Annotated in this window: 53 protein-coding genes; 33 read left to right on the top strand and 20 right to left on the bottom strand. The window is 43.3% G+C overall.

The window, feature by feature from the left end; genetic code table 11:
* Positions 1-83: 83 nt before the first annotated feature.
* The 3 genes from dnaG to ACEN82_RS21395 are packed head-to-tail and all read left to right on the top strand — an operon-like array spanning position 84 to position 3,477.
* The gene (gene dnaG / locus ACEN82_RS21405) at positions 84-2,027 is read left to right on the top strand and encodes a DNA primase (protein ID WP_413318783.1); all 1,944 of its coding nucleotides are present in this window, start codon (positions 84-86) and stop codon (positions 2,025-2,027) included.
* Positions 2,027-2,395: a YraN family protein gene (locus tag ACEN82_RS21400; protein ID WP_090530198.1), complete on the top strand. Its 369-nt coding sequence runs from the start codon at positions 2,027-2,029 to the stop codon at positions 2,393-2,395. The genes dnaG and ACEN82_RS21400 overlap by 1 nt, the downstream gene beginning before the upstream one ends.
* A 5-nt stretch (positions 2,396-2,400) precedes the next feature.
* Entirely contained in the window at positions 2,401-3,477 is a 1,077-nt protein-coding gene (locus tag ACEN82_RS21395; RefSeq protein WP_413318781.1) for a glutaminyl-peptide cyclotransferase, read from the top strand.
* A gap of 93 nt (positions 3,478-3,570) precedes the next feature.
* On the opposite strand, the gene tnpA is transcribed toward ACEN82_RS21395, so the two are convergent.
* Together tnpA and pgi are read right to left on the bottom strand one after the other, a co-directional pair.
* Entirely contained in the window at positions 3,571-4,005 is a 435-nt protein-coding gene (gene tnpA, locus ACEN82_RS21390; RefSeq protein ID WP_413318779.1) for an IS200/IS605 family transposase, read from the bottom strand.
* 344 nt (positions 4,006-4,349) lie between these two features.
* Positions 4,350-5,996, bottom strand: coding sequence for a glucose-6-phosphate isomerase (gene pgi / locus ACEN82_RS21385; protein WP_413318777.1), 1,647 nt, complete (start codon positions 5,994-5,996; stop codon positions 4,350-4,352).
* Positions 5,997-6,249: 253 nt separating this feature from the next.
* Here pgi and ACEN82_RS21380 point away from each other — a divergent pair, with 253 nt between their 5' ends.
* The 4 genes from ACEN82_RS21380 to ACEN82_RS21365 all read left to right on the top strand — a co-directional run bounded on the left by ACEN82_RS21380 (position 6,250) and on the right by ACEN82_RS21365 (position 9,536).
* Positions 6,250-6,687, top strand: a complete 438-nt coding sequence (locus ACEN82_RS21380) for a hypothetical protein (RefSeq protein WP_413318775.1) — start codon at positions 6,250-6,252, stop codon at positions 6,685-6,687.
* Positions 6,688-6,787: 100 nt separating this feature from the next.
* Positions 6,788-7,880, top strand: a protein-coding gene (gene prfB / locus ACEN82_RS21375) for a peptide chain release factor 2 (protein WP_413318773.1) whose coding sequence is annotated in 2 segments (ribosomal slippage) — positions 6,788-6,847 and positions 6,849-7,880 — 1,092 coding nt in all. Because the reading frame shifts where the segments join, the coding sequence is not laid out codon by codon here.
* Positions 7,881-8,088: 208 nt separating this feature from the next.
* Entirely contained in the window at positions 8,089-9,003 is a 915-nt protein-coding gene (locus ACEN82_RS21370) for an alpha/beta hydrolase (protein WP_373615145.1), read from the top strand.
* A 104-nt stretch (positions 9,004-9,107) separates the two neighbouring features.
* The gene (locus ACEN82_RS21365) at positions 9,108-9,536 is read left to right on the top strand and encodes a hypothetical protein (protein ID WP_413318771.1); all 429 of its coding nucleotides are present in this window, start codon (positions 9,108-9,110) and stop codon (positions 9,534-9,536) included.
* Positions 9,537-10,185: 649 nt separating this feature from the next.
* Here ACEN82_RS21365 and ACEN82_RS21360 read toward each other — a convergent pair.
* The 4 genes from ACEN82_RS21360 to ACEN82_RS21345 form a co-directional block, all read right to left on the bottom strand.
* Positions 10,186-10,563, bottom strand: a complete 378-nt coding sequence (locus ACEN82_RS21360; protein WP_413318769.1) for a nuclear transport factor 2 family protein — start codon at positions 10,561-10,563, stop codon at positions 10,186-10,188.
* Positions 10,564-10,610: 47 nt separating this feature from the next.
* Entirely contained in the window at positions 10,611-11,288 is a 678-nt protein-coding gene (locus ACEN82_RS21355; RefSeq protein ID WP_413318767.1) for a LytR/AlgR family response regulator transcription factor, read from the bottom strand.
* Positions 11,289-11,291: 3 nt separating this feature from the next.
* Entirely contained in the window at positions 11,292-12,821 is a 1,530-nt protein-coding gene (locus tag ACEN82_RS21350) for a sensor histidine kinase (protein ID WP_413318765.1), read from the bottom strand.
* A gap of 160 nt (positions 12,822-12,981) precedes the next feature.
* Positions 12,982-13,854 (bottom strand): transglutaminase family protein, encoded by an 873-nt coding sequence (locus tag ACEN82_RS21345; RefSeq protein WP_413318763.1) that lies wholly within the window; start codon positions 13,852-13,854, stop codon positions 12,982-12,984.
* Between the two features lie 44 nt (positions 13,855-13,898).
* Here ACEN82_RS21345 and ACEN82_RS21340 point away from each other — a divergent pair, with 44 nt between their 5' ends.
* A complete protein-coding gene (locus tag ACEN82_RS21340) occupies positions 13,899-14,498 on the top strand; it encodes a hypothetical protein (RefSeq protein ID WP_413318762.1) in 600 nt (199 codons plus the stop codon).
* Between the two features lie 115 nt (positions 14,499-14,613).
* On the opposite strand, the gene ACEN82_RS21335 is transcribed toward ACEN82_RS21340, so the two are convergent.
* Entirely contained in the window at positions 14,614-15,741 is a 1,128-nt protein-coding gene (locus tag ACEN82_RS21335; RefSeq protein ID WP_413318760.1) for a BamA/TamA family outer membrane protein, read from the bottom strand.
* A gap of 207 nt (positions 15,742-15,948) precedes the next feature.
* Here ACEN82_RS21335 and ACEN82_RS21330 point away from each other — a divergent pair, with 207 nt between their 5' ends.
* The 25 genes from ACEN82_RS21330 (at position 15,949) to ftcD (ending at position 43,142) form a co-directional block, all read left to right on the top strand.
* Positions 15,949-16,929 (top strand): deoxyhypusine synthase family protein, encoded by a 981-nt coding sequence (locus ACEN82_RS21330; protein WP_090530168.1) that lies wholly within the window; start codon positions 15,949-15,951, stop codon positions 16,927-16,929.
* Positions 16,930-17,182: 253 nt separating this feature from the next.
* Complete coding sequence (locus ACEN82_RS21325) at positions 17,183-18,466, top strand: c-type cytochrome (RefSeq protein WP_413318757.1); 1,284 nt, start codon at positions 17,183-17,185, stop codon at positions 18,464-18,466.
* Positions 18,467-18,502: 36 nt separating this feature from the next.
* Positions 18,503-21,565 (top strand): TAT-variant-translocated molybdopterin oxidoreductase, encoded by a 3,063-nt coding sequence (locus ACEN82_RS21320; protein WP_413318755.1) that lies wholly within the window; start codon positions 18,503-18,505, stop codon positions 21,563-21,565.
* 26 nt (positions 21,566-21,591) lie between these two features.
* Positions 21,592-23,064 carry an NrfD/PsrC family molybdoenzyme membrane anchor subunit gene (gene nrfD, locus ACEN82_RS21315; RefSeq protein WP_091165019.1) on the top strand — a complete coding sequence of 491 codons (1,473 nt, stop codon included), beginning with the start codon at positions 21,592-21,594 and terminating at the stop codon, positions 23,062-23,064.
* Positions 23,065-23,069: 5 nt separating this feature from the next.
* Complete coding sequence (locus ACEN82_RS21310) at positions 23,070-23,606, top strand: DUF3341 domain-containing protein (protein ID WP_090530157.1); 537 nt, start codon at positions 23,070-23,072, stop codon at positions 23,604-23,606.
* Positions 23,590-24,174 carry a c-type cytochrome gene (locus tag ACEN82_RS21305; RefSeq protein WP_090530154.1) on the top strand — a complete coding sequence of 195 codons (585 nt, stop codon included), beginning with the start codon at positions 23,590-23,592 and terminating at the stop codon, positions 24,172-24,174. The genes ACEN82_RS21310 and ACEN82_RS21305 overlap by 17 nt, the downstream gene beginning before the upstream one ends.
* 13 nt (positions 24,175-24,187) lie before the next feature.
* Positions 24,188-25,456: a quinol:cytochrome C oxidoreductase gene (locus tag ACEN82_RS21300; protein ID WP_090530151.1), complete on the top strand. Its 1,269-nt coding sequence runs from the start codon at positions 24,188-24,190 to the stop codon at positions 25,454-25,456.
* Between the two features lie 48 nt (positions 25,457-25,504).
* The gene (locus tag ACEN82_RS21295) at positions 25,505-26,692 is read left to right on the top strand and encodes a cytochrome c oxidase subunit II (protein WP_090530148.1); all 1,188 of its coding nucleotides are present in this window, start codon (positions 25,505-25,507) and stop codon (positions 26,690-26,692) included.
* A gap of 20 nt (positions 26,693-26,712) precedes the next feature.
* Positions 26,713-28,602 (top strand): cytochrome c oxidase subunit I, encoded by a 1,890-nt coding sequence (locus ACEN82_RS21290; protein WP_175490027.1) that lies wholly within the window; start codon positions 26,713-26,715, stop codon positions 28,600-28,602.
* 137 nt (positions 28,603-28,739) lie between these two features.
* Positions 28,740-29,798: a COX15/CtaA family protein gene (locus tag ACEN82_RS21285; protein ID WP_413321067.1), complete on the top strand. Its 1,059-nt coding sequence runs from the start codon at positions 28,740-28,742 to the stop codon at positions 29,796-29,798.
* Positions 29,795-30,661 (top strand): heme o synthase, encoded by an 867-nt coding sequence (cyoE, locus tag ACEN82_RS21280; protein WP_413321066.1) that lies wholly within the window; start codon positions 29,795-29,797, stop codon positions 30,659-30,661. The genes ACEN82_RS21285 and cyoE overlap by 4 nt, the downstream gene beginning before the upstream one ends.
* 1 nt (position 30,662) lies before the next feature.
* Positions 30,663-31,247 carry a cytochrome c oxidase subunit 3 gene (locus ACEN82_RS21275; protein ID WP_223266290.1) on the top strand — a complete coding sequence of 195 codons (585 nt, stop codon included), beginning with the start codon at positions 30,663-30,665 and terminating at the stop codon, positions 31,245-31,247.
* A 21-nt stretch (positions 31,248-31,268) separates the two neighbouring features.
* A complete protein-coding gene (locus tag ACEN82_RS21270) occupies positions 31,269-31,988 on the top strand; it encodes a cytochrome c oxidase subunit 3 (RefSeq protein WP_090530134.1) in 720 nt (239 codons plus the stop codon).
* A gap of 13 nt (positions 31,989-32,001) precedes the next feature.
* The gene (locus ACEN82_RS21265) at positions 32,002-32,340 is read left to right on the top strand and encodes a cytochrome C oxidase subunit IV family protein (RefSeq protein WP_090530131.1); all 339 of its coding nucleotides are present in this window, start codon (positions 32,002-32,004) and stop codon (positions 32,338-32,340) included.
* On the top strand, positions 32,340-33,038 hold the full coding sequence (locus ACEN82_RS21260; protein WP_413321065.1) for an SCO family protein: 699 nt from the start codon (positions 32,340-32,342) through the stop codon (positions 33,036-33,038). Before ACEN82_RS21265 ends, ACEN82_RS21260 begins: the two co-directional genes overlap by 1 nt.
* Before the next feature lie 6 nt (positions 33,039-33,044).
* A complete protein-coding gene (locus ACEN82_RS21255; protein WP_413321064.1) occupies positions 33,045-33,620 on the top strand; it encodes a DUF420 domain-containing protein in 576 nt (191 codons plus the stop codon).
* A gap of 25 nt (positions 33,621-33,645) precedes the next feature.
* Positions 33,646-33,924 (top strand): hypothetical protein, encoded by a 279-nt coding sequence (locus ACEN82_RS21250; protein ID WP_091165046.1) that lies wholly within the window; start codon positions 33,646-33,648, stop codon positions 33,922-33,924.
* Positions 33,925-33,977: 53 nt separating this feature from the next.
* Positions 33,978-34,382, top strand: coding sequence for a DUF983 domain-containing protein (locus ACEN82_RS21245; RefSeq protein ID WP_176844416.1), 405 nt, complete (start codon positions 33,978-33,980; stop codon positions 34,380-34,382).
* Positions 34,360-35,022 (top strand): DUF2461 domain-containing protein, encoded by a 663-nt coding sequence (locus ACEN82_RS21240; protein WP_413321063.1) that lies wholly within the window; start codon positions 34,360-34,362, stop codon positions 35,020-35,022. Before ACEN82_RS21245 ends, ACEN82_RS21240 begins: the two co-directional genes overlap by 23 nt.
* A 25-nt stretch (positions 35,023-35,047) precedes the next feature.
* A complete protein-coding gene (locus ACEN82_RS21235; protein ID WP_413321062.1) occupies positions 35,048-35,875 on the top strand; it encodes an OmpA family protein in 828 nt (275 codons plus the stop codon).
* Between the two features lie 269 nt (positions 35,876-36,144).
* Positions 36,145-36,654, top strand: coding sequence for a MarR family winged helix-turn-helix transcriptional regulator (locus ACEN82_RS21230; protein ID WP_413321061.1), 510 nt, complete (start codon positions 36,145-36,147; stop codon positions 36,652-36,654).
* Positions 36,647-38,206, top strand: a complete 1,560-nt coding sequence (gene hutH / locus ACEN82_RS21225; RefSeq protein ID WP_413321060.1) for a histidine ammonia-lyase — start codon at positions 36,647-36,649, stop codon at positions 38,204-38,206. The genes ACEN82_RS21230 and hutH overlap by 8 nt, the downstream gene beginning before the upstream one ends.
* On the top strand, positions 38,184-39,857 hold the full coding sequence (gene hutU, locus ACEN82_RS21220) for a urocanate hydratase (protein ID WP_413321059.1): 1,674 nt from the start codon (positions 38,184-38,186) through the stop codon (positions 39,855-39,857). Before hutH ends, hutU begins: the two co-directional genes overlap by 23 nt.
* A 301-nt stretch (positions 39,858-40,158) precedes the next feature.
* Positions 40,159-41,379: an imidazolonepropionase gene (gene hutI, locus ACEN82_RS21215; RefSeq protein WP_413321058.1), complete on the top strand. Its 1,221-nt coding sequence runs from the start codon at positions 40,159-40,161 to the stop codon at positions 41,377-41,379.
* Between the two features lie 74 nt (positions 41,380-41,453).
* The gene (gene ftcD, locus ACEN82_RS21210) at positions 41,454-43,142 is read left to right on the top strand and encodes a glutamate formimidoyltransferase (RefSeq protein WP_413321057.1); all 1,689 of its coding nucleotides are present in this window, start codon (positions 41,454-41,456) and stop codon (positions 43,140-43,142) included.
* 85 nt (positions 43,143-43,227) lie between these two features.
* Here ftcD and ilvA read toward each other — a convergent pair whose 3' ends face one another.
* The 13 genes from ilvA to ilvD form a co-directional block, all read right to left on the bottom strand.
* A complete protein-coding gene (gene ilvA / locus ACEN82_RS21205) occupies positions 43,228-44,478 on the bottom strand; it encodes a threonine ammonia-lyase IlvA (RefSeq protein ID WP_413321056.1) in 1,251 nt (416 codons plus the stop codon).
* Between the two features lie 2 nt (positions 44,479-44,480).
* Positions 44,481-45,647 (bottom strand): 2-isopropylmalate synthase, encoded by a 1,167-nt coding sequence (locus ACEN82_RS21200; RefSeq protein WP_090530095.1) that lies wholly within the window; start codon positions 45,645-45,647, stop codon positions 44,481-44,483.
* Between the two features lie 206 nt (positions 45,648-45,853).
* Complete coding sequence (locus ACEN82_RS21195; protein ID WP_413321055.1) at positions 45,854-46,609, bottom strand: class I SAM-dependent methyltransferase; 756 nt, start codon at positions 46,607-46,609, stop codon at positions 45,854-45,856.
* Between the two features lie 137 nt (positions 46,610-46,746).
* On the bottom strand, positions 46,747-47,160 hold the full coding sequence (locus ACEN82_RS21190; RefSeq protein WP_495644014.1) for a hypothetical protein: 414 nt from the start codon (positions 47,158-47,160) through the stop codon (positions 46,747-46,749).
* A 15-nt stretch (positions 47,161-47,175) separates the two neighbouring features.
* Complete coding sequence (leuB, locus tag ACEN82_RS21185; protein ID WP_091174124.1) at positions 47,176-48,246, bottom strand: 3-isopropylmalate dehydrogenase; 1,071 nt, start codon at positions 48,244-48,246, stop codon at positions 47,176-47,178.
* A 61-nt stretch (positions 48,247-48,307) separates the two neighbouring features.
* Positions 48,308-49,105: a methyltransferase domain-containing protein gene (locus ACEN82_RS21180; RefSeq protein ID WP_413321053.1), complete on the bottom strand. Its 798-nt coding sequence runs from the start codon at positions 49,103-49,105 to the stop codon at positions 48,308-48,310.
* A 102-nt stretch (positions 49,106-49,207) separates the two neighbouring features.
* Positions 49,208-49,798, bottom strand: coding sequence for a 3-isopropylmalate dehydratase small subunit (gene leuD, locus ACEN82_RS21175; RefSeq protein WP_413321052.1), 591 nt, complete (start codon positions 49,796-49,798; stop codon positions 49,208-49,210).
* Positions 49,799-49,856: 58 nt separating this feature from the next.
* The gene (locus ACEN82_RS21170) at positions 49,857-50,270 is read right to left on the bottom strand and encodes a GxxExxY protein (RefSeq protein ID WP_413321051.1); all 414 of its coding nucleotides are present in this window, start codon (positions 50,268-50,270) and stop codon (positions 49,857-49,859) included.
* A 35-nt stretch (positions 50,271-50,305) separates the two neighbouring features.
* Positions 50,306-51,721, bottom strand: coding sequence for a 3-isopropylmalate dehydratase large subunit (gene leuC / locus ACEN82_RS21165; protein WP_413321050.1), 1,416 nt, complete (start codon positions 51,719-51,721; stop codon positions 50,306-50,308).
* Positions 51,722-51,883: 162 nt separating this feature from the next.
* Positions 51,884-52,942, bottom strand: coding sequence for a ketol-acid reductoisomerase (gene ilvC / locus ACEN82_RS21160; protein WP_090531289.1), 1,059 nt, complete (start codon positions 52,940-52,942; stop codon positions 51,884-51,886).
* Positions 52,943-53,168: 226 nt separating this feature from the next.
* Entirely contained in the window at positions 53,169-53,771 is a 603-nt protein-coding gene (ilvN, locus tag ACEN82_RS21155) for an acetolactate synthase small subunit (protein ID WP_090530083.1), read from the bottom strand.
* A 21-nt stretch (positions 53,772-53,792) separates the two neighbouring features.
* Positions 53,793-55,529, bottom strand: a complete 1,737-nt coding sequence (gene ilvB, locus ACEN82_RS21150) for a biosynthetic-type acetolactate synthase large subunit (RefSeq protein WP_413321049.1) — start codon at positions 55,527-55,529, stop codon at positions 53,793-53,795.
* 138 nt (positions 55,530-55,667) lie between these two features.
* A complete protein-coding gene (gene ilvD / locus ACEN82_RS21145) occupies positions 55,668-57,374 on the bottom strand; it encodes a dihydroxy-acid dehydratase (protein ID WP_175490025.1) in 1,707 nt (568 codons plus the stop codon).
* Between the last annotated feature and the right edge of the window lie 297 nt (positions 57,375-57,671).

Raw genomic sequence — 57,671 nt, 5'->3', positions numbered from 1 at the left:
CGCTCGTTATCAAACAAAACCGTATTTTAACGTTTTCGAATTACGGGCAACGATCTATCTTCCCTACATTTGCATTTTAACACATGATCCAAAAATCCACTATCGACCGTATTATGGAAGCCACCGACATTGTGGAGGTGATAGGGGAATTTGTGCAGTTAAAAAAACGTGGGGCTAACTACGTAGGCCTTTCGCCTTTCGCGAACGAGCGTACCCCGTCGTTCACAGTATCCCCGGCAAAAGGTATTTTTAAAGATTTCTCAACAGGAAAAGGTGGTTCAGCTGTTACGTTTTTAATGGAGCTGGAAAAGTTCAGTTATCCCGAGGCCTTGAAATGGCTCGCTAAAAAGTACGGCATCGAGGTTGAAGAAACTGTTGAAGCTCCCGAAAACCGTGAAGAGGAGCTACGCCGGGAAAGCCTCATGATCGTATCGGCATTTGCCGCTAAGTTTTTTCATGAAACCATGCTTGATACGGAGGAAGGTCAAAGCATAGGCCTCAGCTATTTTAAAGAACGAGGGTTCACCGCCGAAACTATCAAAAAGTTTGAGCTGGGGTATTCGCCCGATCAATGGGAAGCTTTTACCAGCGCCGCCATCAGAAATGGTTATAAAGAGCAGTTTCTGGTTGAAAGCGGTTTGTCGGTAAAACGGGACAACGGCGCTTTGTATGACAGGTACCGCGGCCGGGTGATGTTCCCGATCCATAGTTTTACCGGCAGGGTAATTGGTTTTGGCGGCCGTACACTAAAAAAAGATAAGAACGTAGCCAAGTATGTTAACTCGCCCGAGTCGGAGATCTACCATAAATCAAATGTACTTTACGGGCTTTACTTTGCCAAAAAGGCTATTCGTGAGCAGGATAACTGTTACCTGGTAGAGGGTTATGCCGACGTACTTTCAGTACACCAGGCGGGGGTTGAAAACGTGGTGGCTTCATCAGGCACATCGCTTACAACCGAGCAAATTAAGCTCATCGCCCGTTTTACCAAAAACATCACCATATTATATGATGGCGACGCAGCCGGGATCAAAGCTTCACTGCGTGGTTTGGATATGATCCTGGAGGAAGGCCTCAATGTAAAAGTAGTGCTGTTCCCGGATGGACATGATCCTGATTCATTTGTACAATCGAAAGGATCAAGCGCTTTTAAAAAGCATATTGAGGAAAATAAGAAGGACTTCATCCTGTATAAAACCCAGATCCTGCTTAAAGAAGTTGGAAACGACCCGATCAGGAAAGCCGATGTAATCCGTGAAGTGGTTGAAAGTATCGCCAAGATCCCGGATAGCATCAAGGCATCGGTATTTATAAAAGAGTGTAGCAGCTTATTGCAGATAGATGAGCGCGCCCTTTTATCCGAGCTCAATAAAATGCGCACGGCTAAGGCAAAAAAGGAAGAGCAACAGCGTCAGCAGCAAAACAACAGGTTTGCCGAAATGCCCGACGAACCCCACTTTTTTGATGAGCCTGTTGAACTTGAGCCACAAGTTGCTAAAGACGATGCTTTTCAGGAAAAGGAAATTGTGCGTTTATTGCTGCATTATGGAAGCCGTATGATTGACTGGGACGGTATAGCCAATACCTATATAGGCCCTTTCATTATAGCCGAGTTGAGTGATGTTACTTTTGATCATCCGGTTTGTAAGCAGATTACCGAAATTTACCGTCGCGAAGTAGAAAACGGTGTACTGCCGGATGAGGCTTATTTTATTCACCATAAGGACAAAGCTATAGTTGATTTAACTATTAACATGTTAGCCAGTAAATATTCGCTTAGTGAAAACTGGTACGAAATGCATAAGATCACGGTGAACGATGAGCAGGTTAATATGAAAGCAACTATTCTCGGTGCTATATTTCACCTTAAAAAGCATAAGGTTGGCAAGATGCTGGAAGACCTGCGCACCCAGCTTCAAAAAGCCGATACTGAGGCCGACCAGGAAATACTGCTTAACCAGTACATGCGCATGAAAAAGGTAGAAAAATCAATATCTGACTTTTTGGGCTCCGTAATCATAAAATAATGGCCCAACACCTCGAACTTGGCCGTACCGGCGAAGCGTTAGCCAAAGCCCATCTCGAAAATGCAGGCTACGAGATCCTCGATGAAAACTGGACTTTCGGAAAAGCCGAGATAGATATTATTGCTTATAAAGACAAGGTTATTATATTTACCGAAGTAAAAACCCGCACGGGCAATGGTTTCGGTGAACCGGAAGATTTTGTTGACAATCGTAAGCAGAAATTATTGGCCGAAGCTGCCGATGAATACATTTACCTCATGAACCACCAGGGCGAAGTGCGGTTTGATATCATCGCCATATTGTTTGACCGCAGTGGAAATTATATACTAAACCATATAGAAGATGCGTTTTGGCCTTCGGCCACATAACACTTATGAATAACAAAGTAAAACTATTTTTTGCCGCCTTTGCCTTAACGGCTTTGGGGTACTACGGCTGTAAACACAAACCTGATAGCTCGGCTACAGACTATACCATAACACCCGACGCCGGCGCAAACTACAAAGCCGGCGACAAGATCGACATTAAAGTAGGCTATCCCACAGGTAGTAAAGTTGATTCGGTAGTTTACCTGCTCGATTCGGTAAAGATTGCTTTCAGCAAAGATACTGCAGGTATCAGTCTTAAAACGGATACCATTGGCCTGGGCATCCGGATGATCACGGCTAAAGTTTACGAGGGCAGTAAAAGCAATGAGGTATCAACCAATGTCCTGTTATTAGCAGCAAAAGCCCCCGCCAGGTACACTTATAAAGTTGAAAAAGTTTTCCCTCATGATACTGCTGCCTATACTGAAGGTTTGCAGTATGTTGACGGCGTTTTATACGAAAGTACCGGAGACTATAAACATTCATCCATCCGTAAGGTTGATTTGAATACCGGAAAAATTTTGAATCAAACCAAACTTGATGAGAAATATTTTGGTGAAGGCCTGTCAGTTATTGGTGATAAGGTAGTACAGCTTACCTGGAAAGAAAAAGTAGGCTTTGTATATGATAAAAATACATTGAAGTTGCTTAACAACTTCACCAACAACGTTGGCCCCGAAGGTTGGGGGATGTGCTATGACGGAACAAAATTATACATGGATGATAGCACCAACCGGATCTGGTTCCTTGACAAGAATGATTATCACCAGATAGGCCACATTGATGTGTGTGACGATAAACAACAGATAGATTCGATAAACGAACTGGAATACATCAACGGTAAGATCTATGCCAACGTTTATCAAACCGATAACATATTGGTGATTAATCCTAAAACCGGTGCGGTGGAGCAGGTAATTGATATGAAAGAGATTTACCCGGTAGCAAGCCGTCCGCAGGACAGGGATTGGAACAACAACGTGTTAAATGGTATTGCCTGGGATGCCAAAGGTCAACGCCTGTTTGTTACCGGTAAAAAATGGCCGCATTTGTACCAGGTAAAGTTTGTGCCGGTGCCGTAGGTCTCGTCCCCTGACCTCCTGAAGGGGGAACCATAGCTTGAAAGACTATTTTTATAAACATGAAACGCCCGGATTACCCGGGCGTTTCGCGTTTTAGTTATTGAGCAGTTGCCAGCCATATCGGTTCATAAATTCTTCAACCTCATCACTGAATGATTTCTTTTGATGATGATTTTCCTGATTGTTAATATAGCTAATGACAGTTGATATCTGTGATTCACTTACCGATACTGCAAAGTAGTCGTCCTGCCAACCGAATTGTTGTTTTATTATTTTGTTCTTATTTATCCAAAGAGATGATTCTCCTTTAATTAGCTGGCTTATTTTGGCAATATTTTGATCTTTTCCTAAAGAAATAAGGCAATGGATATGATCGGTATAGCCATTAATCGCTTGTAAGAATATCCCTTTCTCTTTGCAGTTCTCTATGATGTGTTTATGTATCTGGTATCTTATGTTTTGAGTAAGCAAGGGTTGTCTGTCTTTAGTTGCAAATACCAAATGGATCCAGATTTTTACAAATGACATGGTTTGTGGTTTGTCCTAAATGTATGGTTATTTTGGCTAAAGCCACTTAGCACCTGGCAACTTTATCCGTTGGTTAAAACCAACGGTAATGAAAACAAGATTTCGAAAAGGCTTGTTTCAACCAATGAATAGGAAATTGCTCGACTGCATTAATTCTCTATAAAAAGAAAATTCATTGCCGTTGGTTTTAACCAACGGAACAAAAAAAGCAACATGAGGCGGCTTTAACCGAAATCGCCAGAAAAGGTTCTACTAAGCACTCAGGTTTTTTTAACAACCCCCCCCCCGGAAAATCCGGGGGGGGGGTAAAATATAAAACTTCCCCCTTTAGGAGGCTGGGGAGATTACCTCCAGGCTTTATATTGATTGATCAAGCCATTAGTTGATGAATCATGGCTGTTGATCTCTGCATTATCTTTCAGTTCAGGAAGGATTTTGCCGGCAAGTTGTTTACCAAGCTCAACACCCCATTGGTCAAAGCTATAAATGTTCCAGATGATACCCTGGGTGAAGATCTTGTGCTCATACATGGCAATCAGCGCGCCTAAAGTGTATGGTGTGATCTTTTTAATCAGGAACGAGTTTGTTGGACGGTTGCCTTCAAATACCTTGAACGGAGCTATTTTAGCTATTTCCTCGTCAGATTTTCCGGCAGCTTTTAGTTCTTCAATAACTACCTCTTCGGTTTTACCGTTCATTAAAGCTTCGGTTTGAGCAAAGAAGTTTGACAGCAGCATGTTGTGATGTTCGCCCAGTGGATTGTGCGATTGTGCCGGGGCGATGAAATCGGCAGGGATCAGTTTAGTGCCCTGGTGAATTAACTGATAAAAAGCATGCTGACCGTTTGTGCCTGGCTCACCCCAAATGATCGGGCCGGTTGAGTAGTCAACATCTTTACCATTACGGTCAACATGTTTACCATTACTTTCCATATCGCCCTGTTGGAAATAGGCGGAGAAGCGGTGCAGGTACTGGTCGTAAGGCAAAATTACATTTGTTTCGGCTTCAAAGAAGTTATTATACCAAATACCGATCAAACCCATAATAACAGGGATATTTTGATCAAACTCGGCAGTTTTAAAATGATTGTCAGTCGCGTGGGCACCGGCAAGCAAATCGGCAAAGTTTTCAAAGCCAATGCTCAGGGCAATTGACAAACCGATAGCGCTCCATAAAGAGTAACGGCCACCAACCCAATCCCAAAATTCAAACATGTTTTTGGTATCGATCCCAAATTTTTCAACAGCTGCTACATTGGTTGAAAGAGCGGCGAAATGTTTAGCTACATCGGCCTCAGTAGCACCGCTGGCCAGGAACCAGTCGCGGGCGCTGTGGGCGTTGCCCATGGTTTCCTGGGTAGTGAAGGTTTTTGAAGCTACCAGGAACAATGTAGTTTCAGGATTAACTGCTTTCAGAGTTTCAACTATGTGTGTGCCGTCTACGTTACTTACAAAGTGGAGGTTTAAATGATTTTTGTATGCTTTTAAAGCTTCGGTAACCATTACCGGGCCAAGGTCTGAGCCGCCGATACCGATATTTACCACATCGGTAATAGCTTTGCCGGTGTAACCTTTCCACTCGCCGGAGATAATAGCTTCGCTGAAAGATTTCATCTGGTCAAGCACTTTATTTACATCAGGCATAACATCTTTACCATCAACATAAATAGGAGTGTTGCTGCGGTTACGTAATGCGATGTGTAATACCGGCCGGCCTTCCGTAACGTTAATTTTTTCGCCGGAATACATGGCGTCTATCGCCTCTTTTAATGAACATTCTTTTGCCAGCTGTATCAATAAAGCAATGGTTTCATCATCGATACGGTTCTTTGAATAATCAAGCAGGATGTCCTCAAACTGGATCGAGAACTTATTAAAACGCTGGTCGTCAGCATCAAACATTTCCTTCAGGTTTTTTGATACAATATCAATGTAATGGTCTGCAAGATATTTGTAAGCCTGGGTTGTTGTAAAATCAGTAGTTGGCAGCATAATTGTGTTGTTTTTCAACAAAAGTAAAAAGTTAATTGTTAGATAGTCACTAAATAAATTATTAGCCTGTCTTAGTGTTATTTAAACACGGCCGGCATAGTGTTGATTTTACACTTAAAAATTATGAGAATTACAAAATAATTACAATTATATTTTGAAGTTTAAAATTTTTATTTAATATATTTGTATCGGTGGTAATCAAATGAGGTATTTATCATCAATTTGTAAATTTACTTTAAAAACACGTATTACTATGTTCGAAAAACTGTTTTTGCTTGTAAAAGATAACGCCGGGACGGCTGTTATCAACAACCCGGTGATTCCTGCTAAATATCATGAAGCGGTGATCAATGAAGCTTCAAGTTCAATCATTGAAGTGTTAAAAGGCCAGCTTGAAAGCGGCAAGGTGAAGGAACTTATAAAGTACTTCCAGTTCTCGGGTAGTTACAACAATTCATTAGTATCGAGCATAACCAACCGCTTTGCAAATAAGCTTAACACTTTTTACGGTATCGATCCGGAACATGCTTTGGCTACTGCAAAAGCTTTGATCCCTGCCGTGATGAATGAGCTGGTTAAGGAAACTAAAAGTGGTGAGGCTAAAGAATTTGCTTTGGGTACTATGTTAACTAAACTAAACGGTAATCGTACCGATCTGAACCCGCTTGTGAACAACCTGATGGTTGCCTAACATACTATTACATCTGCCTAATGAACGGGCCTGCCGATTGTTAAACAATTTGCAGGCCTTTTTATTTATAGCAATTTTTCAAATTATATATATTTGCCGCATGACTAAAGAACAAGTTCAGGATTTAAGGGATAGAGTAACTTCCCTGAGGAGGCATCTTTGACATTGATAAGAAGCTGGAACTATTAAAAGAGGAACAGGAAGTAACCATTGGTCCGCATTTTTGGGATCACCCCAAAGAGGCCGAAAAGGTGCTGGCATCCATCAAAGTAAAAAAAGTATGGACGGATGCTTTTCAGAAGGTAGTATCGGTTGTTGATGACGCCGGCGTACTTTTTGAATTTTACCAGGGCGGCGATGCCACCGAGGCTGAAATGCAGGACCAATATAATGCAGCTATAAAAGCCGTTGAAGAGCTTGAGTTTAAAAACATGCTCTCGGCCGAAGAAGATCAGTTGAATGCCGTTCTTCAGATTACGGCGGGTGCCGGTGGCACCGAAAGCTGCGACTGGGCTGGCATGCTCATGCGTATGTATATTATGTGGGGCGAAAAGAACGGCTATAAAGTAACCGAGCAGGATTACCAGGAAGGCGATGTGGCCGGCGTAAAAACTGTTACCCTGCAGTTGGAAGGCGAGTTTGCTTATGGCTATCTGAAAGGTGAAAATGGGGTACATCGCCTGGTGCGCGTATCGCCTTTTGATGCTAACGCCAAACGCCATACTTCGTTTGCTTCGGTATATGTTTATCCCCTGGTTGATGATACTATTGAAATTGAGGTAAACCCTGCCGATATTGAATTTGAAACCTTTCGCTCGGGCGGTGCCGGCGGTCAGAACGTGAATAAGGTAGAAACGGCCGTACGTTTATACCACAAGCCATCGGGCATCATCATCAAAAACCAGGAATCGCGTTCGCAATTGCAAAATAAAGATAACGCCATCCGCTTGCTGAAATCACAGTTATACGAAATTGAGATGCGCAAACGTATGGAGCTGACCAATGCTATTGAGGGCAACAAAAAGAAGATAGAGTGGGGCTCACAGATCCGTAACTATGTTTTACACCCATATAAACTGGTAAAAGACCTCCGTACCGATCACGAAACTTCCAACGCTGCGGCAGTGCTCGATGGTGATCTGAACGATTTCCTGAAAGCCTACCTGATGGAATTTGGCGGGCCAAAAAGTTAAAAATAAAAAAGTAAGCTCATGCCGAATTTATTTCGGCATCCCACATGTCGGTATACCGTCTGTATGGCGTAGGCCAGGCGAGTGGGATCCTGAAACAAGTTCAAGATTACGGATAGTTTAAAAAACGGAGTATCATTTCTGATGCTCCGTTTTTGTTTTCGGGAGATTAATTGTATTTTGGACACATCCAATTTTACATTTAATAAATATGAGATCCATTTTATCTGCCTTAGTTTTGACAGCTATAACATTTGCTTCCTTTGCACAGGAAAAACCGATGCCGCTTTATCCCAAAGGAGTGCCAAATTCTAAAAAGGCGCCTGCTACCTATACAGAAAAAACTAATAACGGAAGCTGGATCACCATGGTTACAGAACCAACGCTAACGCCGTATCTTCCGGAAAAAGGGAAAGCCAACGGTGCCGCGATAGTTGTTTGCCCCGGCGGTGCATATGCCGGACTTGCATCGGATCATGAAGGAAAGGCCGTAGCACAGGCTTTTGCCAATATTGGTGTTACTGCGTTTTTGCTAAAATACCGCTTGCCAAGCGATGACATTATGACAGATAAATCTATCGGTCCGTTACAGGATGCACAAATGGCCATATATACCGTACGCAAAAATGCTGCCGATTGGAATATTAACCCTTCAAAGATAGGAATTATCGGTTTTTCGGCAGGCGGGCACCTGGTTTCAACAGAAGGTACGCATTTTGATAAACCGGTTATTGAAGATAAAGAAAACATCAGCGTACGCCCTGATTTTATGATGCTGATCTATCCTGTAATTTCTTTTGGTGAATATGCCCATGTTGGTTCAAGGGAAAACCTGATAGGTAAGAGCCCATCGACAGAGCAGTTGGATCTGTATTCGAACGAAAAACAGGTTACTGCCAATACCCCGCCAACATTTTTAGTGCATGCTGAAGATGATAACGTAGTGCCTGTGCAAAACAGTCTGTTGTTTTACGATGCACTTTTAAAAAATAAAGTAAAGGCAGAGCTGCACCTGTTCCAGGAAGGTGGCCATGGCTTTGGAATGTATAACTCTAAAAATAAAGGCAAATGGTTTGAATGGGCTGCCGCGTGGCTGGAGGAGAATGGGTTTTTGAGCGGGAAGTGATTCGGGACAACTAATTTCTTCTTCTGTAAAACAGTAGGCTAATTTTATTGTTGAGGTAAACAGTCTTTTTTGAAAGCTTGAAGTTCGACCTTAATGATGATTTTATGTTGAAAAGAATACTGTTAGCAACGTTGCTTGTTGCCGGTGCCTGCTTTAATGTTATCGCCCAATCCATCAAATACAAAAGCGTATCCAACCAGGATCTTACTTACGTTTTAAATAACCTGCAAAAGCGCTATGTGTATACCGATCATAAAACGCTGAATATTGCTGTGTACCTTGTAGCCGATCAGCAGGGTGACATTGATGCCCCTGCAGATTGTAAAACACCGGGTTCTATTTATATAGCGGTGTCAGAAATTAAGCCTCAGCCTCAACAGTATGTTTATAAACTGAACCCAGTTTGTGATCCCAAGTTTGTTAATTGGATCAAATCAAAAAAAATGTATAAGATAGCATTCAGCTACGGGGCGTCGGCTAAAAGGAAAACAGCTACTATTGGAATTACATTGAAGAAGCTGGTGGTGGAGTAAAACGTTGATGTTTAAAAATGGGTGTCATGCTGAGTGATTTAAATCCGGTGGCCTCTGAAGGTAAAATGACATCTGCGTCTGAAGGTAAAATGACATCTGCGTCACGTCATTGCTATAAGGAATGAAGCAACCCCCGACAGGCTGCTAATGGGCTTCATTAGTATTTGACTTACATCGTCGCGCTCCTGGCCGCGCGCGGCCAGTTACGTTTTTCGCTATTGTTCATTTTTTAAGGTGCTCAAGAAGGCTCCGCCGTTTGTCTTGACACAAAAGTAACCAAAAAGGCTTGCAGCAGAGAGGCTTCTTTGCGCACAACCTGGCCCCATAGCCATCGGCGCGGCCTTCACCCTGCAAAACGAACAGAACCACTGGCTGCAATTATTTTGCCCCCGATTCGCACGCAATGCCTCCGCTTCTGCAAAAACTTGCTATGCCCCCTGCAGCCGCACCGCCCAGCATCGTTCTGCTCGTTTTCACCCGAAGCTGATCTGCTGCGAAAAACCACATTTTTTATCTTGTCATGGGTAGCTTGTCGAAGCATGGTGGGTAGGGCCTCTGCGCTCAAGTCTTCGACAGGCTCAAACTGACAGGCTTCTGTTGTAGTCACATCTTCATGTCCGCCGGACTTTCAAACTTAGCATGAGTTTTGTCAACTAATATCCATTATCCCAACAATTTTATCTCCGTCAAAAGTGAAAATTGAATGCCCTTTCAGATTTAACTCATCACCTTTCTTTAATCCATTTGGCAGGTCGGCAGCTAAAATTGCGTTATAGTCAATAGCTATTTCGGTTTTGTTGCCGGTGTGTTTAAATGACCGGATAATTTGCTCGCGGCGTTCAAAAAGCTCAATTGCCTGTTCGGTCTGGCTCCTGAATGCTGCTATACCATCAAGCTCCATATCCACATCACCGTTTGATATGTTTTGAAATTTAACGTATGGTGCGAGGTTTTTAAGCATTTCTTCAACATCAAAGTTGTTATAGGCCTTTACGTAATTGCTGATGATAAGTTCACGTTGCTGCATAAGCTAAAGATAATGATTATGCCAGCGTATAAACGATCTGTAAGGGATTATTTAATCATTCCCAAATTCGGCACATAAGCGCCGCCTACAGGTAGCAAAAATCCATTTACTGTTACCTGATGGCGTTCTATCTTATCAATTTTATTTACAGCAGCAATAAACGACCGATGGATCCTGATAAACTTCTCAGCCGGCAGTAGCGCCTCAACTTCAGTGATGGTCATGCGGGTAAGCACTTTGCTATCCTTTAATATAAAATTTACATAATTACCTGTGGCTTCTAAATGATAAATGTCATCGAAGTTAACGCGCACCTGCTCATAGCCGGTTTTCAGGAATATGTAATCCTTAACCTCGGCAGTGTTCCTAAAACTGTAAAGTTCATAAGCTTTGTTGCAGGCTTTTATGAACCGGGTAAGCGCAAAGGGTTTCAATAAATAGTCTACCGCGTCCAGTTCAAAGCTGGTAACAGCGTGTTCGGTGTAGGCGGTGGTAAATATTACCAGCGGTTTTTTGTTGAGACAGGTTAACAGATCGATGCCCGAAATATCGGGCATCTTAATATCCAGGAACAATAGGTCCACAGGTTCGCGTTGCAGATAGTTCATTGCTTTAAAGGCATCGGTAAATTCGGCTTTGAGGTCAACAAAAGGCACTTTTGCAGCATGCGAGCGGATCACATCAAGTGCTATAGGTTCGTCATCAATGGCTATGGCAGTAATCAAAGCTTATTGCAATTGTATGGTTAAATGTATGAAAAAATCTTTCGCACTTTCGCGGATCACCAATTCGTGTTTGTTAGGGTATAAAAGTGCCAGTCGCTGTTTAACGTTCTCGAGGCCGATGCCATTGTTGTATTTTTCGGTGTCGTTAACTACTTTGGGGTGGATGCTGTTATGCACATCAAAGTAAAGTGTATTTTCCCTGGTTTGCAGGCTGACGTTGATGTGTGACGGTTCGCGCAGGCTGATGCCGTGTTTAAATGCGTTCTCAATAAAAGGGATCAGCAACATTGGAGCTATCTGCAGGGCATTGACATGCTCTTCAATTTGCAGCACGATGCTGATGTCCGGCGAGGTTTGAGTGCGCAATTTTTGCAGGGCGATATAGTTATTAAGATAATCGATCTCGCGTACCAGCAGTATTTTTTCCTGCATGTTTTCTTGTAGCATAAAACGCATCATATCGCCCAGTCGTTGCACACCTTCGGCGGTACGTTCGGCATCTTCCTGTAAAGCTGTTCCGTAAAGTGTATTTAATGCGTTAAACAGGAAATGCGGGTTAATTTGTGAGCGAAGAAAATCCAAATCGGCAGTAGAGCGGCCCAGGGCAGTTTTTAGGTAGGTGATCTCCTGGTTACCCGCCAGTTTGCGTTTGTAAACTATCCAGGCAAAAGGGGCCGTAATCAGGATTTGTATCCCGCAATTAAAACCGAAAATAATGAATACGGGGTCTTTTTGGTCAAAAATAAGTGCGGTTATAAAACCTATCGGAATTCCGATAATGATCATAATACCGGCAACTTTAAGCAGGTAATTAAAAATGCCGCGGTTTTTGGCAAGTGTTTGAGGTATTAAGCTATAAAATGATAAGGCATAAATACCAATGGCTGTTGGGCCTATAATAACGCAAGTAGTGATCAGCTCGATTGGGCCGTCAACAAGTGCCATTAAAAACACAATGATCATTAAAACAACGATAGCAATGATGCAATCATAAGTAAGCACCCGGTATTTTGCCTGGATCTTGTCGACATTTCCCAACAGGAACCTTGCCGAATATTTGATCATGCTGTAAAAAGTAAGCATCATCATTACCCATAGCGCATACAATACATTTGTTTTGAAAACGATGTTGTATACATAATCGGCTGATCTGTGGTAAAACAGGTATCCTTTTAACCAGGTATCGGTAATGCCAAACAATCCCCAGAGGATAATAAGCAATGCTAACCCTAAAATGATATTCCATACTACCTGTTTTTTCCCGGCAAGTGCGGGTATAATCACAAAGTTCCAGAGTAAAAAAGCTCCGTAGTAGCCGGTATACCTAAACACCTGTGGGAAGAAATAATATTTAGAGTAGGAGTAATGCAGGTGATAGTTATTAAACATATACCTGTATGGCGTCCATATTTCGTTGTCGGCACTGTTGGCTACTTTAGCCAATAGCAGCATAACAGCAAAAGCGTAAATGGTGCTTGCGGCCCAAAATTCAATTTTGCCAAGGTTAAGGTTTTTTTTCAGGAGATCGTTCATCGTATTTTGAATTATGCCCGCAAGGTATAATGCACAATACTACTGAATAAATAAATGGGATGAAACACAGTATCGGTGTGATGAAGGGCCCCCTAACCCCCTAAAGGGGGAACAAATAGCAGGTGAAAAGATGAAATCCTGCAAATCAAAAGCACCCCCTTTAGGGGGCGGGGGGGGCTTCCATGATATTTAACAGCTCATTCAATTCCCTTACCTTCTCGGCCGAGCCAAGATTTTCATAGGCACTGATAAGGTTCCGGATCACACGTTTGATAATATCGGTATTGGAGCAGGGCTCGTAAAATTGTTTATCAAACTTAAGGTTAAGCTGTTTCAGGAACATATCTACATCGCGCCTGCCAAACAGGAAGCCTTTATTAAAGGCGTTGATATAAAACAGGATCCCGCTTTCAAACTCGCTTTGCATACTCTCGTCAAGATAGGCGAGGATAAAATGCTGGGGAAGATTTACGCCGTAAACAGGGATATCCAGCTTTTGTGCAATGATAGAGTAGATAATCGCCAATGAGATCTGGTTGCCTTTTTTAGTTTCCAATACCTGGCTCAGATAGCTGTTTTGCGGATCGAGGTGATTGGCTGTATTACCGCTAAAACCGTAGATATTGTAAAACACATGGTTAATGAGCTTGATCTGCTCTTTTGGACTGGCCTCGTTCATCATCTGGATCCAGATATCTCGTTTAATAGCTTCTATCTGGTTAATTACCTTTTGCTCATCAAGGTCGGGATATTGGTATCGGTTAATGATGAGGATGCCCTGCAACAAGTCGAACGCGCCGCTTTGATTCCAGAGTTTTAAATCGTTTTTAAGATTACTGAACTGAATTTCATGCACCAGGCTGGCAATGCGTTCTTGTTGAATAGGGTCAAAAGCCTGTTCAAAGGCCGACTCGAGATAAGTAATAGCCTCTGCTCCATATGAAAACAATTTGTTATACACATGCTCAAAGATCTCGCTGTCCGGATCATCCAGCAGGCGGATCAATGAATTTACTTCAGTTGGATTTATCATACGCTGTAATGCTAAAATACTAAACCTTTTCTATTTTTACAGCAATGTATAATATAAGGTATGGGCTTAATTACCTGCGGCACCGTTTTAGGGCTAACAACAGGCACGGCATACACTCTCCATTTGTTTACAAGCTGATTGATACGGTTATCTACGATTATCGAGGCCAAAAAGTGTACCGCGATATTAAAAAAATCGCCCAAAAACAACATTCTGACAAGGGGGTGATAAATACACTGCCGTTAAAATTTTACCGTCTGCTTTATAGGTTTTGTGTTTACTTTAAGCCCCAAACGATATTGTTAGCTGATGCGGAGGATTACATTGCCGAATTTGTTATTAAACAATCTAACCCCGAGGTTCAAAGTGTTTCATCAACAACATCAGGCATTCGCCAGGTTGACATGATACTGGCAGATGCCTTAAAACAAAGACCTCTCAGTTATCTTGAAAAGATTATTCCATCTATCCATGATGACAGCGTTATCATATTTACAAACATCTATCGCAATGCATCCACCAGGCAATCATGGGAGCAGCTTAAACTAAACCAGCAGGTTAGAGCCACTATTGATTTATATTTTATCGGCATGGTATTTTTTAAGCCGGGGATGAGTAGGGAAGATTTCAGGGTGAGATATTAACCGTTGGTTAGTTCATGGTTAATAGATCATAGTTCATGGCCGAAGTGTGGTTGTATTAAACCACTCAATCCATTTACGATAATTTGCTATGAATCATCAACTATGAACTTAAAGATCAAAACGACTGTCCCAACCCGATATAAAAACCGGTTAATCTTTTTTCGTTAGGAATCTTCTGACCGACACCATAATCAACACGTACGGCAAGCCCTTTTTCTACATCGAAAAAGTAACGGATGCCGCCGCCATAGTTGGGTTTTAGTTCGGATGTGCTAAAGCTGCTTTTAAAAACTTCGCCTCCTCCAACAAAACCGGCAAACCCAATGCGGTCGCTTAGGCGGTAGCGTAGTTCGGCCTGGCCGGCAACCATGTTACGATCGCGGAAACGGCCATTGTAATATCCCCGCATCAACTCATCGCTTCCCAAGTCGGGCAATAAATAAAATGGGGAAGTACTGCCGGTAAGGCTTTGCTCCTGTACATCAAGGCCGAGCACCCATTTAGGCGCCAATAAAAAAAACTGGGAATATTCGATGTTGAAGAAGCCTCCTTTGTAATCGTTATTACCAAACATGCCATGTATAGCCTGGAAATAAGTGTTTACGATGAGTCCTTTGGTGGTATAAGTATTATTGTTCCGGTTATCGAATACAATGGTAGGACCTAAATAGACACTTGGTCCGCCGCCGCGGTTTTCCACGCGCGGATCGGTGTAAAATATGCCTGTTTTATCATCGTCTCTGAATTTGTAATCCCAGGCACCACCGATTATGCCGGCGTACAGGTTATTGGAGATCTTTTTTTCGGCAGTAAAATTTACCTTGAAACGTTTTTGACCAAGCCTATCAGAGTTAGCCTTTAAAGTATTGTTGCCAATACCGTAAAAGTCAAAAGGGAAATTAATGTAGCTGATGCCTGCGGTAAGATGGTAATTGTTTCCGGGAGTCCAATAACTGGTGGTAAGGCTTAAATGGCTTTGGCCTTTGGTAGTTATAGAAGCATAACCAAAAACGTTAGACACGCGCGTATTAAACTTGGACGTATCGGTGTAAAAAGATAGTAAACCGGCGCCGCCAACTTCAAGGCCGGTTTCCGGGGCAGAGCTTAATACAGGCAAAATAACAAAACTGCTTTTGCGGGTGGTATCTTTATCAAAATACATTCGCTTTACAATGCGGGAGATTTGTGAAAAGGCACTGGTTGAAAAAGCGCAGACCAGTATTAAGGTAACAAGTTTCTTCATAGATGTTTGTCGTGGCTAATATAACCCATTTTGTTTTATAAGGTTCTGCGAACGGGCATTTTTAAAATTAGGATGACAATACGCTGAGGGGGTAGGGGACAGGATGCTAATTTTAGGTATGAAATGGTTATAAAAAGATAAAGGTTCATTTAAAATTCAATTTAACTAAAATGTCTACTTTTGCGGCTGAAATTTTATTGAAATATTATGAGCACTACAAGAGGACCTATTTCGCAGTTTATTGAAAGAAATTATCTGCATTTTAACGCCGCGGCATTAATGGATGCAGCTAAAGGCTATGAAACACACCTTGAAGAAGGCGGTAAAATGATGGTAACTTTAGCCGGTGCCATGAGTACTGCCGAGCTGGGTATTTCGCTGGCCGAGATGATCCGCCAGGATAAAATTGCTATCATTTCATGTACAGGAGCCAACCTGGAAGAAGATATCATGAACCTTGTAGCACACTCACACTACAAAAGGGTACCTAACTACCGTGACCTGAGCCCCCAGGAAGAGTGGGACCTGCTCGAAAATCACTATAACCGAGTTACCGATACCTGTATTCCTGAAGAAGAAGCTTTCCGCCGTTTGCAAAAACACATTCATAAAATTTGGAAAGATGCTGATGACAGTGGCGAGCGCTATTTTCCGCATGAGTACATGTACAAAATATTATTGAGTGGCGAGCTGGAGCAATACTATGAAATTGATCCTAAAAACTCATGGATGCTGGCTGCTGCCGAAAAGAACCTGCCTATCGTAGTACCAGGCTGGGAAGACTCAACCATGGGCAACATCTTTGCTTCATACGTAATTAAAGGTGAGCTTAAAGCTTCAACTATGAAAAGCGGTATCGAATACATGGCATGGCTGGCCGACTGGTATACTAAAAATTCATCTGGCAAAGGCATCGGCTTTTTCCAGATAGGTGGTGGTATAGCCGGCGACTTTCCGATATGTGTTGTGCCGATGCTTTACCAGGATATGGAAATGCATGATGTACCTTTTTGGAGCTACTTCTGCCAGATCTCCGATTCAACTACTTCATACGGTTCATACTCGGGCGCAGTTCCAAACGAAAAAATAACCTGGGGCAAGCTTGACATCCACACACCTAAGTTTATTGTAGAGAGCGATGCTACGATTGTTGCACCGCTTATTTTTGCCTGGTTATTAAAACAATAGATAAAATTTTATAATTAAGGTTGGATAATAATTATTCCCCAAAAAATGTCAAATGACATTAATATGCATTTAGCAGCGTTTAAACGCAGTTTTTTGTCTATTTAGAACGATTATAAATTATAGGTTGGTGTCATTTATGTGTCACCGATAGTGTATAAAATTATACTTTTGTGCCTGTAATTATCCGATGAAACATACATCTTACAACAGTTTCAATCATTAATATAAAAATTATTTAGCATAAATACACTGTATGAGAAGTTTCTCATTGATTCTTAAACAATTCTCAAGGTCGGTTTTACTGATTGCCGGGTTTGCTTTTTGGAGTTTATCAACTGCGTACGCGCAAACTGACGCTGCTAAAGGCGAGGCCATTTTCAAATCAAAATGTACTACCTGTCACAAAATCGACACCCGTTTAATTGGTCCGGCATTAGGCCCGCAGCTTACTCAAGAAACCGACGATAAATATCTTATCCAGTGGATTCAGAATAACCAGGCGCTGATTGCTGCTAAAAACCCTAAGGCACTCAAAATTTATAATGAGTATAACCAGTCGGGCATGACCGTATTCGCTGACCTTAGCGATGCCGATGTAGGCAACATTATTACCTACGTTCGTACTACCTGGAAAGATATGCAGGCTAAACCTGCTGGTGGTACTACCGCTGCTCCGGGTGCGAAAGTTGAAAGCGGCCCGAGCGATATGGTTGTTTACGGTTTGATCGGTATCATTGTTATCGCTTTCATCGTTATCCTGGTACTAAACAGGGTAGTAGGTTCTTTAGAGCGCATTTTGCTTAAAAACAAAGATCTTATTATTGAGGACGAGGTTGTTACTCCGGAAGGTGCCGTAGCGGTTGATGCTAAAAAGGAATTTATCACTAAGATCCTTAAAAACAAAAAACTGGTATTCTTTATATTGGTTGCCGGTACTGTTGCAATGTGCAGCTGGGGTTGGGTTACTTTATGGAACACCAATGTTCACCAGGGTTACCAGCCGGTGCAACCTATTAAATACTCGCACGAGTTACACGCCGGTATCATGAAAATTGATTGCCAGTACTGTCACTCAGGTGCATACAAGTCAAAAAATGCTTCTATCCCTTCATTAAACGTGTGTATGAACTGCCACAAGGTTGTTAAAACCGAATCGGAAGAGATTCACAAGATTTATGACGCTTTGGGTTACGATCCAAAAACACAGAAGTATGACAGCACCGCGGCTAAACCAATTCAGTGGGTACGTATCCACAACCTGCCCGACCTGGCTTACTTTAATCACTCACAACACGTAAAAGTTGGCGGTATTAAATGTCAGCAGTGCCACGGCCCGGTACAGGAAATGAAAGAGGTTTACCAATACTCTCCGCTTACCATGAAATGGTGTATCCAATGCCACAAACGTACCGAAGTTAACGGTAAAGGCAATGCTTACTATGACAGCATCCTGGCTGCACACGATAAGATCAAGAAAGGTGAGAAAGTTACAGCCGCCGTATTGGGTGGTATCGAGTGCGGTAAGTGTCACTATTAATAAAAAGAATTTAGCATTACAGTTTATACAGCTTAAATGGACAGCAATAAAAAATACTGGAAAGGTTTAGAAGAACTAAACAGAACACCAGAATTTGTTGAGAAAAATAAGAACGAATTTGCAGAGCCAATTCCTATCGAGGAAGTGCTTAGCGGATCTGGTTTATCAGCTAAAACTCCCCGCCGCGACTTTTTAAAAGCGCTTGGTTTTGGTGTTGGTGCGGTTACATTGGCAGCTTGTCAGAAAGTGCCGGTGCATAAATCAATTCCGTACCTGATCAAACCTGAAGAGGTTACCCCGGGTGTGGCTAACTATTATTCTTCAAGCTACGAAGGCCAGGCTATTTTGGTTAAAACCCGAGAAGGTCGCCCTATCAAAGTAGAAGGTAACCCTAACGACGTGTTTTCAAAAGGTGGTTTAAGCGCTCAGGCCCAGGCTTCGGTACTTGACCTATATGATGTTAACCGTTTAAAAGACCCTAAGTTAAAAGGTGTCGAAGCAGGTTGGACAGAGGTTGATGCTTATGTAATGAAAGAGCTTGCAGCTGTTGCTGCATCAGGCAAAGGTATCCGTTTGGTTACTTCAACCGTATACAGCCCTTCAACCTTAGCAGTTATTGCCGAATTCATCGCTAAATACCCTACTACAAAACATATCAATTATGATGCGGTTTCCTACACCGGTATCATTCAGGCTAATCAAAACAGTTTTGGTAAAGCAGTATTGCCTCACTACAATTTTGATAAAGCCGATGTAATTGTGAGCTTTGGTGCTGATTTCTTAGGTACATGGATCTCTGGCGAAGAATTTACCCGCCAGTACGTTTCAAACCGTAACAGCAAATCGCTGGCCAACAAAAAAATGTCTCGTCACATTCAGTTTGAAACTGGTATGAGCATGACCGGTACTAACGCCGATGCCCGTATCACTACCAAGCCATCTGAAATTGGCGTTGCATTAATAAACCTTTACAATGCAATCTCTGGTACTACTTTACCTGGTTCAAAAGCAACCGGCAGCAAAAAAGTTGATACCGCTATTCAGTTAGCCGCTAAAGAATTAGTAGCAGCTAAAGGAAAAGCATTGGTTGTTTCAGGTTCAAACGATGTTGCTACACAAGTATTGGTAAACGCTATCAACTCATTGTTAGGTAGCTACGGTACTACTATCGATTTGGATAACCCATCAAAACAATACGCTGGTAATGATGCTGCATTTGTTGAGTTTGTAAGCGAAGTAAAACGTGGTGATGTTGGTGCGGTATTATTTTTGAATGCTAACCCTGCTTACGATTACTACAAAAATGATGAGTTTAAAGCAGCGTTGAAAAACGTTCGTTTAACGGTATCATTTGCTGATCATGCTGATGAAACAGCTTTATTAGCTACAGTTAACGCTCCAAACCACCATTACCTGGAAACATGGGGCGATGCTAATGCTGTTGAAGGTTACTACACTGTAATACAGCCAACAATTAACCCGGTTTATAATACCCGCCAGGCAGAGCACAGCTTACTGGTTTGGATGGAAAACCCAATAAAAGATTACTACACTTACGTACGCAAAACCTGGGATTCAGGCTTGTTGGCAAAAGGCGGCTTGTCTGGTCAAAAAGGCTGGGAAACCTTGTTGCAAACAGGTATGGTGATAGCAGCTCCTGCTACAGCGGGTGCTTACAGCTTTAGCCTTGACCTTGCCGGCGTAACACAAAAAATATTAACCCAAAGCAAAGCTGTTACTGCAGATGGTGACAAATTTGAGTTACAACTTTATGTAAGCCAGGCTATAGGTGATGGTAAACGTGCCAACAACCCATGGTTGCAAGAACTTCCTGATCCGGTTTCAAAAGTTACCTGGGATAACTTTGCTGCCATGTCAATTTCTGATATGAAGAAATTGAAACTGGAAGAAGGTGATGTGATAAAAATTGAAGCTAACGGTTACTCAGTTGAGTTACCGGTATTAGCCCAGCCTGGTCAAACTCAGGGTACTTTATCAGTTGCTGTAGGCTATGGCCGTACAAATGCTGGTCCGGTAGGTAACAACGTTGGTAAAAATGCTTTCCCATTCTTTAGCTTAAGTAATGGTACTTTCCAAACTGCTGCTGTAGCGTCATTTAAATCGGCTGGTTACAAATCGCCGCTTGCACAAACACAAACCCACCACTCGTACGAGGGCAGGAACGTGATCCGCGAGGCTACTTTTGTTGAATACAAAAAGAACCCTGCTGCAGGAAGCGGTAATGAGCACGGTCGTAAAGATTACAACGCCGAATCGCTTTGGGATAACCATGATCGCCCTGTTTATGACTGGGTAATGGCTATCGACCTTAACGCTTGTACCGGTTGCGGTGCTTGTGTGGTTGCGTGTTCTGCAGAAAATAACATCCCGGTTGTAGGTAAAGATGAGGTTTCACGTCGTCGTGAAATGCACTGGATCCGTATCGACCGCTACTATAGCTACAATGACCATGGCAATAGCGAAGAAGCAGTTACCAAAGAAAAGGAAATTGATAAGCTTGAGAACTTTGACAATGTATCGGTTGTTCACCAGCCAATGCTTTGTCAGCACTGTGACCACGCACCTTGCGAAACTGTGTGCCCGGTATTAGCTACCGTTCACTCGTCTGAAGGTTTAAACCATATGGCTTACAACCGTTGCGTAGGTACACGTTATTGCGCTAACAACTGTCCGTTCAAAGTACGTCGCTTTAACTGGTTCAACTACTGGAACGATGCACGTTTTGATAACTACCTGCAAGGTGAGCATACACAATTAGTACTTAACCCGGATGTGGTTACACGTTTCCGTGGTGTTATGGAAAAATGCTCAATGTGTATCCAACGTATCCAGGCTGGTAAACTGAAAGCTAAAATTGAAAAACGCCCGCTTAAAGATGGCGAAATCAAAATGGCTTGTCAGCAAACATGTTCTGCCAACGCTATCGTATTCGGTAACAGGAATGATCCTAACTCTGAAGTTTCAAAAGCACTTGCAAGCGAAAGAACTTACTACGTGCTTGAAGAACTTAACGTACAGCCAGGTATTGGTTACCAGACAAAAGTTAGAAATATAATAGAAACTGAAGCTCAGGCATAAATTTTTATATACAGAGATTAAGATATATGGCATCTCATAGTGAATCAATAATAAGGGAACCGTTAATTACGGGTAAGGACATCACGTATGCAAAAATTACGAATGATGTATTACGCCCTGTAGAAAATATGCCGGGTAAAGCCTGGTGGATCGGCTTTAGTGTAGCCTCGCTTGGCGCCTCGCTTTGGGTTTTCGCAATCAGCTGGACCTTCTGGTTCGGTTTGGGCGAATGGGGCCTGAACAAAACAGTAGGATGGGCCTGGGACATTACCGGTTTCGTATGGTGGGTAGGTATCGGTCACGCCGGTACGCTTATCTCGGCGGTATTGTTACTGTTCCGTCAAAACTGGCGTAACTCTATCAACCGCTCGGCCGAAGCGATGACAATCTTCGCGGTAATTTGTGCGGCTACTTATATCGCCGCTCACATGGGCCGCCCATGGATGGCCGTTTATTCATTACCGTTGCCAAACCAGTACGGTTCATTATGGGTAAACTGGAACTCGCCTCTGATCTGGGACGTATTTGCGATCTCAACATACTTCTCGGTTTCATTGGTATTCTGGTACACAGGTTTATTGCCTGATATTGCTACCATCCGTGACCGTGCACAAGGTATCCGCCGCCGTATCTACTCGGTATTGTCATTCGGCTGGACAGGTTCAGTTAAAACCTGGCAACGTTTTGAAACAGTATCATTGATCCTGGCAGGTGTTTCAACCCCACTGGTACTTTCGGTGCACACCATCGTATCAATGGACTTTGCAACTTCATTGGAACCGGGATGGCACACTACCATCTTCCCTCCATACTTCGTTGCGGGTGCGATCTTCTCGGGTTTCGCCATGGTACAAACCCTATTGCTTATTGCACGTAAGGTTTTAGGTCTGGAAAACTACATCACCATGTTCCACATCGAATCGATGAACAAGATCATCATGTTAACCGGTTCGATAGTAGGTGTGGCTTACTTAACAGAGTTGTTTATCGCTTTCTACTCTCAAAACGAATATGAGCAATATGCTTTCGCAAACCGTATCGCCGGTCCGTACTGGTGGGCTTACTGGAGCATGATGACCTGTAACGTAATTACCCCGCAGCTGTTCTGGTTCAAAAAGATCCGTACCAATATTCCGCTATCATGGGTATTATCAATCGTGGTTAACATCGGTATGTGGTTTGAGCGTTTCGTAATTATCGTTACCTCACTGCACCGCGACTTTATACCATCAAGCTGGGCTATGTTCTATCCAACCTGGGTTGACGTAAGTGTGTTCATCGGTTCAATCGGTGTATTCTTTACCATGTTCCTGTTGTTCATCAGGGTATTACCTTCAGTGGCTATGGCCGAGGTGAAATTACTGTTGAAGAGCTCAAGCGAGCAGGCTAAGAAGAAACTTATGGACGAAGGCCATGTTGTACCGGCCGAAGCAGAGTTTTACATCGCTTCGCTGGAGAAATTTGATAGTGTTGAACAGTCTGAATACTTAAAAGCATAATACTAATGAGTAGCACTAAATATATATTAGGCGTTTTTGATGATCCCGATGAAATGATGCATGGGATTGATAAGCTGCAAAAGAACAGCGTACCTATTTATGACGTTTATACGCCTATGCCTATCCACGGTATTGAGGCTAAATTGAACATTAAGGATTCGCGTTTAGGTTATGCAGCATTTATGTTCGGTTGTTTGGGCGGTACCATTATGTTCAGCATGGTTTATTATATGCTTGTTCATGATTGGCCTATCAATATCGGTGGTAAAAACTTCTTTGCTATCCCGGATTTTATCCCGGTTACATTTGAGTGGACGGTATTATGGACTTCATTTGGTATGACCTTTACTTTCTTCTTCGCAAGTCACCTTTTCCCGGGCCGCGCGCCAAGGGTAATGGACCTGCGTGCAACTGATGATAAGTTTGTGATAGCAATCAATGCTAAAGGAAACATTTCTCACGATGATATAACTAATTTACTAAAAGAAGCGGGCGCTACAGAAGTTAAGCATAACGACAGAAAATATGTTAGCTATGAATAAAATTAAAATATTAGGAACAATTGTTACTATTATCGCTGCTTCGATAGTTTTTACATCGTGCAAGGATAAAAGGAGTACCGGCTGGGAGTATGCACCTAATATGTACGAGCATTTGGCATACGATCCGGATCAGAAAAATAATAATTTTAAAGATGGTAAAACCGCTCAGTTACCACCTGCCGGAACTATCCCGGTTGGCTTTACCAAATTTGATTATCCAAATACCAAAGAAGGTTATGAATTAGCCAGTGTTGAGGTTAAATCTGTACTGGCACAAACTCAGGCTAATTACGCCGAAGGTAAGATTTTGTTTGAGCACTTTTGCTCACCTTGCCATGGTGTTAACGGTCAGGGTGACGGTTTAGTGGTACAGCACGGTTATCCGGCCCCTCCATCATATTCAAAAGGCCAGTCATCACGCGGTGGTAACATGAAAGACCTTACAGACGGTAAAATTTATCATACCATTACTTACGGTGTAAATGCTATGGGTTCATACGCTTCTCAGCTTGCTCCCGAAGAACGCTGGAAAGTGATCATGTATGTTCACCATTTACAAACCTTATAAGAAAAAGATATTAATGAAGACTCATAATAATTTTGACGGGCAATACGAATTTGTCGGCAAAGCCAAAACATGGAGCTTAATATGCATCGTGATTGGTTTGGTTGCCATACTTGGTGGCTTTGCGCTTGGCTACGCTGAGCGTACCTTTGCCAACCTGTTGCTAATGACCTATTACTTTGCAGCGGTTTGTATGTGCGGTATTTTCTTTTGCGCCGTGCAATATGCAGCACAAGCTGGTTGGTCTGCATCAATGATCAGGATTCCACAAGCTTTTGGTAAAGTTTTGCCGATAGCAGCAATTACTCTTATTGTGGTAGTTATCGCAGGGTTTTCATTAACACATACGGTAACCAACGAAGAAGGTAAGCAGGTTGTAGCTCCTTACCTGTACAAAATTTGGGCTGCTGCCGGTGTTACTGATCCTCATAACGAAAATTACAACGCCATTATAGCTGGTAAAGCAGGTTACATGAATAAAGTTGGATTTATAATCCGTTTAATTTGCTTCCTTGGTTCATATTGCATATTTGGTCGTTTATTGGCTAAATATTCAGAAGCGGAAGATGATTTGGGAGGCATGTTCTACTACAAAAAGAGCTTTAACATGTCATGCTTATTCCTGGTGATCTTTGGTTTTACTACACCAATATACGCTTTCGATACCATCATGTCATTAGAAGCAGAATGGTTCTCAACTATGTTTGGTTGGTATAACTTCGCAGCAATGTGGGTTAGCGGTTTATCTGTTATTACACTTACATTAATCAGGTTAAAACGTATTGGTTACTTTGAATGGGTTTCAGAAGATCATATGCATAGCTTAACCAAGTTTATCTTCGGTTTCTCTATCTTCTGGACTTACGTATGGTTTGCTCAGTTCTTGTTGATTTACTATGCTAACATGCCTGAGGAAACAGTTTACTTCTTTAAACGCTGGGAGCCTGAGTTTAAACCTTGGTTCTGGATTAACATCGTAGTTAATTTCCTTACTCCTTTATTAGTGTTGATGTCACGTGACTCTAAACGTATCTATCGTACTGTTGAGATTATGTGTATTATCCTGATTGTTGGTCACTGGTTAGATTACTTTATGATGATCATGCCTGGTACAGTTGGCCCAACTTCATCATGGTTAACTGAGATTGGCCCGATTGAGATAGGCGTGTTCTTAGGTTTCGGAGGTTTATTTACCTTCACTGCGATGACAGCTTTAACCAAGTTCAAATCGTTAGTTCCTAAAAAACACCCGTTCTTACAGGAAAGCCTTCATCATCACATATAATAATTATTACATTTGCACCATATACAGAATACCAAACAGCTTACTAAAATGGGATTCAGAAAACTAATAAATTCTAAAAAACTACTATCGTTCTTCGCTGCGTTTATGCTTCTGGGCACAAACCTGCTGATGGCGCAAACTGCGGCAGGTGCTGCTCCGGGCCAGGAAGAGGCCCCTAAGGTTGACTGGACCGGGATTGCGTATTATGTGCTTATATTTTTCCTGATCTGCTTAGGCGTTGCCATTGTTGGTAAAATCCTCAAGATCTACGATCTTACTTTAAAGATGCAGGGCAAAAAAGGCATTAAGTGGAATACCGTGATGGCTGTAATTTGTATTGTTTTCCTTTTTGTAGGTTTATACGGTGCTTACTGGTCATTTACCGAACAGGGCAGTATGACATTGCCTGAAGCCGCTTCGGCTCATGGCGTTAAAATAGATGAGATGTTTACAGTCACTACTGTTTTAACAATGATAGTATTTTTTGTTACCCAGATCCTGCTGTTTACATTCCTGTTCCAATACCGTCATTCTGATAAACGTCGTGCGCACTTCCTGCCACACAATAATACCATCGAAAAAGTTTGGACAATTGCACCAGCCATCGTTCTGACTATCCTGGTTGTGTTTGGTTTCTTTACCTGGCAGAAGATCATGAACAGCGAAAATCTTAAAGATGATATCAATATCGATGTAACCGGTCACCAGTTTGCCTGGGAATTGCGTTACCCTGGTAAAGATGGTGTATTAGGCCCTAAAGATTTCCGTTTGGTTACAGGCGCTAACTTGTTAGGTGTTAACTTTAAAAAGAAAAGCAGTTTTGATGACTTGAAGGTTGATACTATGTATCTGCCGGTTAACAAATCAATCAGGCTGAATATCCTTGCACAGGACGTGATCCATAGCGTTTATATGCCTCACTTCAGGGTTCAGTTGAACGCGGTACCTGGTTTACCAACCTTCTTTAAATTTACCCCGACTATTACTACCGCAGAAATGCGTACCAAATTAGACGACCCTAAATTTGAATATACCCTTTACTGCAACAAAATATGCGGTGGAAGCCATTACAACATGCAAAAAGTTGTACGTGTTGTTTCTGAAGCCGAATATCAGTCATGGCTGTCAAGGCAAAAGCCTTACCTCAATGATGCTTTAAGAAAAGAGCTTCATTTTGCAGCAGCAAACAACGAGCAAAGCGGTGCTTCAACAAATAGGTTAGCGTTAAATAATTAATAAAGATAAGAAATAGAGATATGTCAACATTAGCAGTTCACGACCACGCAGGAGCCCACCATGACGAACACGGTCACGAACACCATCATGACCAATCATTCCTGTCTAAATATGTATTTAGCATGGACCACAAGATGATTGCCAAGCAATTCCTGATTACAGGTATTACGATGGCAGTTATCGCAATGATTTTGTCAATCCTGTTTAGGATCCAGCTTGCTTACCCTGATAAAACATTCCCGCTGTTAACAACTTTGTTAGGTCGTTTTGCACCTAACGGTCGTATCAGCCCCGATTTTTACCTTGCTTTGGTTACCATACACGGTACTATCATGGTATTCTTCGTACTAACTGCCGGGTTGAGCGGTACTTTTGCCAACTTATTAATTCCATTGCAGGTAGGTGCACGTGATATGGCGTCGCCTTTCATGAACATGCTTTCATACTGGTTCTTCTTTTTAGCCAGCGTTATCATGTTGTCATCTTTCTTTGTACAAAAAGGACCTGCCAGCGGTGGCTGGACAATCTATCCGCCATTATCTGCATTGCCAAAAGCAATGCCTGGTTCAGGTGAGGGTATGACCCTTTGGCTGATCAGTATGGTACTGTTCGTTGCATCATCACTAATGGGTGGTATCAACTACGTAAGTACCGTATTAAACATGCGGACAAAAGGCATGGATCTTTGGAAAATGCCATTAACCATTTGGGCTTTATTCCTTACTGCTATATTAGGTATCCTTGCTTTCCCGGTTTTAGTTGCCGGTGTAGTATTGTTGATATTTGACCGCAGCGTTGGTACAAGCTTCTATTTATCTGATATCGTATTAAACGGCGTACAGCAACCATTTGAAGGTGGTAGCCCGATCCTGTTCCAGCACTTGTTCTGGTTCCTTGGTCACCCGGAAGTATATATCGTTATTATGCCTGCGATGGGTATCTCATCTGAGGTAATGTCAGTAAACTCACGTAAACCAATCTTTGGTTACCACGCGATGGTTTACTCTCTGATCGGTATCACTGTATTATCGTTTATCGTATGGGGCCACCACATGTTTGTTACAGGTATGAATCCATTCCTGGGTGGTGTGTTCATGATCACTACGTTGATCATTGCGGTTCCGTCGGCAGTAAAAACATTTAACTGGTTAGCTACACTTTGGCGCGGTAACATCAGGTTTACGCCTGCTATGCTGTTCGCTATCGGTATGGTATCGTTCTTCATCTCTGGTGGTTTAACAGGTATCTTCCTGGGTAACGCTACTTTGGATATCAACTTACATGATACTTACTTTGTGGTTGCCCACTTCCACCTCGTAATGGGTTCGGCTGCTATATTTGGTATGCTTGCAGGTGTTTACCACTGGTTCCCTAAAATGTTCGGCCGTATGATGGACGAGAAATTAGGTTACCTGCACTTCTGGTTAACATTTATCTGTGCTTACCTGGTATTCTTCCCAATGCACTTTATGGGTCTTGACGGTGTTCCACGTAGATATTATGCCTTCACCGAATTTGCTTCAATGCAAAAATGGTTAACCATCAATACATTTGTAACCTGGGCTGCTATTATCGCCGCACTTACCCAATTTGGTTTCCTTTATAACTTCTTTGTATCTATCTTCAAAGGACAAAAAGCAACTCAAAACCCATGGGAGTCAAATACACTTGAATGGACTACTCCTGTTGAGCACTTACACGGCAACTGGCCGGGCGAAATTCCAACCGTTTATCGTTGGCCATATGATTACAGCAAACCAGGTGCAGAAGAGGATTATATCCCTCAAACTGTTCCTTACTCGCAAACTATGAGCTCAAACCTTCCGCACGATTTTGAAGATAATCCTGCAGGTTTGGAAGAACTTAATAAGTTTACAAGTACGCTGAAAGCAAACGAACAAGTAAAATAATTTAATACTTATCTGATCTTTTAGGGTACCGGTTAAGTCTTAAGTCGGAAGTTTTGAGTCCTAAGTTAAGCAGCTTTGAACTTAAAACTTAGAACTTCCGACTTAATAAGGTACCCTAAATTTTTAGAAACATTTAAATGAGCACAGCCGCAAAAAATAGGTTTCAAAAGATCAATATTACAACCATTGTTCTGCTCTTTGTTTTGATTCTTGCCGGTGGTGTTGTGCGTAGCTCAGGTTCAGGCATGGGATGTCCCGACTGGCCAAAATGTTTTGGAAGGTACATTCCGCCTACTGATATAAGTGATCTGCCTAAAGATTATAAACAGAAATACGTAGCCAAACGGGTTGAAAAGAACCAGCGTTTTGCAAAAACACTTGATGTATTCGGTTACAGTGATCTGGCAAAACGCATTCGTGAAGATCGCTCTATTCTTGTGCCAGAGGAGTTTAACGCAGGCAAAACATGGACTGAGTATATCAACCGCCTTATTGGTGCTTTATCTGGTTTTTTTCTTTTGCTTTCTGTTGTTTTTTCATTCAGCTATTGGAAAACGGATAAGAGGATAGCCATCCTGAGTATTTTTAATCTGGTGCTTGTGGGGTTTCAGGCGTGGTTAGGCTCAATCGTGGTATCTACCAATTTGGTTGCCTGGATTGTTACTGTACACATGCTTTTAGCACTGGCTATCTTAGCTATTTGTATTTACACTTATCACGTAGCGCGGATTTCGGGTAAAAGTACTTCAGGGTCGTCACTTTTGGCTTACGTTATAACGCTTGCTGCACTGTTTGTAAGTATTCTGCAAATTGCTTTCGGAACCGAGGTACGTGAGAAAATAGATGCGGTTGCCAATCATTTTCAGGGAGGTTACCGTAAAGATTGGATCACTAATGCCGGCGAGATATTTCAACATCACAGGGATATAGCCATTTTGGTGTTGATATTGAACGTTACTTTGTTTGCTTTGATCCGTAAAGGCTTTAACAGGCATTCTATTCAGCAGCAGCTGATGAGTTTTACATTTTTAATGATCACGTTGCAGATAGTTACCGGGATCTTGTTATCATATCTCGCATTGCCGCCTGTTGCCCAGGCTGCACATATTGTATTGGCGAGTTTAATATTTGGGGCACAGTTTTATTTGCTTTTGAATTTATTTCAGGGTGTTAAGGGTAGGGAGGTAAGCAGATGAAATGGGCTGATTTTTCAAAATTGATCAAAACAAGACTTACTACATTGGTGGTATTTTCGGCGTCGATATCATTTTTAATCGGATGTCGCGCAAATGGCCATATTGTTTGGATTGATTGGGTAAAGCTTATTATAGGTGGTTTCCTGGTTACATCGGCAGCCAATGCCTTTAACGAAATCATCGAAAAAGATTTGGATAGGCTGATGAAGCGTACTATGGACAGGCCAATCCCTTCAGGCAAAATGACCACGGGGCAGGCATTGGTATTAGGTTTAGGCATGGGCATGGCCGGCACTTACTTGTTAGGCAGCTTAAAACTGTTAACCGGCTTACTATCTGTATTTTCGATTTTATTGTATGCATTTGCGTATACGCCTTTGAAACGCAAATCGGGTATTGCAGCAGTTTTTGTTGGCGCTATCCCCGGAGCATTGCCGCCGCTTATAGGCTATGTAGCTGCGCAGGTGCATGGTAGGATAGACGAAATAGCTTTAATCTTATTCTCTATCCAGTTTATCTGGCAGTTTGTTCATTTCTGGGCTATTGCCTGGGTTTTGGATGATGATTACAAGCTCGCAGGTTTTCGCTTGTTGCCGTCAGGTAAAAGAGATTTAACAAGTGCGGTAATTACGTTTATATTTGCCATCGTTTTAGTACCCGTAAGTTTATTGCCAACCTTTTACGGTTATGGTGGTTACTGGGTAGGCGGTGTATCGCTGATATGCAGCTTAATATTTTTATATCAGTCATTTATGCTGTTACGTACCCGGCAAATACCCGAGGCTCGTAAATTAATGTTCGGCTCGTTTTTTTACCTGCCGGTAGTTCAGATAATGTTTTTAGTAGATTTTATAGTTAAGTGAGATGATGGCAAGGATGGAACAAGATAACGACAGGCTGAACCTTGGTGCCAAAAAGTTTAATATGTGGATCTTCATATTCACATCATTTATGCTTTTTGCAGCTTTTACCAGCGGCTTTATCGTTTATTCGGGAGGCAGCGGGCACGGTTTAAATGTGATCATGCCGCAGTCGTTTTTGTATAGCACTATTGTTATAGTGTTAAGCAGCGGCTCGTTGTTTTTAGCGTCAAAGGCTGCCAAGGCGTTGCAGTTTGACAAACAGAAGCTGTATTTATGGATCACATTGGGCTTAGGGCTGGCTTTTTTTGCCTTACAGATCTATGCCTGCTATGTGTTAACCTTCAAAATGCAGATCTATTTTGTTGATCCTAATGCTTCACGCTCCTTTGTTTATGTTTTTGTTGGCGCGCATTTGGTACACATTTTTGCGGCGCTGTTATTGCTAATAAATACACTTATAGGTACATACCGTAATATCCCCCAGGTAAGGAATATGTTTAAGATGGAATTAACTTCCATTTTCTGGCATTTTCTCGATATTATATGGATTTATCTCTATGTTTTTTTACTTTTGAATCATAATTAATACACCCATAGATTAGTACAGATGAGTACAACAGTTTCACAAATTGACGAAGTAAAAACTTCGCCCTGGTCGGGAGGAAGATCCCCGTTCAACGTGGAGTACGGAAAAATAATGATGTGGTTTTTCCTCCTTTCGGATGCATTTACCTTTTCATCGTTATTGATAGCTTACGGTTCATTGCGTTTCAGCGCAAGCGTATGGCCAGGTGCGGATAAGGTTTTTCAATCAGTACCCGGATTAGTTGATCACGGTGCACCATTGGTGTTTGTGGGTTTAATGACCTTCATCCTCATTGCAAGTTCTGTTACTATGGTATTGGCTGTAGAGGCGGGCCATCGTAATGCTAAAAAAGAGGTAGTAGGTTGGATGATAGCTACAGTGATAGGCGGTTTCATGTTCCTTGGTTGCCAGGCTTTGGAATGGGGACATTTACACCATGAAGGTTTCTGGTGGGGAAGTGTTCCGCCTGCCGAAGAACTTAAAAAGTTATTTACCGGCGGCACCGAAGCTGTGCAGCATATGACTTCGCAGGAGTTTGCTAACTTGTTCTTTACTATCACAGGTTTCCACGGTTTCCACGTATTTACAGGTGTTATTATCAACATTATTATTACAGTAAACGTGTTAATGGGCACATACGAAAAACGAGGCAGTTATTTAATGGTTGAAAAGGTTGGTTTGTACTGGCACTTTGTAGACCTTGTTTGGGTATTCGTATTTACATTCTTTTATTTAGTTTAAAAATATTTATCATATGTCAGCAGAATCGCACGAAATTCATCACGATGGTGATCATGAAACCATGAGCAGAAAGCGGATATGGCAGGTTGCAGGTATCTTAACTGTTATTACCTGTATCGAATTCTTTATCGCGCTTGTATGTGTGCCTAAAGGAATTCTTCCGATACAGTATGCCAATCCTGTATATATCGTTTTAACCTTGCTTAAAGCATTTTATATAGTTGCATATTTCATGCACTTGAAGTTTGAGAAAATGGGTCTCATATTGTCAATAGCAATTCCGGTAATATTTATAATCGGTTTAATCCTGGTACTTACAAACGAAAGCCACCACTGGGTTGACCTGAGGTAATGAACAAGGCTTCTATATTAAAAAAGATCCTGATCCTGGTACTCATATTAGCGGTACCGGGATTTTTATATTATTTACTTACTGCTAAAGGTAAAAACAGGTATAAACCGCTTGCCGTTTTCGGGCCTAAAGTAGTTGCCAAAACGGGTCATAAGTTTCATGGCAAGTACATTCCGGATACCATTTATCACACCATTCCTGATTTTAAACTTACCGATCAGGAAGGCAAACCGGTTACCCTGGCTACGTTAAAAGGAAAGATCTTTGTAATTAATTTCTTCTACGCTAATTGCCCGACAGTTTGCCAAACCATTAACAAAAACATGAGCTGGCTGGTAGGCACCTACTACAAAAACAAGATGGTTTACTTTTTAACCATTACTGTTGATCCCGAACATGATACTCAGGAAGTATTAAACAAATACCTGCAAAGCTTTAAGCCCGAATCAAACCGTTGGCTGATGTGCAGTGGTGATACTTCATCTGTTTACAATTTTGCCCGTAATGGCCTCTATGTAAATGCTGCAAAGGCCGGTAACGAATTTGTTTACAGTGATAACTTCGTATTGGTTGATCAGGAACATCGCATTCGCGGATATTATAAAGCGGCGGTTACGCCGGAAGTTAACCGTCTTAATGACGAAATAAAAGTGTTGATAGCCGAAGAACTTCGTAAAGTTGATAAGCCCCTATATTAATTTGCCATGAGTGATAAATTTATAATCCGCTTTGTTGCGGGTGTTACCATATTTGTAATTGCAGTAGTTGTTTTGTTAAACAGGCACCTGATACCGGGCCCGGCTGTGGCTCCTGCTTTTACACCTTACCTGCCGATGCTTAATGCTGTACTTAACGGCACTTGTACCTTATTGCTTCTTTTGTCGTTATATCAAATTAAACAAGGGAATATAACACTGCATAAACGACTTAACATTGTTACGTTCTGTTTATCGTCGTTATTCCTTGTATCGTATATCCTGTTTCATTACCTGATGCGTAACGAGATCGTTTACGGAGATCTTAACGGCGATGGGCAGTTGTCAGCAGCAGAAAGGGCATCTGCCGGTTTTTTGAGGACAATATACTTAACCATTTTGACGCCTCATATTATACTTGCAGCAGCTGTTTTACCGTTAATATTATTGAGCTTTTACCGCGGGCTGCAAATGCAGGTTGAAAAGCACCGTAAGCTGGTGCGCTGGGCATTCCCGATATGGCTGTACGTTACTGCGAGCGGTGTGGTGGTTTACTTAATGATTCGCCCGTTTTATCATTTTTAATTTATAATTAGTTAAATTTGTACCTATGAAACAAGGTTTTAAAGTTATCCTTTTTGTAATGGCCCTCGGCCTTATGCTGATTGCCCGTGAACCTGTAAAAGCTCAGTGCGCACAATGCGCTGCTACTGTCGAAACCAACGCTCAAAGCGGTAGTTCAAAAACAAGGGGTTTAAATAACGGGATCCTGTTTTTATTGGGTGCTCCTTATTTTGCTGTTGCATTAGGTGGTTACATCTGGTATAAAAAATACCGCCGTAAGGATGTTAAGCTTGAGATGCGCGGCGAAAAACTTAATCTGAATTAATAAGCAACTGCGGGTGTTATTTGCCGCTTTTGTAACCTTATAAGATACTTATCGTGTCCCAAACACCAAAGTCATGGGCTATGCTTAAATGTAAATGTCCGCGCTGCAGGCGCGGCGATATGTTTAAGGGTAGCCCTTACAGCTTCTCCAATAAAATAAATCTTAACTGCCCGCATTGTAATCTTTTCTTTGAGATTGAGCCCGGTTATTTTTATGCCGCCATGTACGTTAGTTATGCACTGAATGTGGGTGAGGCCCTTGGCATTGCGTGGCTTACTTATTTGGTTACCCATAACCAGGATTCGCCATGGTTATATCTTGGCGCTATAATTTTAGGCTGTTTTGTACTTGCTCCTGTAAATTTCAGATATTCGCGTGTGTTTTTGTTGTATTGGTTATCACCTAAAATACATTACCAAAGCTATTTAGATACCGATGATATACCAGGAAAGTATTGAGTTTTTAAAAGATCTCGCCGAAAATAATAACCGCGAATGGTTTGCCGCCAATAAAGAGCGTTACGATAAAGCCCGCGAAAATGTAATTGATTTTACAACGAAGGTGCTTGACAGCGTTCGTAAGATTGAAGCAGGCATGGACGAGAACCTTGATGCCAAAAAATGTGTGATGCGCATTTACCGCGACATTCGCTTCAGTAAAAATAAAGCACCTTACAAAAATAACTTTGGGGTAAGTATGCCAACCTCGGGCTTAAAAGGCGGCGGTGTTGAATATTATCTGCATATCCAGCCCGGCAATTCATTTATCGGCGGCGGATATTGGATGCCGGAAGCACCGCATCTGAAAGCCATTCGCCAGGAAATAGATTATAACGCTGCCGATCTGAAAAGAATCATCGACCAAAAGGAGTTTGTTAAGCTATTTGGTGATTTCAGAAAGCAGGAGCAGCTTAAATCGGTACCGAAGGGATACGAACCCGATAATGAAAATATCGACCTGCTAAAGCTTAAAAGCTTTGTGGCCTGGCGTAAGCTGGAAGATAAGGAACTTACGGCCCCTGGTGCGGAAAAGCTGATTGCTGATGTATGCAGCATGATCCATCCGCTTAATGTATTTTTGAAGAACGCCCTTTCTTAATTCGATATTTAACCCTCAATAAACTATGAAAATTAGATATGCATTTTTAGCCGCTGCTGTATGTTTCACAATGTACTCATGCAAGGTAATGTCTCCCAAAGCATACAAAAACCTTGTTGCCGAACGTGACTCGTTAGCTAACCGGACAACAAACCTTGAAGGAGAGCTTGCACAGCTGCAGGCAGATACAGCCCGCCTGCACAACCAGCTTGCCGATCTGCGCAAAAACAACAGTGTATTGAACAGCAACCTGGATGCATCATCATCAAAAGCTAACGAATTGGCAGCCCAAACCTCAAGACTGGCCGCTGATTTGAAAAAACGTGAAGCCCGTTTAAAGGAAGTAGAAGATATTTTAAAGAAACGCGATGAGGCTACCAATGCATTGAAAGATAAATTGCAGAAGGCATTATTAGGCTTTCAGCAAAGCGGTTTAACGGTAGATATCAGAAATGGCAAGGTTTATGTATCATTAGCTGATAAGTTATTGTTCCCTTCGGGCAGTATCATTATTGATGAGAAGGGTAAGGCTGCGTTGAAACAATTAGCGGTAGTGGTAAACAAGGAACCAGACATCAATATGGCAGTTGAAGGCCATACAGACGATAAGAAGGTGAAGAACCTTGGACAGATTAAGGATAACTGGGATTTAAGTGTTTTACGCGCTACCTCGGTAACCCGCTACCTGACCGAAACTGAAGGTGTTGACCCGCACAGGCTCACTGCAACAGGTAAGAGTGAGTTTCAGCCGATAGATGCCAGTGGAACTGATGAAGCCCGCGCAAAGAACAGGCGAATAGAGATCGTGCTTACCCCTAAGCTCGATGAGTTATACAACCTGATCACTAAGTAATAAATGAAAAGCTCCCGGATAACCACCGGGAGCTTTTTTGTTTTAGACGTTTTTTTTCGGTTATTATGAGGCTGTTTAAATTTTATTTGAAAGGTATGTAGAGACGCATCACATGCGTCTCCTTTAGGATAAGGTGCTTTGTAAGGCAGTAACTCCAAGAATTTGCAAGGGTAGACGCATGTGATGCGTCTCTACATTCAAAAAACATAATATTTAAACGACTCCAAAAATAAATTTGCAATTATATAAGCGCTTATATAAATTGCATCATGAATTTATATCAAAGCCTCGGGCATCTGGTTTTGGGCAGCCGTTTGAGGCGGCTGAGTGAAGCTTTTTTGGCCGAAATTAATCGTGCTTATCAAACCGCAGGTATCGATTTTGATGCCAGCTGGTTTCCCGTGTTTTATTTATTATCAAAGAATGATGCTTTATCTATCAAAGAATTAAGCGAACAGATAGAGGTTTCACACCCAGCTGCCAGTCAGCTGATCACTAACCTGAAAAAACGGGGACTTGTAAGTACTGATACCTGTAGCGACGATGGCAGGCGGCAACTGGTTACCCTTACTGCCGAAGGGCGTGAGTTGCTGAAGCAGGTCATACCTGTTTGGGATGCTATCAGCCTGTCGATGGCCGAACTTGTTGCTAAAGACGAAACTGCAAAACAATTATTGCCGGCAATAAGCGCGCTTGAAAATACATTCCGCCAAACTAAACTGGCCGATAACATCGTTGAAAAACTGAATACCAATTTAAAACCCGCCGGCAATGACTGATATATTTAATTACGGCACCGACCACCTTACCATAGGCATTTGCCTTGATATAGCAGCAGGCAAAACCAAGGGTATTATTAACAATGAAGCCGCCGACATGATCAAATCTTCATGGCGCGAGGTTGAAAAGATTGTGCATAGCCATCATCCGGTTTATGGCATCAATACCGGTTTCGGCCCGCTGTGCGATACCCGGATCTCGGAACAAGATACCAGTTTGCTGCAAAGTAATATCCTCAAAAGTCATAGCGTAGGTGTCGGGAAACCCATCCCGCAGGAAATTGCCAAACTCATGATGATTACTAAAGTGCAGGCTTTGGCACAAGGCTATTCGGGTATTGCGCTTGCAACGCTTGAACGGATCATCTGGCATATCGATAATGATATTATCCCGGTAGTTCCCGAAAAAGGCTCTGTCGGTGCTTCCGGTGATCTGGCACCATTATCTCACCTGTTTTTACCATTAATTGGTTTGGGAGAGGTGTTTGAAAATGGCGAAAGGATACCGGCCGGAGAGCTTTTAAACAAACACGGTTTACAGCCATTATCGCTTGGCCCAAAAGAAGGTCTCGCCCTCATCAATGGTACACAGTTTATCCTTGCTTTTGCTGTTAAAGCTGTGCAGCGCCTGGATGATGCCCTGAACCGCGCCGACCTCATCGGTGCTATGTCATTAGAGGGATTGATGGGCTCTATCCGCCCTTTTGATGAGCGGCTGCACCAGATCAGGCCTTTTAAAGGTACAAGGATGGTAGCCCATCGCCTGTTTACTTTGCTTGACGGATCGGAAATCAATTCCTCGCACATAAATTGTGATAGGGTACAGGATCCATATTCGTTGCGCTGTATGCCGCAGGTGCATGGTGCATCACGTAACGCATGGCTGCACTTGAAAGAGCTTACCGAAATTGAGCTCAATTCTGTTACCGATAACCCGGTTATTTTTAATGCTGATGATACCATTAGCGGGGGAAATTTTCACGGGCAACCACTGGCTTTGCCGCTTGATTATGCAACTACAGCGGCAGCCGAAATTGGCAATATTGCCGACAGGCGCTGCTACCTGATGAGCGAAGGTCGTTACGGTTTGCCCAAACTGCTTACGCATGATGCCGGGCTTAATTCGGGCTTGATGATCCCGCAGTACACTACTGCCGCCCTTGTTACCGAAAATAAAACTTTGTGTTTTCCGGCCAGTGCCGATAGCGTGCCAACCTCGCTTGGGCAGGAAGATCATGTGTCAATGGGCTCTATCAGCGGGCGCAAGTTGCATCAGGTAATAGACAATATTGAATACATTCAGGCTATTGAGTTGCTTTATGCTGCCCAGGCTATGGATTTTCGCAGGCCGTTAAAGTCAACCCCGGTTATTGAAGCTTGCCATCAGTTGGTAAGGCAACATGTTGATTTTATACAGGATGACCGCGTTTTTGCTGTTGATATTAACAGCCTCCACAAACTTATTACGGATGGCTCCCTGCTGAAAACTGCAGGTGAAGCTGCTATTGCTCACCAAATAGATTTAAATCATGACGAGTTCGGAATTTATTAAAACCTACGCTAATCATCCGGTGTACAAAGCACCGCATGGTACGCAGCTTCATGCCAAAAGTTGGCAAACTGAGGCCCCGCTCAGGATGCTGCTTAATAACCTCGATGGCCAGGTAGCCGAAAATCCAGATGAGTTAGTAGTTTACGGAGGTATTGGTCAGGCCGCGCGTAACACGGAGGCGCTTCGCAAAATTATTGAGTTGCTGCTGGAATTGGACGAATATCACTCGCTGCTGATCCAGTCGGGTAAGCCGGTTGGTATTATCCGTAGCCATCCAGAAGCGCCGAGGGTTTTGATTGCCAACAGTAACCTGGTACCTGCCTGGGCCAACTGGGAGCATTTTAATGAGCTGCGCGAAAAAGGACTGATGATGTATGGCCAAATGACAGCCGGCAGCTGGATCTACATAGGCACACAGGGTATTTTACAGGGCACCTATGAAACTTTTGTGGAATGCGGTAATCAGCAATTTAATGGCGACCTGACAGGGAAGCTTATTGTAAGCGCCGGTTTAGGTGGCATGGGTGGCGCTCAGCCGTTGGCAGCAACTATGGCGGGTGCTGTGTTTTTAGGTGCCGATGTAGATGCATCACGGATTCAAAAACGGGTTGATACGAAATATATTGACAGGATGACGGATTCGTATGATGAAGCCATCACATGGATAAAAGAAGCTATCGCCAAAAAAGAAACACTTTCGGTAGGATTAGTGAGCGATGCCGGTGATTTGCTCGAAAAGCTATTGAAAGATAGTTTCATTCCTGATATACTTACGGATCAAACTTCGGCACATGATCCGTTAAATGGCTATATTCCCAATGGTTTGTCATTAGATGCTGCCGCTGCTTTGAGGAAAAGCGATGCGGTTGAATATAAACGGCTTTCGCTGAAAAGTATGGCAAGGCATGTGGGTTTGATGCTGGATTTGCAAAGTAAAGGGGCTATCACTTTCGATTATGGCAACAACCTGCGCGAGTTTGCGCGGCAGGGCGGCGAGGCCGATGCTTTTAACTTTCCGGGTTTTACGCCGGCTTATATCCGTCCGCTGTTTTGCGAGGGTAAAGGTCCGTTCAGGTGGGTAGCGTTATCCGGCGATCCGGAGGATATTTATGCTACCGATCAGGCGCTGATCGAAGCTTTTCCCGAAAATAAACCTTTGATCACCTGGCTTAAAAAAGCGCGGGGAAAAATTGCATTTCAGGGCCTGCCTGCCCGCATCTGCTGGCTTGGGATGGGCGAACGTGAAAAAGCCGGACTGATATTTAACGAACTGGTGGCATCCGGCAAAGTAAAAGGCCCGATAGTGATCGGTCGCGACCACCTGGACTGTGGTTCAGTAGCATCGCCCAACCGGGAAACGGAAGCCATGTTAGATGGCTCGGACGCGGTATCCGACTGGCCGCTGCTTAACCTGATGGCCAATGCCTCGGGTGGAGCAACCTGGATTTCGTTCCACCACGGCGGCGGTGTAGGGATGGGTTATTCTCAACACGCCGGCATGGTAGTACTGGCCGACGGCAGCCATCGCGCAGCAACCTGCCTGAAACGGGTGCTGTACAATGATCCTGCGATGGGTATCTTTAGACATACTGATGCAGGATACGATAAGGCTGCGGAGTGGGCGGATAAGTTTGGGTTAAAAGTGTGGTAAAGCAAGTAATAATGTTATACCCCACGCAGATTCGCTGTCGGCCTGATAGATACTTAGAACGCGATAATCCTCAGGGTCCTCTGCGAGAGACCCTGAGGGAACGTAAAAATCCGCGGCCTTTGAAGGAAGATAACATATGCCTACCGTCATGCCGAATTTATTTCGGCATCCCATAGGACAGGTGGCCGCTTTGCTTAGCATGGCCGCTTAGCGAGTGGGGTGCTGAAACAAGTTCAGCATGACCTTGATTTTTATTATGTCATGGGTAGATACGAAGCAGCCCCCGATCTAAGATAGAACGATGAAAAAACTAACAGGTCCGTTTACACAAATACTGCCTTTAACAGGCTTATCGCTTAAAGGTGCCCTGAAAGATGAGCAATTGCACATAATTGCCAATGGCGGTGTGTTAATTGAAGATGGAGTGATACTTGCTGTTGATGATTTTGAAAAGCTTCGCAAAAATTATACATCGGCACAAATAGAAGAAATTACCGACGATCATGTATTGCTGCCCGGGTTTGTGGATTGCCATACGCATATTTGTTTTGCAGGTAGCAGGGCTAAGGATTATGCCATGCGCAATGCCGGTAAAAGCTACCTCGAGATTGCAGCATCTGGCGGCGGCATCTGGGATTCTGTAACTCAAACCCGTTCGGCCACTGAAACTGAATTAAGCAATTTACTGGCGAAACGGATAGCCCGTCATTTGGCAGAAGGTGTAACAACTATTGAAATAAAAAGCGGTTATGGTTTGTCGGTAATGGAAGAATTGAAGCAGCTAAAGGCCATTCACCAGGCTGCTAACAAAACTCATGCTCATATTGTGCCAACCTGCCTCGCTGCGCACATTAAACCGAAAGATGATGATGATGAAGGAAATGAATACCTGAAATATTTGTTAAATGATCTGTTGCCGAAGATAAAGCAACAGGATTTAGCCAGCAGGGTGGATATTTTTATTGAGCAAAGCGCTTTTAATACCAGCGATGCGCTGTTTTATTTAAGCAGGGCCAAGCAAATGGGTTTTGAGGCTACTGTTCATGCAGATCAGTTTACAACAGGTGGCAGCGAAGTTGCAGTTAAAGCCAGAGCGGCTTCTGCAGATCATTTGGAAGCGAGCGGCGATTATGAGATAAAATTATTGGCCAATTCAGATACTGTTGCAGTAACTTTACCGGGTGCCTCGCTGGGTTTGGGAATGGGATATGCCCCATCCCGGAAGCTGCTTGATGCCGGGGCCTGCCTCGCTATTGCCAGCGACTGGAATCCCGGTTCGGCTCCAATGGGCGATCTGCTGATGCAGGCATCGGTAATGGCGGCGGCTGAGAAGTTAAACACGGCCGAAGTTTTCGCCGGTTTAACTTATCGCGCAGCACAGGCATTAAAACTAAATGATCGCGGTGTATTAACCAAAGGTAAGCTTGCCGATATGCAGGCCTATCCATGTAATGATTACCGTGAGATCTTATACCAACAGGGAAAACTAAAACCGAATCATGTATGGACAGCCAACCATTGATATAAAAATTATTTTTGCTGATTACTCACGAACACTAAAAACTAACCTCTGATCTCTAACCTCCAATCTCTCAAATGAAATTAATAGAATGCGTACCCAATTTTAGCGAAGGTGTTAACCTCGATATCATTAAACAAATAACAGACGCAGTTGAATCTGTTGAGGGAGTAAGCCTGCTTAATGTTGATCCGGGAAAGGCCACTAACCGAACTGTAGTGACCTTCGTAGGCGAACCGGAGAAAGTGATTGAAGCCGCTTATCGCGCCATAAAAAAAGCCGGCGAGCTGATTGATATGAGCAGGCAAAAAGGCGAGCACCCAAGGATGGGCGCAACGGATGTTTGTCCGCTGATCCCGATTAGTAATATCACCATGGAGGAAACTGCTGAATATGCAACGCAGCTTGCCAAACGCGTTGGCGAGGAGTTACAGATCCCGGTTTATTTGTATGAGGCGGCACAACCTAACAAAAGCCGGAGCAACCTCTCGGTGATCCGCGCAGGGGAGTATGAGGGTTTTTTCAAGAAGATCAAGCAACCGGAATGGGCACCCGATTTCGGTCCGGCGGAGAATGATGTTAAACGTGGGGCTACTGTGATTGGTGCCCGTGATTTTTTGGTGGCTTATAATGTTAACCTGAATACTACATCCGTCCGCAGGGCAAATTCTATCGCTTTTGACGTGCGTGAAGCCGGCCGTACCCTGCGCGAAGGGGACCCAATCAACGGTAAAATAGTATATGACGAACATGGCAAAGCCAAAACCATTCCGGGTTCGTTGAAATCTGTAAAAGCTATCGGCTGGTACATTGAGGAATATGGCGTTGCCCAGATCTCGATGAATTTGACCAATATCAATGTTACCCCGGTTCATAAAGCTTTTGACGAAGTGTGCGATAAAGCTGCTGCACGCGGCATCAGGGTAACCGGCAGTGAACTGGTGGGATTGATCCCATTGAAAGCGATGCTTGATGCAGGCAAATACTTTTTAGAGAAGCAGCAGCGTTCTGTAGGAGTAAGCGAAAAAGAACTGATCAGGATAGCTATTAAATCGATGGGGCTTGATGAGCTTTCACCCTTTAAACCCGAAGAACGGATCATTGAATATTTGCTGAAAGATAAAGCCGACAGCAAACTTATTAACATGAGCCTTATCGATCTGGCCGATGAAACTGCCAGCGAAAGCCCGGCACCGGGTGGCGGTTCGATATCAGCAGCTGTTGGCGCTTTGGGGGCATCACTGGCTACCATGGTGGCTAATCTGAGCTCTCACAAAAAAGGCTGGGATAACCGCTGGCAGGAATTTAGCGACTGGGCGCAGAAAGGACAACAATTTAAAAATGAACTGTTAGCATTGGTCGACCAGGATACAACAGCCTTTAATCAGATCATGCAGGCGTTTGCTCTTCCAAAATCAAACGACGAGGAAAGGGCAATCCGTGATAAAGCTATTCAGGATGCTACCCGCTATGCTATTGAAATTCCTTTTAAGGTTATGGAAGCCGCTTTGGACAGCATGGAAGTAATAAAAGCAATGGCACTAAGCGGTAACCCCAATTCCATAACCGATGCCGGTGTGGCCGCCCTTTGTGCCCGTACAGCCGTGTTAGGTGCATTTATGAACGTTAAGATCAACGCTTCGGGTTATAAAGATAAAAGCTATGTAGTTGACGTTATTTACCGTGGCAATGAAATTGAGCGAAAAGCGATTGCGCTTGAAGCTGAGATCATTGAGCTGGTGAATGGGAAGATAGGGTTGGAATAGCGGGGTATTTAAGACAGACTTACGAAGTTTTTAAAACTTCGTAAGTCTTATAAAGGGCTTGACGGTAGATTTGAGACTTAGTAGATCACACCAAATACTCAAACAAAGTCTGATCTTTATTCAGTTCAATAACATTGAAACGGTGCGCATGCATCCGTTGTAACAATGCTGGATAATCTTCAGCGTTTTTTAGTTCGATACCTACCAATGCCGGGCCGTTTTCTTTTTCATTCTTTTTGATGAACTCGAAACGGGTAATATCATCACCGGGGCCTAACACACTGTTCACAAATAACTTCAAAGCACCCGGACGTTGCGGGAAGCGAACAATGAAGTAATGTTTTAAGCCTTCGTACAGTAGTGATTTTTCTTTGATCTCCTGCATGCGGGCAATATCGTTATTACCGCCGCTGATGATGCAAACCACTTTTTTGCCTTTGATCTGCTCTTTGCAGGCATCGAGCGCAGCTACAGATAGTGCCCCGGCAGGTTCAACCACAATGGCATCCTCGTTGTATAGCTTGAGTATGGTGGTGCAAATTTTACCTTCGGGCACCAACAGCATGTCATTCAGGATTTCTTTACAGATGTTGTAAGTTAACGTACCAACACGCTTAACAGCGGCACCGTCAACAAAGCGGTCTATCTCATCTAACGTAATTGGCTTACCGTGGTTTATCGCACCCAGCATTGATGGAGCCCCTTCGGGCTCAACGCCTATCAGGTGGATATTGGGATTGTTGTTTTTAAGGTAGGTGCCTGTTCCAGATGCAAAGCCACCGCCACCGATGGGCATAATCGCCACTTCAACATCGGGGAGGTCCTGCAGTATTTCAACGCCTACGGTTCCCTGGCCCTCAATAACGCGGTAGTCATCAAAGGGAGGGATGAAGGTCATTTGATTTTTTTCGGTGTAGGCAAGGGCTTCGGCCAGGCAATCATCAAAAGTATCGCCGGTTAGCACAATCTCTATATTACCGTTGCCAAACATGGCGGTTTGTTTAACCTTTTGTTTGGGGGTAATTTCGGGCATAAAAATTACGCCTTTAATACCTTTTTTGTTGCATGAAAAAGCTACGCCCTGGGCATGGTTACCCGCACTGGCGCAAACTACGCCGCGGCTCAACTCATCGTCATTTAACTGACTGATCATGTTGTATGCGCCGCGCAACTTATATGAGCGAACAACCTGCAGGTCTTCGCGTTTTAAATAAACCTCACACTCATATTTTGCCGAAAGACCGGCGTTATATTGCAGCGGGGTACGTTTCACAACGTCTTTTATCCGCTGGTATGCCGCTTCAAAATCAAGCTGGCTTTTTGTATCAGTTTCCATTGTTAATTTTTTACCAGTCGGTGCGCCATAAGGCCTTGCAAATCCTGGTCATTTATGTCAAGCTTGCTATCGGCAAGCGTTAAAAAGTTATTGTAAACAAAAGCAAGTTCTTCCTTATCCAGCGTGTATCCTAAACGCTCCAGATGGAATTTCAGAGCATGCCTGCCGCTGCGCGCGGTTAGCACTATTGTGGCGCTCGGAAAGCCTACATCTTCAGGGCGAATGATCTCGTAATTTTCACGCATTTTCAGGAAGCCGTCCTGGTGAATACCTGAGCTGTGTGCAAAGGCATTTGCACCTACAATAGCTTTATTAGGCTGTACCGGCATTCGCATTTGCGTGCGGATCATCTGGCTCAGCTCATAGAACCGTTTAGAGTCGATATTGGTATGCAGGCCCAGGGTGTGATGCGTTTTCAGGATCATCACCACTTCTTCGATAGAAGTGTTACCTGCACGCTCGCCGATACCGTTAATAGTACCTTCAATTTGGCGGGCACCGTTTTGTAAACCAGCTATTGAGTTGGCAGTAGCCAAACCAAGATCATTATGGCAATGTACCGAGATAATAGCTTTATCAATATTTTTAACGTTCTCTTTCAAAAATTTGATCTTAGCACCGTATTGGTCTGGTAAGCAGTAACCGTTTGTATCGGGAATGTTTACTACAGTTGCACCGGCGGCGATAACAGCCTCAACCATTTGTGCCAGGTAAACCACATCTGCACGACCGGCATCTTCAGCATAAAACTCAATGTCTTCAACTGATTTTTTTGCGTATTTAACGGCTTCAACAGCGCGCTCTAAGATCTCTTCGCGGGTGCTGTTGAATTTATGCTTAATGTGCATATCAGACGAACCGATACCGGTATGGATGCGCGGGCGTTTGGCATACTGCAGAGATGCTACAGCAGCGTCAATATCACCTTTGTTGGCACGCGTAAGCGCACAAACGGTAGGTTCTTTAACAGCTTTTGAAATTTCAACAACGCTTTGGAAGTCGCCCGGGCTTGAAACCGGGAAACCTGCTTCAATAATATCCACGCCCAGTAGTTCCAGTTCCTTAGCTATCTCAATCTTTTCGGGGGTTGTTAACTGGCAACCCGGTACCTGCTCGCCATCGCGGAGCGTGGTATCAAAAACATAAACGCGGTTGGGATCGTGTAACATATCTTTTTTAGATTTGAGATGTTAGATATGAGATTTGAGACTCATGCCTAATCATCTATATTGTTATTTTTTGTTTCTTTTATTTTTGTTAGAGGTATAATTTGAGATATAAAGAAATCTCATATCTCACGTCTCATATCTCTTTGAAGAAGCGAGTATTCAAGTTAGAGAAAAAAATCTCATATCTCAAATCTCACGTCTCATATCTATTTTTTAATGGCAATAAATCTTAACCTTTTATAATCGGCATACCATTGGCCGTTATCATTGTAAAAAGGTTCAAGCTTTTTGGTGATCTCGGCCAGGATTTGTTCTTTCTCACCCTCGGGAATGCCCTCTAAAAACTGTGCGCCAAACATGGTAATCCATTTGGCTACGCCCTGATCGCCATCCTGCAGCGGGGTTTTACGATCATAATGAATCATGTAGGTAACCCTGAAACCATGCTCTTCCAGTTTGGTAGCATATTCGCCAACCGAAGGGAAATACCATACTTTGGTATCAGCTTTTTCATTGTAACCATGATTATGCAGTACCAGTTTGGTAGCCTCAATCAAACGTTCAACATTGCCCTGGCCGCCCATTTCGGCAACAAACCTGCCGCCCTGTTTAAGGCTTTTGGCTACGCTGTGGATAGCACCATTGGCATCAAGCACCCAATGCAGCGCAGCGTTCGAGAATACAGCATCGTACTTTTCTTCGGCGTGAAAATCAGCCGCGTTCTCCACCGAAAAGTCAACATCAGGATAAAGCTGTTTAGCCTGGGCTATCATTTCGGGCGAATAATCGGTGCCTTTTACGATGGCACCTTTATCCTGTATTAGTTTAGTTAAATGGCCTGTGCCGCAACCCAGGTCAAGGATGCGCTCACCAGGTTTCACATCCAAAAACTCAAGCACGTCTTCTCCGTATTTAAATACGAAGGCATGCTTTTGGTCGTATAAATCAGCGTTCCATTTCATTTTTTTCTTTGATTACACCGATGATTTTTTGATTACACCGATTTTGTTTTTGTCGGGATTTTACCGATTTTATTTCAATTCCCTCCTTTGGGGGGCGGCAGGTTGTGTTGTGGCAGGGAAGGGTTTCTGCTACGCGCTTATCTAACCCCTTCCTCCTCCTTCCCCAAGGAAGGAATCGCAATGTCCTGCGCTCTTATTTTGTGCTTAATATACAGTATGGTATAAACCACCGCACTTACCACGAACAAACTATTAACCCAAATCACCTTGCCAATGGCATCTGCCGAAGCTGCGGTAACAACTATTACCACCAGGCTGAGGGCTATAATCACCCATAACATCAGCCTGCTGTTTGAGCGGATGATGGCATAAACCCCGGCTATCTGACCTGTTATCGCAAATAATAAAACCAGGTTTTCAAGCTTTTCGTTATCATCCATGCTCATGGCCATCAGCACCTCAATGAAAGCGAATGTCCCTCCTCCGTTATTGGCTCCATAGCCGCAGAAGAGGAACAAAATCATCATGAAAATGCTGAACTTCGTCATCATGATAATGGCTAACTACTATAAATATTCAAGCACTTTTTGGCCCATTGCCGTAGTGCCTAAAATTTTCACTTTATCAGTATTGGCATCAGCGATATCTCCTGTGCGGTAACCGTCTTTCAGCGTTTTATCAATTGCGTCTGTTATCTTTTTAGCCTCATCTTTTAAGCCGAAACTAATTTCAAGCATTAAAGCTACTGATAATATTGATGCCAGCGGGTTTGCTTTGTCCTGCCCGGCAATATCATGTGCCGAACCATGTATAGGCTCAAAAAAACCTGTGCCATCACCAACTGAAGCTGAAGCCAGCATCCCCATTGAACCTGCAATTTGTGATGCTTCGTCGGTAAGGATATCGCCAAAAAGGTTGGCAGTTAATACCACATCAAACTTTTTAGGATTTTTAACCAGCTGCATGGCCGCGTTATCAATAAACATATGCTCGGTTTCAACATCAGGATATTGTTTAGCAATTTCCTGTACTACCTCACGCCATAAGCGGGAAGCTTCCAATACGTTAGCTTTATCAACAGAGCATAATCTTTTACCACGTACACGCGCTGCCTCATATGCTTTAATAGCAATACGCTCAACTTCATAACGTGAATAGATCATCAGGTCAGAAGCCGTGTTGCGGTCTTCACTGCGTTTTTTCTCACCGAAGTAAACGTCGCCGGTTAGTTCGCGGAAGAACAGGATATCTGTACCTTTCAATATTTCAGGCTTAAGGCTTGATGCATCCAGAAGCTCATCAAACAGCATAATAGGGCGCAGGTTGGCATATAAACCAAGCTCTTTACGGATCTTTAATAATCCCTGCTCCGGGCGAACTTTTGCCGACGGATCATTATCATATTTGATGTGACCAATAGCGCCAAACAGGATAGCGTCGCTTGCTTTAGCTTTAGCCAGTGTTTCATCGGGCAGCGGATTTCCGGTTGCCTCAATACCCGCATGGCCCATCAGGGCTTCGTCGAAAGTAAATTCGTGGCCAAAATCCTGACCGATTTTTTCTAAAACTGCTTTACCCCAGGTGGTAACCTCCGGGCCTATCCCGTCGCCGGGTATTACTAATATATGTTTTTTAATTCCCATGCCCCCAAACCCCCTAAAGGGGGATTTTTTATTTTATGGTTAATAATTTCAGGACTTAAGCCTGTTTAATTCCTCTTACTTCTTTTAGTTTCATCACCATTTTCTCGGCCTCGTTTTCTACCCAGTGGGTATACTCGTCAATGGCCTGCAAGCGCGATTCATCGTCGATGTAGCCTTCCTCAACCATTTGCTTTGATTGAGCTACTTTTGCCCAGATGCCTGCTTTGCCTTCAAAGTTATATTCGCCTTTTTGGTAAACCTCATCGGCATTAAATACTTCGACGTTGTTAAAGCCTGCTTCCTGCAAATATTCCGGCAAATCTTCGGCAATATGGTTATTCATGCCGGCATCGTCTCTCCACCTTAAAAAGGTAGCATAAAAGCGTTGCATGCTTGCCGGTGGTTGCGGTTGCCATTGTAAAGCCTCGTGGTTATAATCCAAAATGGATACCGTACCACCAGGTTTTAACAACGAATACATTTTTTTCAAAGCCTCAACTGGATTGCTCAGCCATTGTAAAACGCGGGCCGATACAATAAGATCGTACTGTTCTTCCGGCTCAAAGCTGAACAGATCGGTATAGATGAGCTCCATATTTTGAACCGAAGCGTAAGTTTCCATACCGCTCTGGATAAAATATTCGGTATTATCAATGCCCGTAACATGACCGCTTTCACCAACCAATGCGGCAATATCCTTAGAGATAGCGCCGGTACCACAACCCACATCCAGCACCTTCAGGCCAGGCCTGAGCAGAGGGGCAAGGGTAGCATAATCATTCGCTAAACTCCGTTCGTCGAATAATTTGGCGGTACCTTTACCTTCTCGCTGAATATGTTTTTGTTGGTTCATTAGTTCATTAGTTCATTAGTTTGGTCCATAGTCGATGGTCCATAGTCGATGGTCCATAGTCCATAGTGTTTTATCCATGGTCTATGGACTATCGACCATAAACTATTTTGCTTCCTCAAACTCCTCAATTTTTCCTTTTTGGCTTAAGATGTAGTCGATATCATCGTAGCCGTTTATCAGACAGGCTTTTTTGTACGGGTTGATTTCGAAGCTTTCTTTTTCGCCGGTTGATGAAATGGCGATGGTCTGGCTTTCGAGGTCTATCTCTACTTCGGTTTTATGATCGGCATAAACAGCATCGAAGATCTTTTTCAGAAAATCGTCGCTTACCTGTACCGGTAATAAGCCATTGTTAAGGGCGTTGCCTTTAAAGATATCGGCAAAAAAGCTGCTCACTACTGCATCGAAACCATAATCAGATATGGCCCATGCAGCATGCTCACGGCTACTGCCGCAGCCAAAGTTTTTACCGGCTACCAATACCTTACCGCTAAAAGTTGGGTGATTAAGTACGAAATCCGCTTTAGGATTATCGTTCTCATCAAAACGCCAGTCGCGGAATAAATTATTGCCAAAACCATCGCGCGTAGTGGCCTTCAAAAACCTTGCAGGAATGATTTGATCCGTATCGATGTTTTCGATAGGCAAAGGCACTACGCTGGTTTGAATGTGTTTAAATATTTTAGTTGCCATAATTGTCTGAACTCGAATTTTTTGAATTAAATGAATTTTTCGAATCGAATAAATTCATTTAATTCAGATTTGAGATATATTTTTTATTCAATAATCTTTTAAACTCCATACTTAAGCTTCCGAAGTTTATAAGTAGACCTGTCTGGATATTATAAGCTTCGAGGTAATTTATGGCCTGAGCTAAATGAACGTTTTCTAACTGAGCAATAGCCTTCAGTTCAACCATTATTTCGCCTTCCACAAAGAAGTCCACTCTCCTTGTACCGATTTGTTCGCCACGATAAAAGATCGGCATCTCCAGTTCCCGGACAAATCCCAGCCCTTCCAAACTCATTTCCATTTCTAAGGCTCGTTGATAAATTACTTCCTGGAAACCGTTACCCAAAGTTGAATGTACACGCATGGCACAGCCAATTATTTTGCTCGTACAATCTTTAAACTCTTCAGGTGTCCGTTTTCTATTAATTTCCATTCTGTTAATTCATCCAATTCCTATAAAATTCGAGTTCAGACCAATTCCTCTTCCTTCAAAAATTCGCGGATATCCGTAACCACACCTGTTATAGCACTTGCTGCCGCGGTAAGCGGGCTGGCAAGGAATGTACGGCTGTTTGGTCCTTGTCTTCCTTCAAAGTTGCGGTTTGAGGTTGATACGCAGTATTTACCTGCCGGGATCTTATCCTCGTTCATGCCAAGGCATGCACTGCAACCTGGTTCGCGGAGTGGGAAACCGGCTTCGTTAAATATCTTGTCGAGGCCTTCGGCAATAGCCTGTTGCTGTACTTGTTTTGAGCCGGGAACTACCCATACGGTAACATTATCGGCTTTGTGTTTGCCTTTTACAAATTCGGCAACCTGACGGAGGTCTTCAATGCGCGAGTTGGTGCAGCTGCCGATGAAGACGTAATCAATTGGTTTACCCAATAGTGTTTCATCATCGTGCAGGCCCATGTAATCAAGGGCTTTTTTATATGATCCCTGCTCTTTGGCTTCAAATGAAGCTGTTTCAGGAACATGTTGTGTAACACCGATGCCCATACCCGGATTGGTTCCGTAGGTGATCATCGGCTCAATATCTTCGGCTTTAAAGGATAATACTTCATCAAAAGATGCGTCAGCATCAGAGTATAAAGTTTTCCAGTAGGCAACTGCTTTGTCCCACTCCTCGCCTTTAGGGGCAAATTCGCGGCCTTTTACGTAGTTGATGGTGGTTTCGTCGGGAGCAATCAGTCCGCAACGTGCACCCATCTCAATACTCATGTTGCAGATGGTCATGCGGCCTTCCATGCTCAGTGAGCGGATGGTATCGCCTGCATACTCAACAGCATAACCGGTACCGCCGGCAGCCGAGATCTGCGATATGATGTAAAGGATAATATCTTTGGCACCAACGCCTTTTTGCAATTTTCCGTTCACTTCAATTTTCATGCGTTTTGGGCGCGACTGAAGTAAACATTGGGTAGCCAACACCTGCTCAACCTGCGAGGTACCAATACCAAAGGCAATAGCACCAAAAGCGCCGTGGGTTGAAGTATGGCTGTCGCCACAAACATAAGTACCACCCGGACGGGTGATGCCCAGTTCGGGACCTATAACGTGAACGATACCCTGGTACGGGTGGCCTAAGCCATATAGCTCAACTCCAAACTCTTTACAGTTTTTGGTGAGCATATCTACCTGGTAGCGTGAAAGTTCTTCTTTAATGGGTAAGTGCTGATCAATGGTTGGAACGTTGTGATCTGCAGTGGCCACAGTTTGTTTTGGCCTGAAAACGGGTAAGCCCCTCTGACGCAAACCATCAAATGCCTGCGGACTGGTTACCTCGTGAATGAAATGTGTATCGATATACAAAATATCCGGGAACCCCTCGCTGCTGCTGACGACGTGCGCATCCCAGATCTTATCAAATAATGTTTGTCCCATTTTATTATTTTTCTTTAGTAACGTCATTGCGAGGTACGAAGCAATCCCCGATTAGCAGATCCGATCTGTAAAGTTTGGGATTGCTTCGTGCCTCGCAATGACGTGTTGGTGAGTTTATTTTAAGGCCTTTCGCCTTTTACCTTTCGGCTTTCACCTAATTTATTACGCTTCTACAACCTGGTTTTCAGGGCGTAAGCTGCGTACAGTTTTGCCTGCTTGCCATAATTCGCTTTCGCGTAATTCTTTCAGTTCGGCATCCAGTTTTTCGCGGTAATCTGGCTGGCTGTTTGAGTCGATAGAACGTTGTGATTCTTTACCTGTAGCAACACTTTCGTAAAGCTCTTCAAATACTGGTTTAGTAGCGTCACGGAATTTTTTCCACCAGTCAAGCGCACCGCGTTGAGCAGTAGTTGAACAGTTTGCATACATCCAGTCCATGCCGTTTTCTGCAACAAGCGGCATTAATGATTGGGTAAGCTCTTCAACAGTTTCGTTGAATGCTTCAGATGGAGAGTGACCATGGCTGCGCAATACATCGTACTGAGCAGCGAAGATACCTTGAACACAACCCATCAAAGTACCGCGCTCGCCGGTTAAATCGCTGTATACTTCTTTTTTGAAGTTAGTTTCGAATAAGTAACCGCTACCTACAGCGATACCTAAAGCGATAACACGGTCAAATGCTTTACCGGTAGCATCCTGGAAGATAGCGTAGCTTGAGTTTAAGCCACGGCCTTGCAAGAACATACGACGTAATGAGGTACCTGAACCTTTAGGAGCAACCAGGAACACGTCAACATCAGCAGGAGGCACGATGCCTGTTTGCTCGTTGAAAGTGATACCAAAGCCGTGAGAGAAATATAAGGCTTTGCCTGGGGTTAAGTGTTTTTTAACAGTTGGCCATAACGCAATCTGGGCTGCATCGCTCAATAAGTAGCAAATCACAGTTCCCCTTTGCAAGGCTTCTTCAATTTCAAAAAGTGTTTCGCCGGGTACAAAACCATCGCTGATAGCTTTATCCCAAGTTTTAGTGCCTTTACGCTGACCAACAATTACGTTGATACCATTGTCTTTTTGGTTCAGAGCCTGGCCCGGACCTTGTACACCGTAGCCAATTACCGCTACTACTTCATCTTTTAATACTTCCTGAGCTTTTGATAAAGGGAACTCTTCGCGGGTTACTACGTTTTCTTCAGTGCCGCCGAAATTTAGTTTTGCCATTGTTTTTTGATTTTTGTGATTTCACCGATTAGTGGTGATTTCACCGATTTTATTTGTATTGAGTAATTTATTTTTTTTTGATTACACCGATTTTGACCGTTGATGAGGTTTGATTGCGTTGATTTCGCTGATTATGACTTCCGGCTATGAACCATGATCTATCAACCATGAACCAACTCAACTAATCTCTATTCTCCAATCACTAATCTCTCCGCCTTCGGCGGTCTTACATCGTAAACACCTTCTCGCCCTGGTTAAGGTATTCATTTTCGATTACCTCTTCACCTGGTTCAAGCCTTTCAAATTCGCGCAGTTTGCTGTTAAAGCCTTCACTGTCTTTAATGATAGCAACACGGGCGCTGCGTACAAACTCAATCAGGCCGTAAGGTTGTAATATGTTGATCAAGTTATCGGTTTCCTCGCGGTGACCGGTGGTTTCAAACACAGTGTAGTCCTTACGGATCACTACCGCGCGAGCACCGTTTTCGCGTAGTAAACGCTCAACGCTAACCTTTTCGGCAATTACATCGGTTGATACCTTATATAACGCTAATTCCTGCCAAATCACATCTTCGTTGGTGTGATAATATGCTTTTAACACCTCAACCTGTTTTTCTATCTGGCGGGTAAGCTTACGTACTACCTCTTCATATTCGTTAATTACAATATTGAAACGGTGAATACTTTCAATCTCCGACGGAGAAGTATTCAGGCTGTCGATATTGATTTTACGGCGTGTAAATATAATAGCTATCCTGCTTAATAAACCAATTTGGTTTTCGGTATATATGGTGATGTTAAATTCCTGTTTTTTTTCTGCTTCGCTCATGATTCTGTTTTTTTAGAGGGCTTACTTTAACCTGATCTCGCTTACGCTGCATCCTTGTGGTACCATCGGGAATACGTTGTTCTCTTTGGTAACCATTATTTCTAAAAGGAATGATCCCGGTGCGGTTAGCATTTCATTTAATGCTGCAGTCAAATCTGCACGGTCATCAACTAATTTGCCCGGGATGCGGTATGCTGCGGCTAATGCCACAAAATCCGGACTTTGAATATCAACAAATGAGTAACGGCGCTGATTAAATAATTCCTGCCATTGTCTTACCATGCCCAGAAAGCGGTTATTAAGGATGATAATTTTTACATCGATACCGCTTTGCATAATAGTACCCAATTCCTGGCAGGTCATCTGGAAACCTCCATCGCCAATAATAGCTACTACAGTACGATCCTGAGCGCCAAATTTAGCACCTATAGCAGCAGGCAATGCAAACCCCATGGTTCCTAAACCACCGCTGGTTACGTTGCTGCGGGTATTGTTAAACTTAGCGTAGCGACATGCTACCATTTGGTGCTGACCTACGTCGGTAACGATAACTGCCTCGCCTTTGGTAATCTCGTTAAGCTGTTTGATTACCTCGCCCATAGTCATTTCAGGTGTAGTTGGATTAAGTTCGTTATCGATAACGGCCTCAACTTCCTGGCGGGTGTAATCATTAAATTTGGCCAGCCATTCGGTATGTTGTTTTTGTTCGATGGCTTTGGTTAACAACGGAAGTGTTTCTTTGCAATCGCCCCAAACCGGTACGGTTGATTTTACGTTTTTGTCGATCTCGGCAGGGTCAATATCTAAGTGAACAACTTTTGCTTGTTTAGCATATTTATCCAGGCGACCGGTTACACGGTCGTCAAAACGCATACCTATCGCGATCAATACATCGCACTCATTGGTTAACACGTTAGGGCCGTAGTTGCCGTGCATACCTAACATACCAACATTTAACGGGTGATCGGAAGGGATAGCACCGGCACCAAGCACTGTCCATGCTGCAGGGATACCGCTTTTTTCAACAAAGGCTTTAAACTCCTGCTCGGCACCGCCCAAAATAACACCCTGACCAAACAGGATGAAAGGTTTCTGAGCGCTGTTGATTAGGGCAGCAGCCTGCTCAATATATTGCGGACGAACGATTGGTTTCGGCCTGTAGCTACGGATATGATCGCATGGTTTGTAACCTGCGAAATCAAACAACTGGATCTGCGCGTTTTTGGTAATGTCTATCAATACCGGACCTGGCCTGCCGCTACGGGCAATGTAAAATGCCTTGGCAATAACTTCCGGGATTTCGGTGGCATCAGTTACCTGGTAGTTCCATTTGGTAACCGGGGTGGTGATGTTGATTACGTCAGTTTCCTGGAAGGCATCGGTACCTAAAAGGTGCGCGAATACCTGTCCGGTGATACAAACCAATGGGGTACTATCGATCTGGGCATCGGCCAAGCCTGTTACCAGGTTGGTAGCGCCCGGGCCGCTGGTGGCAAATACCACACCCACTTTGCCCGATGTACGTGCATAACCCTGGCCGGCGTGAATACCGCCCTGTTCGTGGCGTACCAGTATATGGGTCAGTTTATCATTATAATCAAACAAAGCATCATAAATGGGCATGATAGCGCCGCCCGGGTAACCAAAAATGGTATCGGTACCTTCGGCTATCAATGCTTCCAATAATGCTACCGATCCTGAAACGTTTACGGTTTCGGTGGCGGCTGGCGCGGTTAAGGTTTCTTGTGCAGTTTCCATACCTGTATTTTTTATATTCATAGCACTTTTTGGTGCTAAACTGATTTATTCTATCTGTCTCTAATTTGCTAAAATGAACGGGCTTAGTTTGTGTTCATTTTATTCATGGCTTTTTTAATGAGCCATTTTGTTCATTAATTATTCGTCGGTAACGCAGCCTTCGGCAGCGGTAGTTACGTTTTTAGCGTAACGGTATAACACACCCTTGGTAACCTTCAGCGCCGGTTTTTGCCATGCGGCACGGCGTGCGGCTATTTCTTCTTGCGGTAGCGAAACGTTTATAGTATTGGCAACAGCATCAATATTAATGATATCATCGTCTTTTACCATCGCTATAAACCCGCCATCGTAAGCCTCGGGTGTGATGTGACCGACGACGAAGCCATGCGTACCGCCGCTAAAGCGTCCATCTGTAATTAATGCAACTGAACTACCCAAACCGGCACCGAATATGGCTGAGGTTGGTTTTAGCATTTCCGGCATGCCTGGCGCGCCTTTAGGGCCTACGTTGCGGATCACCACAACATCGCCCTTTTTAACACGGCCGCTCTGGATACCGGCAATCAGTTCAAACTCGCCGTCAAATACACGGGCAGGGCCGGTGAAACGTTCACCTTCTTTACCGGTGATTTTGGCAACGCTACCACCTTCGGCAAGGTTTCCGTACAAAATTTGCAGGTGACCGGTAGCTTTAATAGGGTTTTCTTTCGGTTTGATGATCTTTTGAGTCTCAAACTCCAGTGCCGGAATCTCAGCAAGGTTTTCGGCAATGGTTTTACCGGTAACAGTAAGGCAATCACCATGTAACCAGCCCTGCTCTAAACAGTATTTCATTACAGCCGGAACACCGCCAATGTTGTGCAGATCTTCCATCATGTATTTACCGCTTGGTTTCATATCGGCCAGTACCGGGATCCGGTTACTTACTGCCTGGAAATCATCCTGGGTTAATTTAACGTCAACGCTTTTTGCCATTGCAATCAGGTGCAATACCGCGTTGGTTGAACCGCCCAGTACCATGATCACAACGATAGCATTTTCAAATGCCTCACGGGTCATGATATCTGATGGTTTAATATCCTTTTCTAACAACACCTTGATAGCTTTACCGGCGGCAAGGCATTCTGCTTTTTTCTCAGCGCTTAAGGCAGGATTTGATGATGAATACGGTAAACTCATACCCAATGCTTCGATGGCGGCAGCCATGGTATTCGCTGTATATATACCGCCACAGGCGCCGGCGCTTGGACATGCGTTTTTAATTACGCCCATAAAATCAACATCATCAATCTGGCCGGCAATCTTTTTACCCAAAGCCTCAAATGCCGATACGATGTTCAAATCTTCACCTTTCCAATGACCCGGTTTAATAGTCCCACCGTAAACCATGATTGAAGGACGATTTAAACGGCCCATTGCCATGATTGAACCCGGCATGTTTTTATCACAGCCTGGGAGGGTAATTAAACCATCATAATACTGAGCGCCGGTAACTGCCTCAATTGAATCGGCAATGATATCGCGGCTCACCAATGAGTAACGCATACCTTCAGTCCCGTTGCTCATACCGTCACTGACACCAATGGTGTGGAAAATGAGGCCCACCATATCTTCATCCCAGATACCTTGCTTAACCAGTTTTGCCAGGTCGTTCAGGTGCATGTTACAAGTGTTGCCATCATAACCCATGCTGGCCACGCCGACCTGTGCTTTGCGCATATCGTCGTCGGTTAAGCCAATCCCGTAAAGCATGGCCTGTGCAGCAGGCTGGGTTGGGTCCTGGGTAAAGGTTTTGCTATACTTGTTCAATTCTATAGCGTTGGTGGTATCTGATGATGAACTCATTTTATTAGATATGTAGACAGTTTTAGTATTTAATTTTGTTGATGATACTGGTTTACTTGGTATCGAAAATCAATATATGTAAGGTAGCCATAGCATCAGGCAATAGCAATAGTCGCCACTGATTTTTTGAAATAAGTATTTTATTTTAATTTTTTTTATTTTATAAAATTTAATTCTGTTTAACTTTAAAATTAAGGTATAAAATTTTTAATGAAATATACCAAAGTTCAAAACGGTATTCGGTATGTTTTTTATGCATGCATAGTAAGTTGTCGATTTTCTGCCTGAAATGGGTGG

This window comes from Mucilaginibacter sp. Mucisp73, from assembly GCF_059491465.1.
This window is presented reverse-complemented; position numbering and strand designations above follow the sequence as displayed.

Bases quoted from the DNA above. Each gene is read 5' to 3' on its own strand.
- ACEN82_RS21305 (WP_090530154.1), top strand. From the start codon at position 23,590: ATGTTAGCTATGAATAAAATTAAAATATTAGGAACAATTGTTACTATT.
- dnaG (WP_413318783.1), top strand. From the start codon at position 84: ATGATCCAAAAATCCACTATCGACCGTATTATGGAAGCCACCGACATT.
- ACEN82_RS21190 (WP_495644014.1), bottom strand. From the start codon at position 47,160: ATGATGACGAAGTTCAGCATTTTCATGATGATTTTGTTCCTCTTCTGC.
- pgi (WP_413318777.1), bottom strand. From the start codon at position 5,996: ATGCTGCCAACTACTGATTTTACAACAACCCAGGCTTACAAATATCTT.
- ACEN82_RS21260 (WP_413321065.1), top strand. From the start codon at position 32,340: ATGAACAAGGCTTCTATATTAAAAAAGATCCTGATCCTGGTACTCATA.
- ACEN82_RS21300 (WP_090530151.1), top strand. From the start codon at position 24,188: ATGAAGACTCATAATAATTTTGACGGGCAATACGAATTTGTCGGCAAA.
- tnpA (WP_413318779.1), bottom strand. From the start codon at position 4,005: ATGTCATTTGTAAAAATCTGGATCCATTTGGTATTTGCAACTAAAGAC.
- ACEN82_RS21320 (WP_413318755.1), top strand. From the start codon at position 18,503: ATGGACAGCAATAAAAAATACTGGAAAGGTTTAGAAGAACTAAACAGA.
- ACEN82_RS21170 (WP_413321051.1), bottom strand. From the start codon at position 50,270: ATGGAAATTAATAGAAAACGGACACCTGAAGAGTTTAAAGATTGTACG.
- ACEN82_RS21275 (WP_223266290.1), top strand. From the start codon at position 30,663: ATGATGGCAAGGATGGAACAAGATAACGACAGGCTGAACCTTGGTGCC.
- ACEN82_RS21200 (WP_090530095.1), bottom strand. From the start codon at position 45,647: ATGTTACACGATCCCAACCGCGTTTATGTTTTTGATACCACGCTCCGC.
- ACEN82_RS21350 (WP_413318765.1), bottom strand. From the start codon at position 12,821: ATGAACGATCTCCTGAAAAAAAACCTTAACCTTGGCAAAATTGAATTT.
- ACEN82_RS21230 (WP_413321061.1), top strand. From the start codon at position 36,145: ATGAATTTATATCAAAGCCTCGGGCATCTGGTTTTGGGCAGCCGTTTG.
- ACEN82_RS21340 (WP_413318762.1), top strand. From the start codon at position 13,899: ATGTATAATATAAGGTATGGGCTTAATTACCTGCGGCACCGTTTTAGG.
- ACEN82_RS21370 (WP_373615145.1), top strand. From the start codon at position 8,089: ATGAGATCCATTTTATCTGCCTTAGTTTTGACAGCTATAACATTTGCT.
- ACEN82_RS21195 (WP_413321055.1), bottom strand. From the start codon at position 46,609: ATGAAATGGAACGCTGATTTATACGACCAAAAGCATGCCTTCGTATTT.
- ilvN (WP_090530083.1), bottom strand. From the start codon at position 53,771: ATGAGCGAAGCAGAAAAAAAACAGGAATTTAACATCACCATATATACC.
- hutH (WP_413321060.1), top strand. From the start codon at position 36,647: ATGACTGATATATTTAATTACGGCACCGACCACCTTACCATAGGCATT.
- ilvB (WP_413321049.1), bottom strand. From the start codon at position 55,529: ATGGAAACTGCACAAGAAACCTTAACCGCGCCAGCCGCCACCGAAACC.
- ilvC (WP_090531289.1), bottom strand. From the start codon at position 52,942: ATGGCAAAACTAAATTTCGGCGGCACTGAAGAAAACGTAGTAACCCGC.
- ACEN82_RS21330 (WP_090530168.1), top strand. From the start codon at position 15,949: ATGAGCACTACAAGAGGACCTATTTCGCAGTTTATTGAAAGAAATTAT.
- ACEN82_RS21250 (WP_091165046.1), top strand. From the start codon at position 33,646: ATGAAACAAGGTTTTAAAGTTATCCTTTTTGTAATGGCCCTCGGCCTT.
- ftcD (WP_413321057.1), top strand. From the start codon at position 41,454: ATGAAATTAATAGAATGCGTACCCAATTTTAGCGAAGGTGTTAACCTC.
- ACEN82_RS21380 (WP_413318775.1), top strand. From the start codon at position 6,250: ATGTTCGAAAAACTGTTTTTGCTTGTAAAAGATAACGCCGGGACGGCT.
- nrfD (WP_091165019.1), top strand. From the start codon at position 21,592: ATGGCATCTCATAGTGAATCAATAATAAGGGAACCGTTAATTACGGGT.
- ACEN82_RS21235 (WP_413321062.1), top strand. From the start codon at position 35,048: ATGAAAATTAGATATGCATTTTTAGCCGCTGCTGTATGTTTCACAATG.
- ACEN82_RS21365 (WP_413318771.1), top strand. From the start codon at position 9,108: ATGTTGAAAAGAATACTGTTAGCAACGTTGCTTGTTGCCGGTGCCTGC.
- ACEN82_RS21395 (WP_413318781.1), top strand. From the start codon at position 2,401: ATGAATAACAAAGTAAAACTATTTTTTGCCGCCTTTGCCTTAACGGCT.
- ACEN82_RS21310 (WP_090530157.1), top strand. From the start codon at position 23,070: ATGAGTAGCACTAAATATATATTAGGCGTTTTTGATGATCCCGATGAA.
- ACEN82_RS21295 (WP_090530148.1), top strand. From the start codon at position 25,505: ATGGGATTCAGAAAACTAATAAATTCTAAAAAACTACTATCGTTCTTC.
- ACEN82_RS21285 (WP_413321067.1), top strand. From the start codon at position 28,740: ATGAGCACAGCCGCAAAAAATAGGTTTCAAAAGATCAATATTACAACC.
- cyoE (WP_413321066.1), top strand. From the start codon at position 29,795: ATGAAATGGGCTGATTTTTCAAAATTGATCAAAACAAGACTTACTACA.
- ACEN82_RS21180 (WP_413321053.1), bottom strand. From the start codon at position 49,105: ATGAACCAACAAAAACATATTCAGCGAGAAGGTAAAGGTACCGCCAAA.
- ilvD (WP_175490025.1), bottom strand. From the start codon at position 57,374: ATGAGTTCATCATCAGATACCACCAACGCTATAGAATTGAACAAGTAT.
- leuD (WP_413321052.1), bottom strand. From the start codon at position 49,798: ATGGCAACTAAAATATTTAAACACATTCAAACCAGCGTAGTGCCTTTG.
- ACEN82_RS21345 (WP_413318763.1), bottom strand. From the start codon at position 13,854: ATGATAAATCCAACTGAAGTAAATTCATTGATCCGCCTGCTGGATGAT.
- ACEN82_RS21360 (WP_413318769.1), bottom strand. From the start codon at position 10,563: ATGCAGCAACGTGAACTTATCATCAGCAATTACGTAAAGGCCTATAAC.
- ACEN82_RS21335 (WP_413318760.1), bottom strand. From the start codon at position 15,741: ATGAAGAAACTTGTTACCTTAATACTGGTCTGCGCTTTTTCAACCAGT.
- hutU (WP_413321059.1), top strand. From the start codon at position 38,184: ATGACGAGTTCGGAATTTATTAAAACCTACGCTAATCATCCGGTGTAC.
- ilvA (WP_413321056.1), bottom strand. From the start codon at position 44,478: ATGGAAACTGATACAAAAAGCCAGCTTGATTTTGAAGCGGCATACCAG.
- ACEN82_RS21400 (WP_090530198.1), top strand. From the start codon at position 2,027: ATGGCCCAACACCTCGAACTTGGCCGTACCGGCGAAGCGTTAGCCAAA.
- ACEN82_RS21255 (WP_413321064.1), top strand. From the start codon at position 33,045: ATGAGTGATAAATTTATAATCCGCTTTGTTGCGGGTGTTACCATATTT.
- ACEN82_RS21290 (WP_175490027.1), top strand. From the start codon at position 26,713: ATGTCAACATTAGCAGTTCACGACCACGCAGGAGCCCACCATGACGAA.
- ACEN82_RS21240 (WP_413321063.1), top strand. From the start codon at position 34,360: ATGATATACCAGGAAAGTATTGAGTTTTTAAAAGATCTCGCCGAAAAT.
- ACEN82_RS21265 (WP_090530131.1), top strand. From the start codon at position 32,002: ATGTCAGCAGAATCGCACGAAATTCATCACGATGGTGATCATGAAACC.
- leuC (WP_413321050.1), bottom strand. From the start codon at position 51,721: ATGGGACAAACATTATTTGATAAGATCTGGGATGCGCACGTCGTCAGC.
- ACEN82_RS21325 (WP_413318757.1), top strand. From the start codon at position 17,183: ATGAGAAGTTTCTCATTGATTCTTAAACAATTCTCAAGGTCGGTTTTA.
- ACEN82_RS21270 (WP_090530134.1), top strand. From the start codon at position 31,269: ATGAGTACAACAGTTTCACAAATTGACGAAGTAAAAACTTCGCCCTGG.
- hutI (WP_413321058.1), top strand. From the start codon at position 40,159: ATGAAAAAACTAACAGGTCCGTTTACACAAATACTGCCTTTAACAGGC.